A 56,823-nucleotide genomic window follows, 5' to 3' on the forward strand; every position below is an offset into this window, starting at 1 on the left:
CACCCGTTCGGGACGTGCGTTGATCGTGCGCGTGGTGATGGACACGATGGTCGCGTACCCGCCCTCGGGGCGATCATGCACACATGGACCTACAGCTCAGCGGGAAGCGCGCGCTCGTCACCAGTGGCAGCCGCGGGATCGGGTTCCAGGTGGCGCGGTCACTCGAGGCGGAAGGGGTACGGGTGGTCGCCACGAACGGCGACCCGGTGGTGGTCGGTGGCGGCGCGCCCGGCCCGATCTTCTACTGACCGATCATGCTGGCCGCTTGGTGACATCCGGCCGGCGCGGGGCCGCCGGGCGCGGCACACTCGCGGTCATGAGAGCCTCGGACACCGCGCGCCGCGACCGGATGATCGCCATCCACCGCGACCTGGAGCAGATGCTCATCACCGTCACGTCGGCGGACGGGCTGGTCCGGGTCGTCGTGGGTGCGCGCGGCGACCTGCGGGACGTACGCCTGGACCCGAACGTCCTGCGCCGGGCGGACGGCGCCGCTCTCGCCCGCGAGGTCGTACACACCGCCGGCGAAGCCGGAAGACGCGCCGCGGCCGAGGCCGGCGAGCTGGTCCGGCCGCTCACCGGCCGCCGCCGGGGCGAGCCGGTCGACGTGATGTTCGACCCGCCCCTGGCCGAGCTGGACCGCTGCCTCGCCCGGCCGCCCCAATCGCCGCCGATGAACGGCATGCCGGCGGCCGCACGCCCCGACTACGCGTCCTACCGGGAGACGCTGATCGGGGAACGCGACCGGCTCCGCTCGGCGTCGGCGACCGCAACCTCGCCGGACGGCCTGGTCACGGCCACGGCCGGTGGACGCGGCGAGTTGATCGGCCTGACCCTGGACGACCGGGTCTTCCGGCCCAGCGACTCCCGCCGGCTGGCCGGCGCCATCGTGAGCACCGCGCGGGACGCCGCGGAGAAGGTGAGCCGCTGATGGCCGGCTGGAACATCGTCCCCGCCGACGTCTACACCGGCGCCAACAACGTCGCCCAGGCCGGCCAGGAGGCGTCCGACGCGTGGGAGGCCAACCGCGGTGCGATCGAGATGATGCGGGAGGCGGTCGGACCACGCGGTGACGATCGGCTGGCCAACGCCTTCTACAGCGGCTACTCGCATCGCGAGGGGCGCCTGCTCCGAGACGGCGAGTCGATTCCGCGACGGTTCCGGGAACGCTCGGATGTGGGTCGCGACAGTGCCCGGCTGGCGCGGGAGGCGGAGGACGCGGCTCAGGCCGCGATGAGTGCCGTGCGCGGAGCGAACGCCGGTGCGCGTCCTCGGTGACGAGGCGGAGAGGAGCGCTCCATGCCGGTTCCCCAGCCGATCGACTGGAGTGGGCTGTGGACGGATGTCCGGCCGTTCACCGAGTGGCCGGTGAGCAACGAGAACATGGTCGAGGAGGGAGCGAACGCGTGGAAGAACGCCGCCGCCGCGTTCCAGGCGGCCGGCGCTCCGGCCGACGACGGGCTCACCCAGGCCTGGGTCGATGAGGTCGGCCGGTATTACAAGGGGACGATCGACGGTGTACGCGCGGCGGCCCTCCGGTCCGGCCAGGACATGGCCTTCATGGGCGAGTACGCGGCGATGTACGCCTACGCGGTCTACTGGGCCAAGGACCAGATCAGCGACAGCATCGACGTCAACGAGTTCCCCTACGCGATGATCAAGTTGTTCGCCCCGGCGAGCACGGCCCAGAAGTTCGTCGAGGACATGGCCGCCATCATCAACGAGCTGCTCGACCGCGTCGCCGCGCAGATCGCGTCGAGGGGCGCGGGCGGGCCGCCGGCCCGGGCCCTGCCGGTCATCGACCGCGCGCCCCTCGGGGGCCTCACCGGTGTCCTGCCGGAGTGGGCGCTCCCGGAGTTCAACGACGACCAGGACGCGAAGGGCGCCGACCGCGAGCGGGCGGTGGCGGAGCTGGTCGGCGGCACGGTGCTGGCCGAGCCGGGCGGCCAGGGGCTCCTCCTCTACCAGGACGGGAACACCAAACAGCAGGTCACTGACGTCGACGTCATCGGCCCGAACGGCAACTTCATCTCGGTCGGCGGCAACTCCAAGGCCAAGGACCTGGAGAAATGGGCGAATCAACTCGCCCTCATGCAGAGGCGCGCCGCCGAGCAGGGTGTGCGGGCCGAGGTGTGGCTCGACAACTCTCAGCTGGGACCGGAGGTCATCGCGACCGCGATCCGCGTCGTGGGCGAGGACAACGTGCACCTGTTCTGGTGACCGTGTCCCGGGCTACTTCACGACCGGCTCGCCCGGCACGTCGAACAGCGGCTTCCACGGGTCGTCCGGGTTGGTGGGGAAGTCGGTCGACGGCGCGTCGCCCTTGGTGGACCAGCGGGCCTCGTACGGCAGGTCGCCGACCCGGACACGGTCGCCGTGGGCGTACACCTTCTCCGAGTCCCAGGCCTCGCTCACGCCGGTCACGGTCGGGGTCGGCACCGGCGCCTTCTCGGTCGGGCTGACCGGGCCGATGACCGTCCACGGTGTCGGCGTGGCCGAGTCGCCGGCCTCGGACGGGTCGCTGCCCTGGTTGGTCCACTTGGCCTCGTAGACCACGCCGTGCCAGACCACCTTGTAGCCGTTCACGTACTGCGCGGTGAGGCGCCAGACCGGGTACGGGCTGGTCTCCGGGTCGTCGGCCACCGGCTCGGAGTCGGGGATCTCGACGGCGTCGCGGGCCGAGGTGCCGACCGCGCTGCCGGGCAGGCCGGCGAACACCCGGGAGAAGGCCAGCGCGTCCTGGTCGACGCCGCTGCAGGTGTTCGAGTGCACCACGACGTTGGTGAAGGTGCCGCGGCACTTGGCGTCGCGGTTCAGCGACCACATCGACACCCGGCCCAGGCCGTTGTCGACGGCGAACCGGGCCAGGCCCTGCGCGTCGGCGACGGTGAACCGCTCGGCGTCCACGTCGTTCTGGCCGATCATCGGCGTGGCGCCGATCCGCGACCACACCTGCGGGGACGTGAGCTGCACGCCGAGCCGCAGGTAGAGGTCGGTGAGCTGCTTGTGGGTGGCCTCCAGGGCCTGGGTGCCGAGCTCCAGCATGTCCGGGGCGGTGCCCTTGGCCGAGCCGTAGTCCATGGTCATCACGTTGACGCCGCGCAGCGAGACGCCACCCTCCAGCGTCGTACGCACCGCGCCGAGCCCGTCCGCGGTCAGCCCGTCCGGGCTCACCGGCAGGGTCAGCCAGACGGTCAGCGGCTTGCCGGCCGCCGCCCGCTCGGCCTGCAGGGTGGCCAGCGCCTTGGCCCGCCGGGTCAGCGACGCCTGGTCGGCCACCGCGGTGCCCTCGACGTCCAGGTCGAGCGTGTCCAGGTCGTAGCGGCGGATCAGCTGCCGGTAGGCGTCGGTCAGCTTCGCCTGATCGGTGCAGGCCACCGCCAGCTCGCTGTTGGTCAGCCCGCCCAGGCTGAGGATGATGTTGCCGCCGCCGGCGCGCAGCTGGCTGATCCGGCGGTCCAGCTCCAGGGACGCCGCCGCCTCATCCATCGTGTAGGCGCCACCCCAGCTGGGGGCGCACCCGTCCTTGGGGTCGGCCACCACGAAGGCCAGCGCCACATCCTGGGCCGGGTTCACGCCCGGGTCCTGGAACTCGAAGGTTGGCGTCAGCGTGACGTCCACGTACGGGACGGCCCACGACTTCGCGGTCGGGCCGGCGGTGTCCCGGAAGTGCAGCACCGCGAGCGTGCCACCGCCGCCCAGCGCGGCCACCATCAGGATCAGGAAACTGAGCCGCAACCAGGACAGCCGCTCCGCCGGAACCTCGGGTTCCTGCCAGCCGGGGTCGGCGAGCGGGTCCGGGCGCGTGGACGGCAGGGTGGCGCCGTTGGTCGGCATGGCTCTCCTTCACACGGGGCTGGGCGGGGGTGGCCCTGAGCAGAAGGATCGGCAGCCCGTACCCGGACTGAAGGATCTTCGACCGCGAAAACCTTCAAGACTCGTCCGTACGCCGCCGATGGGAAGGCGACCTCCCCCCGCGACGAAGGACGACTGATGCAGCGCACCCCGCGCCAATGGGGCGCCGACAAGCGCTCCGCCCCGCACCCGCTCGTTCCGCCACCCGTCACCGAGGGGCGCATCGCCCGCGGCCGGCTCGCGATCGTGCTGACCATCACGGTCTGGGCCGCCTACATCATCAACACCATCATCCAGCAGTTCATCGCCGGCCACGCCAGCAGCGCGCGGCTGGTCATCGAGGCGATCGTGTACATGGTCGTCGTCACCGGCCTGGCCGCGTCGGCCACGGCGTACCTCATCACCCGGATCGGCTTCTTCTACCGCAGCCGCTCACACCACCGGGCGCCACGGATCGTGCTGGACAACTTCCTGGCCGGCGAGACGCCGTCGATGACCGTGCTCGTGCCCTCGTACCAGGAGGACGAGCGGGTCATCCGGACCACGCTGCTCACCGCGGCCCTGCAGGAGTACCCGGGCCTGCGGGTGACGCTGCTCATCGACGACCCGCACGAGCCGAAGACGCGAAACGCCCGCGACCTGCTCGTGGCCGCCCGCGCGCTGCCCGGCGCCATCGAGGCCGAGCTGGCCGTGCCGTTCGGGCGGGTGAGCGGCGCGTACGAAAGGTTCAAGCAGTCCCTCGACGAGCGCGACGAACGGATCGCCGCGGTCGACGACATGCGCGAGCTGGCCGACGAGTACCGGTTCGCCGCCGGCTGGCTCTTCGGGCTGGGCCGCCGCCAGGAGATGGTCGACCACACCGACACGTTCTTCGTCGAGCACATCGTCAACGCGCTGGCCGAGGACCTGGGCCGGATCGCCGAGGCGCTGGAGGACGGCGCCGACGACCGGACCGCGCTGCCCGTCGAGCGGCTGGCGCAGCTGTACAAGCGGCTGCTCGCCACCTTCGACGCCACCGTGACCAGCTTCGAGCGCAAGCGGTACGTCTCGCTGTCCAGCGAGCCGAACAAGGCGATGAACCTGAACAGCTACATCGGCCTGATGGGCGGCGGCTTCCAGGAGGTGGCCACCCCGCTCGGCGTCGCCCTGGTGCCGGCCGCGCCCGGCCGGGGCGAGCTGACCATCCCCGACCCCGACTACGTGCTGACCCTGGACGCGGACAGCGTGCTGCTGCCCGAGTACGCGCTGCGCCTGGTGCACCTGCTCGAACAGGGCGCGCACGAGAAGGTCGCGGTGGCACAGACGCCGTACAGCGCGTACCCCGGCTCGGCGTCGCGGATCGAGCGCATCTCCGGCGCCACCACCGACATCCAGCACATCGTCCACCAGGGCATGACCCACTACGACGCCACGTTCTGGGTGGGCGCCAACGCGGTCATCCGCAAGAAGGCCCTGGACGACATCTGCGAGGTCGCCTACGAGGGCGACTGGGAGATCCGGCGCTACATCCAGGACCGGACCGTCATCGAGGACACCGAGTCCACCATCGATCTGCGGGTCAACGGCTGGACGCTGTTCAACTACCCGGAGCGGCTGGCCTACAGCGCCACCCCGCCGGACTTCGGCTCGCTGGCCATCCAGCGGCAGCGCTGGGCCAACGGCGGCCTGCTGATCCTCTCCCGGCTGCGCGACCAGCTCCGGACCCACGCCAAGGTGCGGTTCGGCGAGCTGTTCCTGCGGGTGAACTACATGGCCTCCATCTTCTGGAGCTCCGTGTGCCTGGTCGTCATGCTCGCGTACCCGTTCAACGCCGACCTGCTCAACCCGATCCTGCTGCTGGTGTCGGTGCCGTACTTCCTGATGATGAGCGCCGACCTGAAGGCCATCGGCTACAAGCGGTCCGACGTGCTACGCATCTACGGCTTCAACCTGATCCTGTTGCCGGTCAACCTCAGCGGCAGCTTCGCGTCCATCCTGCAACTGCTGACCGGCGAGAAGAGCGCGTTCAAACGTACGCCCAAGGTGCGGAACCGGACGACGGCCGCGACCAGCTACCTGCTCGCCCCACTCGTTCTGGTCGCCCTCTGCGCCTACACGGTCGTCCGCGACGTGCAGCTCGGCCAGTGGGACAACCTGGTCTTCGCCGGCCTCAACCTGGTGCTGTCCACGTACGCGATGGTGGCGTTCGTCGGCGTCGGCAACACCATCGTCGACCTGCTGACCCACCTGCGTTCGTGGCTCTACAAGCCGGTTTCTCAGAAAAAGAAGAAGAAGACGCCGGTCCCGCTGGCCGAGCAGCGCACGACGGCGCCCAACGGCGCGATCGGCGACTGGGCCTCGGTGCTGCACTACCGCGGCGACCGCGGCTCGGCCGGCCAGGTGGCCGTGCGCTCCGCCCAGTCCGGCGCCCGCCGGGCCACGCCGGCCGCGGCCTCCCGGTCGAGCTCGTTCGAGGAGTTCAACTTCTTCACGGTGTTCCAGCCGATCTCCGACCTTGCCACCGGTGACATCGTCGGGTACGAGGCGCTGACCCGGTTCGCCGACGGCAGCAGCCCCGAACGCGGGCTGGAGGCGGCGCAACTGGCCGGCCGCGGCATCGACCTCGACGCCGCCCTGGTCCGGGCCGCCCTGGCCAGCGCGGACGCCCTGCCCGAGGGGGTGTGGCTGTCGGTCAACATCTCGGCCGACCTGCTCCGCCGCCCGCGCGAACTGGCGCCCCTGCTGGCCGAGAGCTCCCGGCCCCTGGTCCTGGAGGTGGCCGAGGCCGACGCTTCGGAGTTGGCGGAGCTGCCCGACGGCGTACGCATCGCGGTCGACGACGCCGGCGCCGGCTACGACAGCCTGGCCCGGATGGAGTCGCTGAAGCCCGGCTTCCTCAAGCTGAACCGGGCCGCCCTGGCCGGCGTCGAGAAGGAGGGCGCTCGCCGGGCGTCGATCCGGGCCCTGGTCGCGTTCGCCGGCGAACACGACTGCACGGTCATCGCCGAGGGCATCGAGTCCGAGCAGCAACGCGACGCGCTCGCCGAGTGCGGCGTCCCCTTGGGGCAGGGCTTCTACCTGGGCCGCCCGGTCCCGATCGAGCGCGCCCTGGCCGACGCCACCGCCCGCTGACCCGGTGCCGGGCCGGCCCCGAGCCGGCCCGGCACACTCAGCGTGCGCGACCTTGGCGGTGTCGGTCTGAAGCCGGCGCCGCGCTTCACCTCAGGCCGGAGGAAGCTTCACCTCAGGCCGGAGGAAGCGGCGTGCCGCACGAGCGTGCCCAGAACGCGGGCGGAGTCGCTGATCCGGCCGAAATGCGAACCGGCGTTGCCGTCCAGATACGTCGCCGGGATCGGGACCTCCTCGATCCGCCGCCCGGCCGCGACCACGGTCAGCAGCACATTCATCTCGTACTCGAAACGCTCACCCGGCACTTTCAGCAAAGTGCCGAGAAGATCAGCCGGGTACGCCCGCAGCCCCGTCTGGGTGTCCGCGACGGCGCGCCCGGTGACGCCCCGGAAGAGCAGATCGGTGACGACGTTGCCGAGCCGGCTGCGCAGCGGCATCCGCCCGAACGGCCGCGCGCCGAGCACCACACTTCCCCGCCCGGCCCGCGCGGCCACCGCCCCGATGTCGGCAGCCCGATGTTGGCCGTCGCCATCCGCGGTCACCACGTCACGTCCGTCGGCCACCCGGCCTTCGACCACGCGGCCTTCAGCCACGCGGCCTTCAGCCACCGCGCGGAAGCCGGTTTTCAGGGCCGCGCCTTTGCCGCGGTTGACCGGGGAGCGGAGCACGGTGCAGCCGCGCTCACGTACATCGGCCAGCAGTTTGTCGGCCGAGGGGCCGCTGCCGTCATCGACGATGAGCACATCTTCGGGCGCCGGCCCGTCCGCCAGCAGATCATCGAGGAGGGCGGTCAGCCGCTCCCCCGGCCGATGCACGGGAATCAGGACCATCGGCCATGCCTGCTCGCTCATGCCGCCTTTCGTACCCTGCCGCCTTCGTACCCGAAACGGGGCCGCCGCCTCACGTGCCCCATCTCACCCGTTCGGCCGGTTATCTCCCCCGCGCCATTCGCCTGGTCAGGGCCACCATCCGGCGCTCGCGGCGCAGCAGCGTGTCGCCGCGCCGGGCGCCCAGGAAGCCGAGCCGGGCGGCCAGCAGCAGACCCCGGTCGCCGGCCTCCTCGCCACCCACCGCCGGCACGTCGACCAGGGCGTCCCCGCGCAGCCCGAGCACCTTGCCGACCAGGAAGCGCACGCGCGGCAGATGCCAGGCGTGCGAGACCAGACCCAGGGGGTACGCCGGACCGAACGGCCGCTCGCCCAGCAGCCCGTCCCGCGCCGTGTGCAGCAGGTTCTCCAGGGTGCTCCGGGAGCGCGTCTCGGCGTGCAGGTCGGCCCGATCACCGAGCCCCGAGGCCAGCGCGGCGCGCAGCATCAGGTCGCCCTCGCGCGCTCCGGCGGGCGGCGCGGCGGCGCCCTCACTGGCCTCGGGCCAGCCCCCCGTGAAGACGACCGTGGGGCGCGCCGACGCGTGCTCCATGACGTATTCCACGGCCGCGGCCACCCGCGCGGCCCCGCTCGCGGTCAGCGCCCAGCCGTCACCCGTCCGGACCACCCCGCGCCCGAACACCAGCAGAACCCCCGCCGACGCCACCAGCCGATACAACCTCATCGACCGTGATGAACACCAACCCGGGCAGCCCTTTGCCGGGCGGCCTACCGTGGAACCATGTTCCTCATCTTCGGTCTCCGCACCTCCGACCACCGCCTGGGCGTCCGCACCATGCTCTGCGACGTCTGCGGCCACACCGCGGCGCAGGGCCTGGTCAAGCGGACCACGAAGTTCTCGCTCTTCTTCATCCCGCTGTTCCCGGTGAAGCGCCCGACCTATTTCCGCGAGTGCACCCACTGTGGCGCGGCCCGCCACCTCGACGACCGTCACGTGGCTTCGCTGCTCGCCTGAACAGGGCCTCAGCCCACCAACCGCGCTTCGCTGCTCGCCCGCCCAGGGCCTCAGCCCACCACCGTGCTTCGCTGCTGGCCTGAACAGGCCTCAGCCCACCACCGTCGCCGGCGCGGGCTGAGGCTCTCTTGGCTCAGACCTCAGACCTCAGACCTCAGCCCACTGCCGTCGCCGGCCCGGCCTCGCCGGGGCCTGGCTCTTGGCTCAGACCTCCGCCGGCCGCTGTCGCCGTCGCCGTCTCGGCCTCGCCGGGCCGCGGGCGCAAGGCCACCGTCGCCGCCAGGGCGATCAGCGCCAGCCCGAGCAGCAGCGTCCGCACGCCGGGCCAGGGGCTGTCCGGGAACTGGCTGGTGTCGCGCAGCGGCCACGGCATCCAGGCGAGCGCGTTGTGCACCAGGGCGCCCACCCCGAAGCCGTCGTCGTCGGTCAGGAACAGGACCAGGCCCTGGTAGAGACGACCGACCGGCACCACGGCCAGGACGGCGCCGAGCGCGGCCACCACGAGCGCGGGCACGAGGTGCCGGGTCGCGGCCAGGCGGTGGGCCAGGGCGGCGCCGACCGGCCAGCCGGCGATCAGGCCGACGAGCAGGCCGCCCAGGACCAGCGGCAGGTACGAGGCGGGGCGGACCGGGTAGCCCAGGACCGCCACCGGATGGTTCTCGTCGGGGTAGCCCTCGATCGAGACGCGGAGGTCGCCGGACTGGGCCCAGAAGCCCCACTGGTCGAGGTCGCGGTGCTGGTCGATCGCGGTGACATCCCAGCCCGCGGCGGCCAGGCGCTGGTGGATCGCCCGCACTTCCGGCTCGATCGGGGTCGCGGTGCCCAGGCGTTCGGTGATGGCCAGCGAGAAGCGGTCGCCTTCGAGCACGTCGGGGCGGGCCGAGGCGCCCAGGATCTGGGGGACCAGCGTGGCCGGGGCCGGCAGGGCCGGGTGGGCCTGCTCGCCGGCGAAGGAGCCCACGGCCAGGCCGACGGCGCCGCCGGCCAGCATGACGAACGCGGCGACGAGGGCGCCGAGCGGCCACCGGGCGGGGAGCCGGAAGCGTTCGCGCACGCCGTCGACGACCAGGCGGAGGCGATCGGCCCGGGTCGGACGGCCGTCGGTCATCTCGGCCAGCGTGGTGAGCAGCTCGGCCCCGTGGCGGCGGCGCAGGCGGGCCGGATAGGCGGCCAGAAGCATCGTAGAGGAAAGCACGCGGCACACCGTACGGGCGACGAGATATAACGTCAACCGGACTATGGTCAGGGCTGCTTGGCCCAGCCGTCGCACTCGCTGGCGAACAGCAGCACGGTAGTCCGCGCCCGCGAGGCTGCCGTGCCGCCGCCCGGAACGCCCTCATGTCCGGAAGCTGCAACCACTCACCACGTCAGCGGCCGCGAGGACCTCGCCGACCTCGATGGCCAGCAGGGCGGGATGCACCTCGGGGCCGGGCGCGTCGCCCGGCTCGCTGCGGGTGCCGTGCCAGATCGGGCGGTGCCACGGGCGTTGCGGCGGGCCCCAGCGGGCGGGCGACATCGGGCCGAAGAGGGTCACCGAGGGCGTCCGGTACGCCGAGGCGAGATGCGCGACACCGGTGTCACCGCTGACCACCAGGCGGGCCCGGGCCACCAGGGCGGCCAGCTCGGCGAGACCGGTCGCCGGCACGGCCGCTGCCCCGAGACCGGCCAGCGAGGCCACCCGCAGGGCCAGACCGCGCTCGGCCGCCGAGCCGGTCACCAGCACACGGTGCCCGTCGGCGGCGAAGTGACGCGCGACCGCGGCGTAGCGACCAACCGGCCACCGGCGGGAAGGCGACTTCGCCCCGGGGTGGATGATCGTGACACCGGCGGGGACCTCGGCCTCCGGCGTCGCGAGCCCGAGGTCCGACGGGTCGGCCGGCACCCCGTGATGACGCAACAATCGGCACCAGCGGGCGACCTCGTGCTCCTCGTCATTCCACTGAGGACCGCCATCGGCCTCGAACGCCCACAGTTCCCCGGGGGCAGCGGTCCGCAGCAGGCGGTGCGACTCGGGGCCGCGACCGTGCAGGTTGACCGCGATCCGCGGCCGCACCGGCCAGTCGACCGGCTGGTCCAGGCCGTTCACCGGCACGACCCGGGTGACGCCGCCGATCAGAACGATCAGCGGCGTCAGCCAGGCCGGCGCGGCCAGCGCCAGCGGCTCGTCCGGAAAGGCGCGCCGCAGGCCACGCAGGGCGGGGACGCCGGTGGCCAGATCGCCGACGCCCAGGGCCCGGAGGGCGAGGATCACGGGTACGAGGTCTCCGTCTCGGCCGCGATGACGAGTTCGCGTACGGCACAGCCGGGCGGCTGCCGCAGCGCGAACAGGATGGCCGCGGCCACGTTCGCCGGGTCGTTGAGGATCGCGTCGGGGCCGGGCTTGTACCGGTCCTCGCGCTCGTCGAAGAAGCGCGTACGCATGCCGCCCGGAATGACCAGCGTGACGTTCACCTGCCCGGTGAGTTCCGCCGAGAGCGACCGGGTGAAGCCGACCACGCCGAACTTCGCCGCGCAGTACGCCGTGGCGTCGCCGACCGCCTTGACGCCCAGCGTGGAGGCGACCGTGACGACGCCGCCGTGCGACTCCTTCAGCGCGGGCAGCGCCGCCCGCACCACCGCGGCCGTGCCGAGCAGGTTGATCGCGACGATCTGGTCCCAGGTCTCGCCGGGGATGTCGCCGAGCGCGCCGGGCACGTCCATGCCGGCCGCCGTGACCACGCCGTCGATCCGCCCGCCGGCCTGCTCGATCGCCTGGCCGGTGGCGGCCTCGGCGGCCCGCGTGTTCCCCAGGTCGCACTCGATCCAGGGGACGTCCACGGCGGGCTTCCGCCGGTCCAGCACGTACGGCCGGCCGCCCTCCTTCAGCACCGCGTCGACCACGGCGGCGCCCAGGCCGCTGGAGCCGCCGGTGACGATCACTGCGTCCATGCTCATGTCTCTCCTCACGCTGTGGCGGCCCGTGCCGCCTCGATGGTCCGGGTGGTGGATCGGCCGTCCAGGTACGGCACGATGACGGTCTGCCCGCCCCAGCGCCGCACCAGTTCGGCCTCGGGCAGTTCGGGTCCGCCGTCGGCGTAGTCGCCGCCCTTGACCCAGACGTCCGGGCGCAGCCAGGCCAGGACGGCCTCGGGCGTCGGCTCGTCGAACACGACGACCGCGTCGACGCAGTCCAGCGCGGCGATCAGACGGCTCCGGTCGGTCTCGGCGGTCAGCGGCCGGTCCGGGCCCTTCAACCGGCGTACGGAGTCATCGCTGTTCAGGCACACGATGAGGCAGTCGCCGAGGGTACGGGCGGCGCGAAGGGTGGCCAGGTGCCCGACGTGCAGCAGGTCGAAGCAGCCACCGGTGGCGACGATCGTGCCGCCCTTGTCGCGGACCTCACGGATGAGCCGCCCGGCCGCCTCGGTGCCGATGCGCTCCGGCCCGTACCGATCGGCCGGCTCGTCGGGCGTACCGGAGATCGCCGCCGACGCCCCACCGGCCGCGACGAACGCGCTGGCCGCCCGCACGGCCTGTTGAACCGCCACGGACACCAGCGCGCCACGCGACAGGGCCAGCGCCGCGGTCGCGGCGAACCGGTCCCCCGCCCCGCACGTGTCACCGTCGGACATGGCCGGCGCCGGCACCACCAGCGGCGTCGGGCCCGAGTGACACAGCACCGCGCCGTCCGCGCCGCAGGTGATCGCCACCGCCCCGGCCCGCCAGCGTTGCCGCAGCGTGTGCCCGGCCCGCTGGGCGGTGGACAGGGTGGAGCCGTTGCCGGCGTCCTCGGTGAGCTTGCGGACCTCGGCGAGGTTCGGTGTCACGAGACGGACGTCGGGGACCGGCGGCGGGCCGTTGGGGTGCGGGTCCCACACGATCGGCGCCCGGGTCGCGGTCAGCGCCCGGCGCACCGACGGCTCGGCCGCCACGCCCCGGCCGTAGTCGCTGACCAGAATCGCCTTGGCCTCGCGGAGCAGATCTTCCACCGCCTCGGTGGCCGCGCCGGGCGGGCGCGGCGTGCCACCGCGGTCCCACCGGAGGAGCACCTGGCCACCGGCGAGCAGGCGGATCTTCTCGGCGGTGGCGCCGGGCAGCGGCAGCGCGTACACGTCGATCCCCGCCTCGCTGAGCAACTCGCTCAGCCGGGCGCCGCCCGCGTCGTCGGCCAGGGCGGTGATCAGCGCGACCTTGTGGCCGTCACGGGCCGCCAGCAGCGCGGCCAGACCGGCGCCACCGGGCCGCTCGCGGACCTCGTCCTCGTCCAGCACGGGCGCCGGGGCGTCCGGCGCGATGCGGCGCACGCTGCCCTCGACGTCGCGGTCGAGCAGGGTGTCACCGACGATGATCAGATCGGGTTTCATACGGCGACTCGCATCTCCTGGTCTCGCCTTTCCTCGTCGGCGCGCACCGCGGGCAGCGCGCGGTCGATGTACTCGCAGAGCAGGTGGACCGAGACCAGGTGCAGCTCCTGCACCACCTGGCTGTCCGGCGACGGGCAGTGCAGGGTCTCGTCGCAGTGGTCGGCCAGCGGGCTCGGTCCGGCGCCGGCCATCGCCCAGGTACGCAGCCCGCACTCGCGCCCGGCCCGGGCCGCGGCGACCAGGTTGCGGCTGCGGCCGCTGGTCGACATCAGCAGCAGCACGTCGCCCGGCCGGCCGTGCGCTCGCACCTGGCGGGCGAACACCTCGTCGAAGCCGTAGTCGTTGCTGATCGCGGTGACCGCGGACGAGTCCGGGGTGAGCGCGATCGCCGACAGCGGCCGCCGCTCGGTGCGCAGCCGGCCGACCAGTTCGGCCGCCAGGTGCTGGGCCTCGGCCGCGCTGCCGCCGTTGCCCGCGACGAGCAGCCGGCCGCCGGTGCCGAGGTGCTGGGCGAGCAGTCCGCCCCAGCGGGCCAGCAGGCCGGCCCGGGACCGGAACGGCTCGATGGCCGCGGCCAGCCCGTCCAGGTGTTGGTCGAGGGGCTCGCTCATGCGACCACCTCGGCCGCCGTCGGCGCCGCGGCCGCTGACCGGCCCGCAGCCGTCGCCGCGGCGACACCGGTGACGCCGGCGTACATCATGGCCAGGCGCGCCGCGACCCGCTCCCAGCTGTAGCACTGGACGGCCCGGTCGGCGGCCGCGGCCGAGTACTCGGTGCGGCGGACGTCGTCGGTCAGCAGGCGGCGCAGCGCCGAGCTGATCGCGGCCGGGTCGCGGGCCGGCACCAGGTCACCGGTGACACCGTCGACCACCGTGTCGAGCAGGCCGCCGACCGCGGTGGCCACGACCGGCACGCCGCAGGCCATCGCCTCGAGCGCGGTCAGCCCGAACGGCTCGTACCAGGGTGTCGCGGCGACCACGTCGGCGGAGCGGTACCAGGCCGGCATGTCCTCCGGTGACACGGCGCCGACGAGCCGTACCCGGTCGGCGACCCGGTTGGACTCGGCGGCCCGGCGCAGCCGCCGCACGTACGGATCACCGTCCATCTCGGACGGTGGTGGCCCGCCGACCACGACCAGCTCGGCGCCGGGCACCGCGGGCAGCGCGCGGATCAGGTCCTCGACGCCCTTGCGCTCGACCAGCCGGCCGACCGTCAGGACGCGCGTCCGGTCCTTGGCGAAGGCCGGGCCGTCGGGCCGGAACCGGGCCTGGTTCACCCCGGACGGGATCAAGGTCATGCGATGCCGGGGTACGCCGAGCCGGATCAGCTCGTTCATCTCGTCGGTGCACTGCACGACGACCCGGTCGACGGCCCGGCCGAGCGCCCGCTCGTAGCCGATCCGGCCGGGCGGGCTGCTGTCCGCCGCGCCCTGGTGCCGCTTCTTGACCGCCCCGAGCGCGTGGTAGGTCTGCACCACCGGCACGCCACAGGCCCGGCCGGCGGTGACCGCGGCCAGCCCGCTCATCCAGAAGTGCGCATGGGCCACGTCGGGCCGCCCGTTGCCACGCCAGTCCGCGGCCATCCACTCGGCGAAGGCGCCCATGTGCGGCAGCAGGTCGTCCTTGGGCAGCGTGACCGGCGGGCCGGCCGGCACGTGCACCACGTCGACCCCGTCGGTCAGCGGCGCGACCTCGGGCAGGCCCGGGTCGTCACGCCGGGTGTAGACACGAACCTGATGTCCGTCGCCGGCCAGGGCCGCGGCCAGTTCGGCCACGTGGGTGTTCTGGCCGCCCGCGTCCACGCCACCCAGGGTGGCCAACGGGCTGGCATGTTCCGAGATCATCGCGATCCGCATGTTTCCTCCTCCAGGAGCCGGTCCCAGTCCGCCAGGAACCGGTCCAGGCCGTACCGGGCGAGGGCCACCTGCCGGGCGCGTGCGCCCAGCCGGCGGGCCTCGTCGTGGTCGTCGATCAGCCGCCGCGCGGCCTCGATCAGGGTGGTGACGTCGGTGGCGAGCACGCCGGCGTCCGGCGGGACGGCGGCCACCGCCTCGGTGGTGGCCAGGGCGATCACCGGCATGCCCATCTGCATGGCCTCGATCAGGCTGAGCCCGAGCGAGGTCCAACGGCAGAGGTGCAGGTACGCCCGGCGCTGGGCGACCAGCCGGTGCATCTCGTGCTGGGGCGGGTCGTCGTACGCGCGTACCCGATCGCTGTCGAGGCCCTTGACCCCCATGCCGAACACGTCGAGCGGGGCGACCTGGGCGAAGCGCGGATACAGATCGGTGCCGGTGACCCGCCGCCGCCGGATCGGCTCGTTGGTGACCACGGCCAGGCGGTCCAGCTCACCGGTCCAGCGCGCGGCCGGCTCGACGATGCCGTGCTCGACGACCGTGGTGCGGGTGCCGCCGACATCCCAGAACAGGTCGTTGAAGTGGGTCACGTGCGCGACGATCAGGTCGTCCCGGTCGGCCATCGGGTGCCGGGTGTCCGGGACGTCGCCCTTCGGCGTGTTGTGCTCGACGTAGATCTTCCGCAAACGCCCGGGCAGCCGGTCGAGTTCCGCCGGCCGCTGCACGATGGCCACGTCGGCGTCCACGTCACCGATGTCATCGAGCGGCACCTCCTCGACCGTGTCCGGCCAGTCGAACGTCTGGGCCCGGCCCCTCCCCCAGGCGTCGCGCTGATCGTTGACCGGCACGAGATAACGATGCTTGCCCTGGACGAACGCGGTCGTCCAGGAGCCGTGCACATGCCAGAGCAGGATGTTCACGCGGCGACCTCCAGCCGGGGCGCGAGCAGCCGGACGGCGGCAAGCACCTGAACAGGTTCAACAGCGGACAGACAGGGATGCCCCGGTACGGGACAGCTGGTGACACGGGTGTCACGACAGGGCGCGTCCGGGATCCCCAGCCGGACAACCGGCACCCGGTAGGGCGCCCAACGTCCATAGGGGACGGTCGGCGCGAAGAGGCTGACGACCGGGGTGCCGACGGCGGCGGCCAGGTGGGCCGGGCCGGTGTTGGCGACGACCGCGCAGCGCGCCCCGGCGAGGACGCCCGCCAGCTCGGCGAAGGAGGTCGGGCCGGCGTCCTCGGCCACGGTTCCGGCCACGTACGCGGCCAGCTCCCGCTCCCCCGGCCCGCCGGTGACCACGACCCGGTGCCCGTCCGCGGCGAGCGCGGCGACGATCTCGCGCATCCGCTCCGGCGGGCAGGCCCGCGCCTCCACACTGGCGCCGGGATGAACAACGACGTAGTCCCGCGGGCACGTGGCCAGAGTGGGCACCGATGCGAGGGCCGCCGGGTAGGGCCGACCACTGTGGCGGGGTAGCTGGCGTGAGCGGGGGTGAGTGGGCACCTCCACCCCCGACGGGGAAAGCGCATCCGTGCCCGCTCCGGCGGAGAAGCCGGTGACCATCAGCCGGCCGTCGTCGCCCGGCGGAAGTCCGAAGCCGGCCGCCGCCGCCACGCTGAGTGCCCGCTCGGCCTCCGGAACGTCGTCCCGCACCCGGTGCCGGACGTCCAGCAGTGAGCCCGGGTAATCGTCGCTGATCGCGGTGATCCGGCCGACGCCGGCCAGCCGGAGCAGCAGGGCCAGCGGCAGCGCGGACTGGTGGTAGGACGTGAAGACGACCGCCTCGGAGGCGCCGGTCTCCCGCAACCGGCCGGTCAGCGCCGCGATGTCCGACGGGTCGACCGGCCCGGGTTCAGGGTCGATCCAGGGCAGCGGCCATTCCACGATCTCGTCCACGCCGGGCAGCAGCTCGGCCGCCGCCCGGCCGCGTGGCCCGCAGAGCAGAACCACCCGCTCGGCGCCGTCCGCCACGGCCCGGATGGCCGGCCCGGTGACCAGCACGTCGCCGGCCGAATCAGACCTGACGACAAGCACAGTCCCGGCACGTGCCGGGTCCAGCGCGGTGGCGGAACGTGTCGGCCGGGTGCTGGGCGTGACGAGGGTCTGCCGCTCGAGGATCAGGTCGACCGCCGCGGCCAGATCGGGGGCGACGGCCGGGGCGGCGGCCACCTCTTCGGGCCGGGTGACCGGGGTGGGCACGAGGATGCCGGTCGCGCCGGCCGCCTGCGCCGCGACCATGTCCCGGCCGATGTCACCGATGACAACGCAGCGTTCCGGTGTGGTGCCCAGCGCGGCTGCGGCCGCCGTGACCAAGCCCGGCGCGGGCTTGCGGCAGGTGCAGCCGGCCTGGTCGTCGTGCGGGCACACCTGCCAGGTGTCGAAGGGTCCCAGCAACTCCTCGACGCGACGGTTCACGGCAGCCAGTTGCTCCGCGGTGAAGCGCCCCCGGGCCAGCCCGGACTGGTTGGTCACCACACCCAGGCGCAGGCCGGCCGCGCGCAGGCGGTCCAGGGCCTCGCGCGCCCCAGGCATCGGTGCGACCAGCGACGGATCGCCGTTGTAGGGCACATCCACGACGATGGTTCCGTCGCGATCGAGAAGAACCGCGTCGAACAACGGCGCGCTCATCGAGAATCCTCCGAAGACCGAGACCGAGCGCGGCGGACAGCAGCACCTCGGCCGGCAATGGCCGATGGTCGGGAAGCGGTTCGGGAGCGGACAGCGCCGCGGAGCCAGTGGAAGATGGCGAGGGGCGGGATCGCCACGCTGGTGGCCACCATGGTCGCTACCTCGCGGGGGTCGCGGGGGCCGGGGAGGATCCGGGCGGCGGCGAACTCGGACGTGCCGGTGGCCCAAGCCGCGCCGAGGAGGAGCGACGTTTTCCGGAATCCGGCGAGGCGGCTCACGGCGGCGCCGAGGCCGGCGGCGGTGATGAGGGCGTGCCGGTGCCGCCGCCCGGGCGGGATCGCCAGCAGCTCGCGCCACCGCGGGCCGTAGAGGCGCCGGAGCAGGGCGTCGTCGCCGTTGCCGAGTTGGGTGCGCAGGCTCACCCAGGTGCTCTCCGGCCGGACCGGGTGGGTGACCCGCCGCCGGCCGCGGTGCAGGGTCCAGCCCTGCTCGCGTACCCGATGGGCCAGCTCCGCATCCTCGCGGAAGGCGCGCGGGAAGCGTTCGTCGAATCCTCCCGTGCGCTCCAGCGCCGTCCGCCGATAGGCCATGTCCGCGGTGAGCCAGGCGCCGTCGGCGAGGCCGGCCGTGACGCGTTCCCAGTCGGTCGGCCGCCGGTCCGCGGGTAGTGGGACGTCCAGGTTGCCCTGCACCCCGCCGGTGGTGGCATCGGCGGCGAGCAGGTCGTCCGCGAGCGCCTCCCACCAGCCGTCGCCGGGCACCACGTCGTCGTCGAGGAACGCGACCCACTCGTGCCGCGCGGCCCGCCAGCCGATGTTGCGCGCGGCGGCCGGGCCGCCACCCGGACCCGCCAGGACCTTGACGTCGACGTCCGCCGGAAGATCCAGCGGCCGGGTCTGATCGGTGCGGTCGTCGACCACGATGATCTCGACCGAGACCGCCGGCGAGGAAGCCGCAGCCGAAACCCCCGGCGTAGAGGCCGAGGCCGCCGGTGAAAGAGCCGAGGACAGCGCCGACAGGAGGGTGCGCAGGCTGGGCCGGCCCACCGTCGGGATGACCACGCTGACCCCGGTCACGCCGCGAACGCCTTGCCTCGGTGCACCGCGAACGGGCCCAGGGCCAGCAGGTCGACCGGCGCCGAGCCGAACAGCTCCATCGCCTCGCGCGGCGTGTCCACCATCGGCCGCCCGGCCGTGTTCAGCGACGTGTTGACCACCACCGGCAGCCCGGTGAGTTTCTCGAACTCGGCCAGCATGGCCGCGACCAGCGGCTCGGAGTCCTGGTGGACGGTCTGCACCCGCGCGGTCCCGTCGACGTGCGTCACCGCGGGAATGCGGTCGCGCCAGGCCGGGCGGACGTTGTGCACGAAGAGCATGTACGGGCTCGGGTAGACGCCTTCGAAGATGTCGGCGAAGCGTTCGGCCCGGACCATCGGCGCGATCGGCCGGAACTGCTCGCGGCCCTTGACGTCGTTCATCCGGGTCTGTGTGTCCGCGTCGCCGGGGTGGGCGAGCAGCGACCGGTGGCCGAGCGCCCGCGGCCCGTACTCGCTGCGGCCCTGGTACCAGGCGACGATCCCGTTGGCCGCGAGCACCTTCGCGGCCTCTTCGGCGATGGACGCGGGCCGGGTGTACGGCAGGCCGGCCCGCCGGAGCTCGGCTTCGAGGGCCTCGTCGCTCCAGCCGCGACCGAGCGCCGCCGTGCCGAACGGCACCGGCTCCCCGGTGACCGCGAGCGCCGCGCCCAGGGCGGTGCCGGAGTCGCCGGCCGCGGGCTGCACCCAGACCCGCTCGAACGGGCCCTCGGCGGCGATGCGGGCGTTGGCCACGCAGTTGAGCGCGGTGCCGCCGGCCATGGTCAGGGTGGGCGGGGCGCCGGCCGCCTCGTACGTCCACCGGGCGAGGTCGAGGATGACCTCTTCGAGCCGGGTCTGCACGCTCGAGGCGAGGTCGGCGTGCGTGTCGGTCATCTCCTCGGACGCGCCGCGGGGCTTGGCCATCGCCGCCCAGTCGATCCGGTCGACCTGGAAGCCGCCGTCGCCGGTCGGGCGCACCAGCTCGCGGAACAGCGACAGGAAACGTGGTTTGCCGTAGGACGCGAGGGCCATCACCTTGTACTCGTCGCTGGAGTGCAGGAAGCCCAGGTGCCGCGTGAGGTCCTCGTAGAGCAGGCCGAGGGAGTGCGGCAGTTCCTGCGTACGCAGGACCGAAAGCTCTCCGCCCCGATAGGCCCCGGCCAGGTGACCGGCGACCTCCCCGCGCCCGTCGAGGACGAGCACCGCGTTGTCCTCGGGCACCGACAGCCCGGCCGACGCGGCGTGCGCGACGTGGTGCGGCACGAACCGCACGATCGCCGGGTCGAGCCCGGGCAGCGCCGCCGCGAGGAACTGCGGCGCCCGCCGCGCGTAGTCGAGCCGCAGGTGGTCCCACGGATCGTCAAGGCCCAGTGACTTGGCGTCACGGGAGAGGCCGGGGTCGAAGGAGTACGCGACCGCGTCCAGGTCGTCCGGACGTAGCCCGGCCTCCTCCAGACACCAGGCGGCGGCCAGCTCGGGCAGTTCCCAAGCGGCGAACGGCACCGGTCGTTTGCCGTGCTTACGGCGGCTGAATCGCTCTTCCTCGGCGGCCGCCACCACCCGCCCGTCGACCACGAGCGCGGCCGCCGGGTCGTGGAAGATCGCATTGACACCCAGAACTCGCATGGCCCGCCGCGTACCCGAGGATCAAGCCGTTACTCACATGATCAGCGACTTACTTCGACATCACACCACCTGCACAGATACCTTGTTTGGGAAGGGTCTCCCCGGGCATGCGATCCACCATGCACGATGTACAGCAACTTATCGGTGGGGCCTGGGGAACGGGCAATTCAGACCGTGAGATGACCGTGGCCGATCCATCGGACGACACCCCGGTGACCCGGGTGGTGATGTCGTCGGAAGAAGACGTCCGGGCGGCCGTGCACGCGGCGCGGGCGGCCGCGGACGGGTGGGCGGCCACGGCCCCGGCGGCCCGGGCGGCGGCGGTGCGCGCGGCGGCCGACGCGATCGAGGCCGCGTCCGGCGAGCTCGCCCAGATCATGCACACCGAGATGGGCAAGCCGGCGGACGAGGCCGGGGATTCGATCGCCGCCGGCGTCGGGACGCTGCGGCAGTACGCCGAGCTGGGCCCGGTCCACCGTGGCCGCACGCTGGCCGGTGATGACGAGGCGATCGACCTGATGGCGTACGCGCCACGCGGCGTGGTGGGCGTGATCACACCCTGGAACGACCCGGTGGCGGTGTCCTGCGGTCTGCTGGGCGCGGCCCTGGTCACCGGCAACACGGTGGTCTTCAAGCCCAGCGAGCGCACGCCCGCGACCGGCTGGCGGCTGGCCCGGCTGCTCGAGCCGCATCTGCCGGCCGGCGTGCTGAACGTGCTGGCCGGGGACGGCGAGGTGGGGGCCGCGCTCGCCGGCTCCGAGGTGGACGTGGTGGCGCAGGTCGGCTCGACCGCCACCGGTCGCTCGATCGCCGCCGCGTGTGCCCGGACCGGCGCGAAGGCGCTGCTGGAGAACGGTGGCAGTGACCCGCTGGTGGTCGACGCCGGGGTGGATCCGGTGTGGGCGGCGGGGCAGGCGGCGCTGGGCGCGTACGCGAACTCGGGTCAGATCTGTGTCGCCGTCGAGCGCGTCTATGTGCACCGGGACATCGCCGACGCGTTCCTGGACGCGCTGGTGGCCGAGGCTGGACGCTGGTCGGCGCGGATCGGGCCGCTGGTCGACAAGCGGCTCCGGGACGCTGTGGACGATCAGGTCCGCCGGGCGGTGAAGGACGGCGCTGACCTGCGGTGCGGCGGCGTGGCGCCGGATGGTCCGGGCGCCTTCTACCCGCCGACCGTGCTGGCCGGCTGCACCGACGACATGGCGGTGATGCGGGAGGAGACGTTCGGCCCGGTGGCGCCGGTGGCCGTGGTCGGCTCGTTCGACGAGGGGCTGCGGCGGGCCGCGGATTCACCGTACGGGCTGTCCGCGACCGTGCTGACCGCGTCGATGAGCAACGCTCAGCAGGCGTGGCGCCGGTTGCCGGCCGGCACGGTCAAGGTCAACAACGTGTTCGGGGGCGCGCCCGGCGGTGCGGCTCACCCCCGGCGGGCCAGCGGTGAGGGCTTCGGGTACGGGCCGGAGCTGCTCGACGAGATGACCGTGACCAAGGCCGTGCACCTGCAGGCGCCGCCGTCCGGCTGGTGACCTACCGCGGCCGGCCGGCGGCCCGGCCGACCAGGGCGGCGGCCACGTCGCGCAGCTTGCGGTTGCTGTCCTGGGAGACCCGGCTGAGCAGCGCGAAGGCCTCGTCGGCGGAGCACCGCCGCTCGGCCATCAGGACGCCCTTGGCCTGTTCGATGACGGCCCGGTTCTCCATCGCCTCGCGCATCTGCCGGGCCAGGGTCGCCGTCTCGTCGTAGACGTGTGCGTTGGCCAGCGCCACGGCCGCGTACCCGGCGAAGGTCTCGGCCACGTCGATCGCGTCGTCGTCGAAGGCGGCCGGCCTCGTGGAGTACACGTTGAGGGCGCCGGTGACCGCCTCCTGGATCGGCATGCCGACCGACAGCGTGCTGCGGATACCCGCGTCGGCGGCCCGCTTGGCGAAGCCGGGCCACCGCTCCTCGGTGCCGGTGTCGGGGATCGAGAACGTGGTGGCGGTCATGGACGCGTCCAGGCAGGGCCCCCGCTCGGCCTCGTACTGGGTCTCGTCCAGGTCGAGGGCGACGTCGCCGGTGAACGTGGCGGTGCGCGCGTCCGGGCCGGTGACCAGCGTCACGGAGACCTCGTCGGCTCCGTCGAGCGTCTGTTTCGCCAGCTCGGCCACGCGCGCCAGCACGCCCCGGAGGTCGGTCTCGCTGAGCCGGATGCGGCCCAGCTCGGCGAACGCCTGGTGTGGATCCGGGTACTTCGCGGTCGTCATGCCGTGCGCCTTTCCGGCCGGCGGCTGGGCCCGGCGAACGGACCGTGATGTCAGCCGGCCTCGGAGAGCTGTCCCCGGAGATTCTTCAACGCCCGGGACAGCAGTCGGGAGACGTGCATCTGGGAGATGCCCAGCTGCTCGGCGATGCATGCCTGGGTCTGGTTGCCGTAGAAGTACTGGACGACGATGCGCCGTTCCCGGTTGTCCAGGCTGGCCAGCGCCGGCGGCAGGGCGACGTTCAGCTCGGCCCTGGCGTAGCCGGCCTCCTCGGCGGCGAGCGTGTCGCTGATCGCCGAGTCCTCGCCGTCGCCCAGCGGCGCCGAGAGCGAGACCGCCCGGTACGCGTGCCCGGCCTCCATCGCCTCGAGAACCTCCTCCTCGGAGACGCCGAGCCGACCGGCGACGTCCGCCACCGTGGGGGCCTGCTGCAGGTCGTGGCTCAGATCGGCCTGGGCCGCCGCGATCGCCAGGCGCAGTTCCTGGAGGCGCCGCGGGATGCGCAGCGTCCACGCCTTGTCCCGGAAGTACCGCTTGATCTCGCCGAGGATGGTCGGGATCGCGTACCCGACGAAGTCGACGCCGCGGGTCGCGTCGAACCCGTCGACCGCCTTGATCAGGCCGATCGCCGCCGTCTGGAGCAGGTCGTCGAAGGATTCGCCCCGATTGGCGTAGCGACGGGTGAGCCGCTTCGCCATCGGCATCCAGGCCTCGATGGCCTGCCCCCGCAGCCGCGGTCGGTCGGGGTGGCCGAGGGGCAGCGCCGCCATCGTGTTGACGAGCTCGGTGGCTCGCGCGTCGGCCGCAGCGGCCGCGGCCGTGGAGTGCCTGACAGCAAGGGTCACGGTGTTTCCTCCCACTTTCCGCGTCGCAGCGCGGATTCCGGGCGGAGACATGAACAAGCCGGCGCCGTTGACCGCGACTGCGTTGAAGCAAGTCGCTCGGCGCCTTCTTGACCGATGGCAGACTCCGTACCCCAGCGGTCCGAGAACGAATCCCGCTCTTCTGTGACGTAGGTCACTCATCTGCCGCCTCCGCGGCCCGGGGCAGCTCAGCGAACGGCAGGCGCCCCCTCTAGCGTCACCACGGTGAGCCCGTCCCTCCGCACGGCCGCCGCCGGGCTGCTGCTGCGCTCGCTCGCCCGGCGCCTGCCGATGCGGATCGCCTACCCGGACGGGAAGGTGACCGGCGCCGAGGGCCCGATCATGAGGCTGCGGCGGCCGCGCGAGCTCCACCGGCGGCTGGGCGACGACGGCGAGATCGGCCTCGGCGAGTCCTATCAGGCCGGTGACTGGGACAGCGACGACCTACCGGCCCTGCTGACCGCCGTGGCCACCGGGCTGGCCGGGATCGCCCCGGCGCTGCAGAAGCGGCTGTGGCGGCTGCGCCGGGTCCGGCCGCCGCGGGCCGAGGAGGGCACCCTCGAGGCGGCGCCCAGCAACGCCGGGCGCCACTACGACCTGCCCAACGAGATGTTCGCGTCCTTCCTGGACCGTTCCATGACGTACTCGTCGGCGCTGTTCGCCTCCCGGGACGACGACCTCACCGAGGCGCAGCACCGCAAGATCGACCGGCTGCTCGACGTGACCCGGGTGGGCGCCGGGAGCCACCTGCTGGAGATCGGCACCGGCTGGGGTGAGCTGGCGATCCGGGCCGCCCGCCGCGGCGCCCGGGTGGTCAGCGTGACGCTGTCCGAGCAGCAGCGGCGGCTGGCCGTGGAGCGGCTGCGGGAGGCCGGGGTCGCCGACCGCGTCGAGGTGCGGCGATGCGACTACCGCGAGGTCGAGCCGGCGCCGGGCGGCTTCGACGCGGTGGTCAGCGTGGAGATGGTCGAGGCGGTCGGGTACGACTACTGGCCGGCCTTCGCCGAGGCGGTGCTCGGGCACCTGCGGCCGGGCGGGCGGGCCGGGATCCAGCTGATCACCACCGACCACGAGCGGATGCTCGCGACCGTCCACGCGTACACCTGGATCCAGAAGCACATCTTCCCCGGCGGCCTGGTGCCGTCGGCCGAGGCGATCGAGGCCGCTTTCACGGCGGCCGGCGGGCTGGTCGAGGAGCGGTTCGACTTCGGGTCCTGGCACTACGCCGAGACCCTGCGCCGCTGGCGGGCGGCCGGTGAGCACGACCGGACCTGGGACTACTACCTCTCGTTCTGCGAAGCGGGCTTCCGGGCCGGCTATCTCGACGTGAGCCAGCTGGTCGTGGTGTCCCCCGAGCGAGCTACAGCCGAGTGTCCACCGCGTGGTGACGTTTCGGAGCGCACCGATCAATAGCGTTTTCCTCACACCCAACGAGGAGGAAAAATGCGGTTCGTTCTTCAGCTGGTCACCGTGGTCGCGGTCGCCTACGGCGGTTCGCTGGCCGTCGTCGCGGTGCAGGACAATCCCTGGCTGGCTCTGCTCGGCGGCCTGCTCACCGCGGTGCTCGCGAGTCTGGCGTACGCCTGGGTGGTCCGCCGGACCGAGAAGCGCGAGGTGACCGAGCTGGCCCGCGCGAAGGCGGCCGGCGGCCTGACCCGGGGAACGCTGATCGGGTTCGCGATGTTCGCCGCGGTCATCGTCAACATCGCCTTCCTCGGCGGCTTCCACGTCGACGGGATCGGCTCGGTGACCGGCTCGCTCGGCCTTCTCGGTGTCATGGCCGCCGCCGCGACCACCGAGGAGCTGATGTTCCGCGGCCTGCTGTTCCGCTGGCTGGAGAAGCTGACCGGCACCTGGATCGCGCTGGTGGCGACCGGGCTGCTGTTCGGCGCGATGCACCTGCTCAACCCGGACGCCACCCTGTGGGGCGCCACCGCGATCGCCGTCGAGGCCGGTTTCATGCTCGCCGCCTGCTACGCCGCCACGCGCAGCCTCTGGGTCACGATCGGCCTGCACTTCGGCTGGAACTTCGCCCTCGGCGGCCTGTTCAGCGCCACGGTGTCCGGCAACGGCGACTCCAAGGGCCTGCTCGACACCACGCTGACCGGCCGGGACCTGATCACCGGCGGCGCGTTCGGCCCGGAGGGCAGCGTCTACGCGGTCGGCGCCGGTGTGATCCTGACCGTGGTGTTCCTCTGGCTGGCGGCCCGCCGCGGCACCATCGTGGCCCCGCGCCGCCGGGCAGCCGCTAAGGTTTCCGCGTGAAAAACCTCCCGGACCGGTGGCGTCGCCTCGACGTCATGGTCCGGGATCTCCCGTTGGGCCTGGCCCTGCTGGCCGCGTCGCTGGTGCCGGCCCTGAAGAACCGGGGCACCCAGCTCGGCGACCTGCCGATCCGGCCGTTCGACGCGCTGACCGTGCTGGTGCTGGCGCTGGAGTGCCTGCCGCTGGCCGCGCGGCGGCGGTGGCCGGCGGTCAGCCTGGCCCTGATCTCCACCGGCTTCGTCATCGACCAGCTGCGGGCCTACCACCTGGTCGCCGGGTCGGCGCTGGGGTTCGCCCTGCTCAGCGCGGGCGCCTACCTCGAGTGGCGCCGGTGGGCCACGGTCGGCCTGCTGACCGCGGCGTACGTGCCGCTGTCGATCGCGCTCTACCAGCAGGGCTCGTCCGAGGGCGTGATCGGGTTCGTCACGTTCTACCTGATCTGCGCGCTCGCCTGGAGCGCCGGGGCCTGGCTGCGGAGGACGCGGGCGATCGAGGAGGAGCGCCGCCGGCACGTCGCCGAGGCCACCCGCGCCGCCGAGCGCACCCGCATCGCCCGCGAGCTGCACGACGTTGTCACCCACCACGTGACGGCGATGGTCGTCCAGGTCGAGGCGGCCCGTTACCTGACCGCGGCGCCGGACCGGCTCGACCAGACGCTGTCCGGCGTGGCCGGCACCGGGCGTCGGGCCATCACCGACCTGCGGCACCTGCTCGACCTGCTCAATCCCGACCACGAGGCCCCGGAGGTCGAGCTGGGCACGCTGGTCGAGCGGATCCGGCAGGCCGGTCAGCCGGTCGACCTCATCGAGGACGGCCGGCCGCAGGAGTCGCCGGGCAGCGCCGAGGCGGTCGCCTTCCGCGTCGTGCGGGAGGCCCTCACCAACGCCCTGAAGTACGACCACGGCGGCCACACCTCGGTCCATGTTCACCACGGCGCAAGGGACATCACGGTGCAGATCACCACCGACGGCACGGGTACGGGCGGAGCGTCGCCCGGCGGCAGCGGTCGCGGGCTGACCGGGCTGCGCGAGCGGGTCGACGTGCTCGGCGGCGAGTTCAGCGCGGGCCACCGGCCCGGCGGCGGTTTCGTGGTGACCGCGTGCATCCCGGCCGGAAACGGCTCGTGACCGCCCCGACCCGGGTGCTGGTCTGCGACGACCAGGCCCTGATCCGCACCGGCTTCGCCACGATCATCGACGCCCAGCCGGACATGGAGATCGTCGGCGAGTGCGGCGACGGCCGGGCCGCGGTCGAGCTGGCCCGGCGGCTGAACCCGGACGTCGTGGTGATGGATGTCCGGATGCCGGTGCTGGACGGCATCCAGGCCACCCGGCAGCTGGCCGGTGACGGGGTCGAGCAGCCGGTCAAGGTGCTGGTGGTGACCACCTTCAACCTCGACGAGTACGTCTACGAGGCGCTGCGCGCCGGCGCCAGCGGCTTCCTGCTCAAGGACGCGCCACCGGCCCAGCTGCTCAACGGCATCCGCACCGTGGCGACCGGCGCCGCGCTGCTGGCCCCCGAGGTCACCCGTCAGCTGGTCGGCCGGTACGCGGCCCGGATCCGCCCGGCCGGCCGCGGCCCGGGCGACGTGCCGCTGGCCCCGCGCGAGCTGGAGGTGCTTAAGCTGATCGCGAACGGCCGGTCGAACAGCGAGATCGCCGCCGAGCTGGTGATCAGCCCGGAGACCGTGAAGACGTACGTCTCCCGGATCCTCACCAAGCTCGACCTGCGCGACCGCGTCCAGGCGGTCGTCTACGCGTACCGAACCGGGCTGGTGGTCTAAAACACCCTGTGTCCGCCGACACGAACCCGATACTTCGAGGTCAGTTCGCGTTCACCTGCCGTAATGTTGGTCGCTGCCCCGGGCGGGTCGTGCCACACGCCTGGTCGACGACTATCCCGCGAGGTGACAGTGGAGCGCGCCCGGTGACCGTGACGACTGATCCGCGTCTGATCGAGCTGCCCGACATCGTTGCCACGCCCGGCGACCCGGCCGTCTTCCGGTCGTCCTCGGCGCCGTTCCGCCGCACCCTGGCCGACATCCTCGACGCGACGGCACACGCCCATCCCGACGCCCTGGCGCTCGACACCGCCGAGGTCACGCTGACCTACCGCGAGCTGGCCGACGAGGTCGACGCGGTGCGCAAGATGCTGGCGGGACACGGGATCGGCCCCGGCGACCGGGTCGGCGTCCGGGTGTCCTCCGGCACGGCCGACCTCTACCTGGCGATCCTCGGTGTGCTGGCGGCCGGCGCGGCGTACGTGCCGGTCGACGCCGACGACCCCGAGGAGCGCGCCGAGCAGGTCTTCGGCGAGGCGGGCGTCTGCGCGGTGCTGGGCGACGGGCTGATCGTGTCTCCCCGCAGCACTCCGCTCGGGCAGACCGGCCGGCCCGGCCCCGAGGACGACGCCTGGATCATCTTCACCTCCGGTTCCACCGGCACCCCCAAGGGTGTCGCGGTCACCCACGCCGCGGCGGCCGCGTTCGTCGACGCCGAGGCGCGGCTGTTCCTCGCCGACGACCCCGAGGGCCCGATCGGCCCGGACGACCGGGTGCTGGCCGGGCTCTCCGCGGCCTTCGACGCCTCCTGTGAAGAGATGTGGCTGGCCTGGCGGCACGGCGCGTGCCTGGTACCGGCCGCGCGGTCGCTGGTCCGCAGCGGCGTCGACCTCGGCCCGTGGCTGGCCGAGCGGCGGATCACCGTGGTCTCCACGGTGCCGACGCTGGCCGCGCTGTGGCCGGCCGAGGCGCTCGACGACGTGCGCCTGCTGATCTTCGGTGGCGAGGCCTGCCCACCCGAACTGGCCGAGCGGCTGGCCGTCGAGGGGCGCGAGGTCTGGAACACGTACGGCCCGACCGAGGCGACCGTGGTGGCCTGCGCGGCCCGGCTGACCGGCGAGGGCCCGGTGCGCATCGGGCTGCCGCTGGCCGGCTGGGAGCTGGCCGTGGTCGACGCGGCGGGCGAGCCGGTCGAGATGGGCGGCTCCGGCGAGCTGGTCATCGGCGGGGTGGGCCTGGCCCGGTACCTGGACGCCGGCAAGGACGCCCAGAAGTTCGCGCCGCTGCCGTCGCTGGGCTGGCGGCGGGCGTACCGCAGTGGCGACATCGTCCGCGCCGAGCCCGAGGGGCTGCTGTTCCTGGGCCGCGGCGACGAGCAGGTGAAGCTCGGCGGCCGCCGGATCGAGCTGGGCGAGGTGGACGCCGCGCTGCAAGCGCTGCCGGGTGTCGCCGGCGCCGCCGCCGCGGTCCAGCGCACCGCCGCCGGCAACCAGCTCCTGGTCGGCTACCTGGTGCCGCACGACGGCGCGGGCTTCGACGCCGACGCGGCCGCCGCACGGATCCGCGAGCAGCTCCCGGCCGCGCTGGTGCCGCTGCTGGCCGTGATCGATGACCTGCCCACCCGTACCTCCGGGAAGGTCGACCGGGCCGCCCTGCCCTGGCCGCTCCCTTCCTTCGCAAGGGCGGGTTCGCTGACCGAGACCCAGGAATGGCTGGCCGGCGGCTGGGAGTCGATCCTCGGGATCCGCCCGGCCGAGGCCGATGCCGACTTCTTCAGCCACGGCGGCGGCAGCCTCAACGCCGCGCAGCTGGTGGCCTGGATCCGGGCCCGCTACCCGCGGGTGTCGGTGGCCGACATCTACCAGCACACCCGGCTGTCGCAGCTGGCCTCGGTGCTCGACGCCCTGGAGGACACCACCGAGGCCCGGCGCGAGGTCCGGCCGACGCCGCGGCGGGCCGGGTTCGTCCAGGCCCTGCTGATGCTGCCGATGCTCGCCCTGACCGGGCTGCGGTGGCTCACCGTGCTGGCCACGCTGGGCAACCTGCTGGCGGCCTCCGACGACCTTCTCGCGCTGACCGACCCGGCGCCGTGGGCCCCGGCGGTCTCCTGGTGGTGGATCGCCGCGGGCTGGCTACTGCTGTTCACCCCGGCCGGCCGGATCGCGGTGGCGGCGGGCGGGGCTCGGCTGCTGCTGCGCGGCGTACGCCCGGGCGAGTACCCGCGCGGCGGCCACGTGCACCTGCGGCTCTGGGCCGCGGAACGGCTGGCCGACGTCTCCGGCGTGACCGGCGTGTCCGGGGCGTCCTGGCTGATCACCTACGCGCGGGCGCTCGGCGCGCAGATCGGCCCCGACGCCGACCTGCACTCGGCGCCGCCGGTCACCGGCCTGCTGAAGGTGGGCCGGGGCGCGGCGGTCGAGCCCGAGGTCGACCTCTCCGGCTACTGGGTCGACGGCGACGTCGTGCGGATCGGCCGGGTGCGGGTCGGCGCCGGTGCCCGGGTCGGTTCCCGCAGCACCCTGATGCCGGGCGCGCGGGTCGGCAAGAACGCCCGCGTCGCCGCCGGTTCGACCGTGACCGGGGCCGTCCCGGCCGGCCGGCGCTGGGCCGGCTCCCCCGCCGTCCCGGTCGCCGAGGACGAGATCCCGTGGCCCGGCAAGCGGCCGCCGCGGTCGCGGTTCTGGGTCGCCGCCTACGGCGTGACCTCGCACCTGCTCGGCCTGCTGCCGGTGGTGGCCGCGCTGCCCGCGCTGGCGCTGCTCGGCTGGGCGCTGGCCCATCAGCCCACGGTCGGCGCGGCGCTGGCCGTCGTTCCCCTGGCCGTGGTGAGCTACCTGGTCGCGTACGCCGGCCTGGTCCTGATCTTCGTCCGGCTGCTCAGCGTGGGCCTGACGGCCGGCTGTCACCCGGTGCACGGCCGGATCGCGTGGCAGGTGTGGACCACCGAGCGGCTGATGGGCATGGCCCGGGTGGCGCTGTTCCCGATGTACGCGAGCCTGTTCACGCCGGTCTGGCTGCGCCTGCTCGGCGCGAAGGTGGGACGCGGTGTGGAGGCGTCGACGGTGCTGGCCCTGCCCGCGATGACCACGGTCTCGGACGGCGCGTTCCTGGCCGACGACACCATGGTCGCCACCTACGAGCTCAGCGGCGGCTGGCTGCGCGTCGCCCCGGCCCGCATCGGCAAGCAGGCGTTCCTCGGCAACTCGGGGATGGCCGCGCCGGGCCGGTCGGTGCCCAAGCACGGCCTGGTCGGTGTGCTGTCGTCGGCGCCGCGCAAGGCCAAGAAGGGCACGTCGTGGCTGGGCGCTCCCCCGATGCCGCTGCGCCGGGTGGCCGAGGCGGCCGACGCCAGCCGCACCTTCGAGCCGCCGCTCCGGCTCAAGGCGGCCCGCGCGGCGATCGAGCTGTGCCGCGTCGTGCCGGTGATGCTCGCCGCCGCGCTGGCCGTCCTGGTCCTGGCCGCGCTGGCGCTGATCTGGTCGGCGGCCGGCGGCTGGGTCACCGCGCTGGCCGCCGGGCCGGTGCTGCTGGCCGGCGCGATCGTCGCCGCGCTCACCGCGACCGTGGCGAAGTGGCTGCTGGTCGGCCGGTTCCGGGTCACCGACCACGCGCTGTGGACGTCGTTCGTGTGGCGCAACGAGCTGGCCGACACGTTCGTCGAGGTGCTCGGCGTGCCGTGGCTGGTCCGCTTCGTGACCGGGACGCCGCTGCTCAACGCGTGGCTGCGGACGCTCGGGGCGACGATCGGCCGCGGTGTCTGGCTGGAGACCTACTGGCTGCCCGAGTACGACCTCGTCCGGCTGGGCGCGGGCGCCACGGTGAACCGGGGGTGCGTCGTGCAGACCCACCTGTTCCATGATCGGATCATGAGCATGGATGAGGTGACCCTGGCCGACGGGGCGACGCTCGGCCCGCACGGCATCGTGCTGCCCGGCGCGAGCATCGGCGCGCGGACCACGGTGGGACCCGGTTCGCTGGTGACCCGGGGTGACGCCGTGCCGGCCGACAGCGGCTGGCTCGGCAACCCGATCGCGACCTGGCCGGCGCGGACATGACCCCTCGGGCGGGCGCCGAGCGCTCGACCGACTCCTACCTCCCCGCGCACGGCAACGGTGGTTACCGGGTGCTCCACTACGACCTCGACCTCGACTACCGCATCGTGACCAACCGGCTGGCCGGTCGGGCCGTCATCACCGCCGTGGCCGAGCAGCCGCTGTCCCGGTTCACCCTCGACCTGGGCCGGCTGCGGGTCACCGAGGTCCGGGTGGGCAACCGGCCGGCCCGGTTCAGCCACCGGCCGGGCAAGCTGCGGATCATGCCGGCCCAGCCGGTGGAGGGTCACTTCGTGGTCGAGGTCCGGTACGCGGGCAAGCCGGTGCCGATCTCCGGCCGGTGGGGCGACATCGGCTGGGACGAGCTGACCGACGGCGTGCTGGTGGCCAGCCAGCCGAACGGCGCGCCGTCCTGGTTCCCGTGCGACGACCGCCCCGCCGCCAAGGCCGCGTTCCGGGTGCGGATCACCACCGCGGCGCCGTACACCGCGGTGGTCACCGGCGACCTGGTCTCCCGCCGCCGCGGCGCCGGCACCACGATCTGGGAGTACGAGCGGGCCGAGCCGACGGCGCCGTACCTGATGAGCGTGCAGATAGGCCGCTACGACCTGATCGACCTGGCGTCCGGCGAGGTCCGCCAGCGGGCCGCGATCCCGCCCCGGCTGCGCCGCCGGTTCGCGCACGACTTCGGCCGGCACGGCGAGATCATGGCCACCATGCAGCGGTTCTTCGGGCCGTACCCGTTCCGCGAGTACGTGGTGGTGGTCGCCGACGACGACCTCGACGACCCGGTCGAGGCGCAGGGCATGGCGGTGTTCGGCAAGAACCATCTCGACGGGCGGCGCACCCACGAGCGCCTGGTCGCCCACGAGCTGGCCCACCAGTGGTTCGGCAACAGCCTGACGGTGGCCGACTGGCGGCACATCTGGCTCAACGAGGGTTTCGCCACGTACGCCGAATGGTTGTGGTCGGCGGTCAGCGGCGGGATGTCGGCCGCCACTCACGCCGCCCAGTGGCACGCCCGCCTGCGGATCCGGCCGGCCGACATGACGGTCGCGAACCCTGGGGTGGACCGGATGTTCGACCCGCTGGTCTACAAGCGCGGCGGGCTGACCCTGCACGCGCTGCGGGTTCTCATGGGTGACGAAGCGTTCTTCGCGCTGCTGCGCGGCTGGCCCACCGAGCATCGCCACTCCACGGTCACCGACGCCCAGTTCCGCGCGTACGCCCAGACCTTCACCCCGAACCCGTTGAACGCCCTGTTCACGGCGTGGCTGGACCGGCCGGAGCTGCCCCCTTTCAAAAAGTGATATCACTTTGCTAGCATCATCGTCATGACCGACCATCTCGACATGCCCGCACCCCAGGTGCGGGAGCAGGCCGCCCGGAGCGTCTCGGGCTGGCCGATCGCCGGCCTGTCCCTGCTGGTGGCCGTGCTCAGCGTCATCGTCTTATTCGTCCTCGCGCTGAACGGTTTCGAAAACCTCGCCCCTCTTTGCGTGCCGGTCTTCCTGGCCGCGCTGGCCGTCCTGCCTGGGCTGACCGCGGTCGCGCCCGGCGAGGCCCGGGTCGTCCAGCTGCTCGGCCGCTACATCGGCACCCTGCGCACCGACGGGTTGCGCTGGGTCAACCCGCTCACCGCGCGGCGCCGGGTCTCCACCCGGGTTCGCAACCACGAGACCGACGTGCTCAAGGTCAACGACGCCGACGGCAACCCGATCGACATCGCCGCGGTGGTCGTCTGGCAGGTCGAGGACACCGCCAAGGCCGTCTTCGAGGTCGACGACTTCATCGAGTTCGTGGCCATCCAGACCGAGACCGCGGTCCGGCACATCGCCAACAGCTACTCGTACGACTCGCACGACACCACCCAGATGTCGCTGCGGGACAACGCCGACGAGATCACCGCCCGGCTCTCCGACGAGATCGGCGTCCGGGTCGCCGCGGCCGGCGTGAAGATCATCGAGTCCCGGCTGACCCGGCTGGCCTATTCACCCGAGATCGCCCACGCCATGCTGCGCCGGCAACAGGCCAACGCCGTGGTCGCGGCCCGCACCCGGATCGTCGAGGGCGCGGTCGGCATGGTCGAGATGGCGCTGGTCCGGCTGGCCGAGAACGACGTGGTCGACCTCGACGAGGAACGCAAGGCCGCGATGGTCAGCAACCTGCTGGTGGTGCTGTGCGGCGATCGGGACGCCCAGCCCGTGGTCAACGCGGGCACCCTCTACAACTAGGCGTCGCATGGCGACCGAACGCAAGAAGCTCCTCCTCCGGCTCGACCCCGCCGTGCACGACGCCCTCGCGCGCTGGGCCGGTGATGAGCTCCGCAGCACCAACGCCCAGATCGAGTTCCTCCTGCGCAAGGCCTTGGCCGACGCCGGCCGCCTCCCCCGTGACGCCGGGCGGATGCGCGGGCCCGGCCGGCCCCGGACCACCCCCGACCCTGCTTCGTCCGACCCCGACCCGGAAGAGGAGTGACATGGCGATTCCCGGCAGCCTCGCCCAGCGCGCCTTCCTGCTGGCCTACAACCCCGACAAGGGCCGGATCGGCTGGGGCGTCCACCTCGGCGCCGTGCTCCGCGCCGCGGCCCTGGCCGACCTCTATCTCGAGGGCCACCTCACCGACGAGAACGGCCGCCCCGCCGTCGCCGCGGTCCGCCGCCCGCCCCACGATCCGGTCCTGGTCGCGCTGCTCGGCGAGATCGCCGGCGCCCGGCCGCGCAAGTGGCAGGTCTGGGTCGGCCGCCGGCACCGCCACGTCATCGCCGCCGTGCGCCAGCAGCTCAGCGAGGGCGGCTGGGTCCGCCTCGAGCCGCGGAGGATCCTCGGCCTGTTCCCCACGACCAAGGTGACCATCCGCGACCCCCGCGTCCGCAGGGAACTCCTGCGCCGGGTCGGCGACGCCATGAAGGAGCCGGTCCTCCGGGTCGAGCCGGCCGACGCCGCGCTCGTGACCCTGGTCGCCGAGGGCCGCCTGACCCACGTCCTCGACCGCCGGGCGAAGCGCGCCGGCAAACGGCGCTTCCACGACCTCGCCGAGCTCACCGGCCCGGTCGGCCCCGCCCTGCGCAAGGCGATCCAGTCCGCCGAGGCCGCCCAGGCCGGGTAGCGCGCCGCCCAGGGCAAGACGATCCAGTCGGCCGATCAGCGCGCGAAAATGTACGTTGATGTTTCCTTCTGTTGACATCGCACATGCAAGGCCGTCAATGTAGGGCAATGCCACCGATCCGCCTCCGGCCACTGCTCCTGGCCGTCCTCCTCGCACTGTCCTTCGTTGTCATTCCGGCGGGAACGGCCACCGCCGCCGCCGAGCCGGTCCACGGGCTCAAGGGCGAGTACTACAAGATGTCCCAGGTCGGCGCGCGTGACTTCGGCACGCTCGGCGGGACGCTGCTGGACGCCAACATCGACCTGCCCGGCCTGGTCGGCGCCTTCACCGCGCTGACCGGGCAGGGCGAGCACACCACCGGACGCTGGACCGGGCGGCTCACCGCGCCCGCCACCGGCGACTACACCTTCTTCCTGCGCGGCGACGACGGGTTCCGGATGTTCCTGGACGGGCAGCCGGTCGTCGACTACTGGGAGGTGTCACGCGGCGCCGAGATCGCCAGCCGGCCGATCACGCTGACCGCGGGCCAGGCGCACGACGTGCGCGTCGAGATGTTCCAGGACTACGGCGGCGCCGACCTGTTTCTGAGCTGGACCGGGCCGGGCATCGCCAAGCAGATCGTGCCCGAGTCGGCGTTCACCGTGCCGGACGGCTTCCAGGACTACCCGGCCCGGGTCACCGTCCAGCCCAACGGCCGCCGGCTCACCATCGACCTCGACCAGCCGATCACCGACGTCGCGCAGACCGCCGCGCATCTGGTCGTCGAGGCCGACACCACGCCGCTGCCGATCTCTTCGGTCACCGCGACCGGCAAACGCCTGGTGGTCACCCTGGGCGCGCCCGTCCAGAAGGGTCAGCGGGTACGCCTGAACTACGACGGCCACGGCGGCCTGACGGCGGGCGGAGAACCCGTACCCCTCGTCTCCCGGATCGCGACGAACACCTCGACCCACCGCCTGACCACCCCCTGGGGCGACCAGGTCGACCCCAAGCAGCCGCTGCCCGAATACCCGCGCCCCCAGCTGGTGCGCGACCGCTGGCTCAACCTCAACGGACCGTGGGAGTTCGCCGGCGCCACCGCGGGTGAACAGCCGGTCTTCGGCCGCGCCCTGGGCGAGCGGATCACCGTGCCGTTCCCGGTCGAGTCCCTGCTGTCCGGTGTGGAGCGTCGCGAGCAGCACATGTTCTACCGCAAGCTGGTCACCGTGCCGCGCGGCTGGCAGGCCGGCTCGAAGAACCGGCTGAAGCTGAACTTCGGCGCGGTCGACCACCAGGCCAAGGTCTGGGTGAACGGGACGCTGGTCACCGAGCACACCGGTGGCTACTCGGCCTTCACCGCGGACATCACCGACGCGCTGCGAGGCACCGGGCCGCAGGAGATCCTGGTCGCGGTGACCGACACGACCGGGCCGGACCAGCCGATCGGCAAGCAGTCGCTGAACCCGGGCGGCATCGTCTACACGCCCACCTCGGGCATCTGGCAGACGGTCTGGCTGGAGCCGGTCGCCCCGGCCGCGATCGACGAGCTGGTCACCACGCCTTCGCTCGACTCGCTGACCGTGCGGGCTCGCAGCTCGCAGACCACCAGGATCACGGCGACCGCGTACGACAAGGCGGGCCGGAAGGTCGGCGCCGTCACCGGTGACACCAACACCGCGTTGCACATGCCGATCCGTGACCCGCACCTGTGGAGCCCGGACGACCCGTACCTCTACGACCTCAGGGTGAAAACCGCCGACGACACGGTGACCAGCTACTTCGGTCTGCGTACGGTCGAGGTCAAGCCGGTCGGCGGGTTCCCCAAGCTCGTGCTCAACGGAAAGCCGATCTTCTCGCTGGCCACGCTCGACCAGGGCTTCTGGCCGGACGGCCTGTACACCGCGCCCAGCGACGACGCGCTGCGCTGGGACGTCGAGCAGACCAAGAAGCTCGGCTTCAACGCGATCCGCAAGCACATCAAGGTGGAGCCGGCGCGCTGGTACCGGCACGCCGACGAGCTGGGCGTGCTGGTCTGGCAGGACTTCGTGAGCGCCACCATCCGGACCACGGCGGGCCAGCAGGCCTGGCGTACCGAAGCGGACCGCGCCATGAGCCAGACGCACAACTCCCCCGCCGTGATCGGCTACGTGGTCTTCAACGAAGGCTGGGGCGAGTGGGACCGGGCCGAGACCGGACGCATCGCCGAGCAGGTCAAGGCGGCCGACCCGACCCGCATCGTCAACGCGCACAGCGGCGTCAACTGCTGCGACTCCAAGGGTGACTCGGGCAAGGGCGACGTGATCGACCACCACGACTACCTGAACGAGACGCCACCGTTCCCGGACGCCACCCGGATGGCCATGGACGGTGAGCACGGCGGCTTCACCCTGCGTACGCCAGGGCACATGTGGCCGGGGGCGCCCGCCAACATCTACAGCGGCGTGGCCGACAAGGACGCGCTGACCGCCAAGTACGTCGACAACACCACCCGCTTCTACCTGGAGGCGGCCGGTGCCGAGCTGTCCGGGTCGGTCTACACCCAGATCACCGACCTGGAGACCGAGCTCAACGGCCTGTGGACCTACGACCGACGGCAGATCAAGGTCAACACCGCGGCGGTACGGGCGATCAACCGCAAGGTCGTCAAGGCGGGCACGGCACCGGCCGGCGCGACCTATCCCGGCCGCGGCGACTGGAAGCTGGACGAGGGCCAGGGCACGACCGCCAAGGACAGCAGCGGCAACAAGAGCGACATGTCGTTCAGCGGCGGCCCGCGGTGGGTGACCGGCGTCGACGGGACGGCGCTGGCCTTCGACGGCGACGACTCGGCCGACACCGCCGCCCCGGTGGTCGACACGACGAAGGACTACTCGATCGCGGCCTGGGTGACCCTCGACGAGCTGCCCGGCAACTACGCCTCCGCGGTCAGCCAGGACGGCCGGGTCACCGAGAGCCCGTTCTACCTGCAGTACGGGCAGGGCGCGTTCGCCTTCAGCACGCCCGGCGGGAACCGGGCCCGGCTGCCGGTCACACCCGAGCTGAACCGCTGGTACCACCTGGTCGGCGTGCGTGACCACGGCACCGGCCGGGTGCGGCTCTACGTGGACGGCCGGTTGGCCGGCGACGCGGCGGCCGGCCCGGACGTGGTCAGCACCGGACCGCTGACGATCGGCCGGGCCAAGTACGCCGGCAACCGGACCGACTACTGGTCCGGCTCGATCGACGAGGTGCACGCCTACGACCGGGCGCTCACCGACGCCGAGGTGGCGGCCCTGCATTCCGAGGAGGCGCCGGGCTAGCTGGCCCGGATATCGAGATTGGCGAATCGGACGCCGGCCGTACCCGTCTGATCGCCGGTCGCGGCGCCGAGCAGGACCCGTCCGGACGTGATCTCCGCGTTGCCCGAACCGGCGCGGAGCACGTCGCTCCCGTCCACCGCGACGGAAACGCTCTGGCCGGTCACCGTCACCGTGAGCTTGTGCCTGGTGCCCGGCTGGAGCGCGGACGACTGTTCCCGCCCGGTCTGCGCCACGATCGCCCCGTCGACGATCTCCATGACGAAGCGGTCCCCGCAGGCGCTCAGCAGGTAGCTGCTGGTCGGGTGGTAGCGGAACCAGAGCTGGGCGCAGGAGTTGACGGTGTCGACGGTGAGGTCGGCGTTGATCACGAGGTCGCCCGCGAAGACGTCGGCCGGGGCGAGGCACTGGTAGTTGGTCCGGCCGGTCGAGCGCGCGTGCAGCACCCCGTCCTCGTACTTGCAGCTGCCGGCCTCGGTCACGCTCTCCTTGAACCGCCCGGGCCCGGTGAGCGGATCGAACAGCGACGGGCCCTGGAAGCTGAGCGTGCCGGCCGACACCGCCGGGGACGGGGCCGGTGGCGCGGCCGCCCCGGGCTTCTCGTCATTGGTGCGGGCCAGGGCCACCGTCGCGCCCGCGATGATGGCGACCACGATGGCAACCGCGGCGTAGACGGCCCGGCGCACGATCGGCTTGCGCGGCGGCTCGACCGGCGGCGGTGCGACCGGCTGGGGCGGCGGGGCCTGCCGTGGCGGCCCTTCGCTGACCAGCTGTTGCAGCAGGTCCCGGGCACCGAACCGACTGTTCGGGGCGCCGACGGCGTGCCGTCCGGTGGCCGGCGGCTGCCGGTGGTCGGGCACCGGTGACGGCGGGGCCGGCGGTTGCTGCGGCACCTCGGCGATCAGCTGTTCCAGCAGGTCGCGGGCGCCGTAGGTGCGGCCGGCGGGCCGGGTCCCGCTGCGCGCGGCGGGCGCCGGCTGGGCCGGGACGGCGAGCAGGGTCTGCACCAGCTCGTGGGCCGCGGGCCGGTCCTCCGGGTTCTTCGACAGCGCCTGGCGGACCAGGCCGACCAGCGGCTCGGGCAGGCCGGTCAGCTCGGGCTCGCCGGTCAGGATGCGGCCCGCGGTGGCCATCGGGGAGTCGCCCTTGAACGGGCTGCGCCCGGTGCCGGCGTACGTGACGACCGCGCCCCAGGCGAAGATGTCGGCGGCCGGCGTGATCTCGCCGACCGTGGGGTCGAGCCGCTCCGGCGCCATGTACGCGACCGTGCCGACCATCTGATCGGTGCGGGTGTGCTGGCTGGTGACCTCGAGCGCCCGGGCGATGCCGAAATCGATCACCTTGGGCAGGCCCAGGGAGAGCAGCACGTTGGTCGGCTTGAGGTCGCGGTGGATGACCCCGGCGCCGTGGATCGCGGTCAGCGCGGCGGCCACCCCGACCGCCACGCTGTGCAGGTCGCCGGCCGGCACCGGGCCGCGCTCGGTCACCACCTCCTGCAGGCTGGGACCGTCCACGTACTCGACGACGAGGTATGGCACCTCGCTGTCGGGGTCGGCGTCGATGACCGCCGCGGTGCAGAAGGACGGGACCTGGCGTACCCGGCTGACCTCGCTGCGGAAGCGGGCGCGGAACTCTTCACGGTCGGCGAACTCGGCGCGGACGGTCTTGACCGCCACCGACCGTCCGATGTCGTCGCGGCCGAGATAGACCACGCCCATACCGCCCTCGCCGAGGCGGGCCAGCAGCTGGAAATCGCCGAGTCGCCGGGGGTCTTCGGGTCGCAGGGGCCTACTGCCCATGGGTAGCGCTCCCACTCCTGTTCCGGCGGTCCCGACGCGCTGCGACTGTACACGCTTTCAGCACCGTCGCCGGGCCAGGTGCCCCACAGCACAGCGCCAAAAGTACAGACGTGAAAGTGACTGACCAGTAACTTTGCGGCCGTCGAGTGTCCACGTTGAACGGACAGGGTGTCGGGGGACAGAGCCGTCGGGGTAGGCTCCCTCGTCGACATGGGGGTAAATATGCATCGTAAGCGCACTATTCTGTTCGCTGTCATCCTAGGTCTGCTGACGGCCGGCGGGCTGGCCCAGCCGGCCGCCGCCCGGGCCGCGTCCGACGAACCGCCGGTCATCACGTCCGACGAGTTCGGCTTCTCCGGCTACCCGATCGTCGGGCAGCCGGGAACCTTCCACTTCGCGCCCGGCTCGACCGGTGTCGTGGCGTACGAGTGGCTGATGGAGAGCGACGCCGGGCGCGAGAACGCCGACGGGCGCGTCGACGCCGGCGCTGACGGCAAGGCCGACCTGCCGTACACCCCCCAGTTCCCGGGCGGCCACAACCTGACCGTCACGGCTCTGTCCGCCGACGGGAGCCGATCCCCGTCGACCTATATGTACTTCGACGTGATCGACAACCGGCCGACGATCAGCACCGACTGGTACCCCAGCGACCAGGACGGCGTCGGCCAGGAGATGCGGGTCCGGTTCAGCTCCCAGCTTCCCGACGTGAACGGCTTCGCGTACCGGTTCGACCGCGGGCCCGAGAAGGTCGCCATGGCGGACGAGGGGAACCGATACGCGGACGTCCTCGCGACGCCTGCGCACGCCGGCGACATCGAGATCACCGCCGTGGGCCTCAAGACCGACGGCAGCCGTACACCGCCCACCACGATCCAGGTCCGGGTCACCTCGGGACCGCTGTTCGTGGGCACGGCCGGCCCGTACGGCGAGTCGCCGGTGATCGGACGCGAGGCGAAGATCAAGTTCCGTCCGGCCCTGCCGCACGTGGTCTCCTACCGCTGGTCGTTCCGCGGCGACGAGGGCACGGTCGCGGCGGCCGCCGACGGCACCGGAACAATCACGGTCACCCCGCGGAACCATTCCTCGAACCTGTCGGTCACCAGCGTGTCGGCCGACGGCACCGAGTCCGACGCCCGCGTCCACGAGGTCTCGGCCGCCGACACCGACGTCGACGTCAGCGGCACCTGGATCGACCAGCGCCCGACCGGCAAGCCCGGCCAGCCCGGCGAGTTCTCTTTCGGCAGCGACCTGCGCGGCGCCGTCGACGCCTACCTGTGGCACATCGAGAGCGGCCCGGTCCAGGAGGCCATCCCGGCCGACGGCACGTTCGCCACGGTTCCGCACACCCCGGACAGCAGCGGCGTCTTCCGGATCTACGTGCAGGCCCGCTTCACCGACGGCGCGCTCTCCCCGACGACCACCTACCAGTACTGGGTCGGCCGCTGATCGAACGCACGGCCGACCCGGCCCTTCGCTAGGAGACGGGCGGGAACCGCAGCACCCGGTCGTCGGTGGCGACCGGGTTGCCGCGGCCGTCCCGGTTGCTGGTGGTGACCCAGAGCGCGCCGTCCGGGGCCCGTTCGGCCGTCCGCAGGCGACCGAACTGGCCCTGGAGCCGCGCGACCGGCGTGCCCGCCCCGCCCGTGCCGTCCAGCGGCACCGACCACAGCCGGGTGCCGCGCAGCGCCGCCACATAAAGGGTGTCGTCGACGACCGTGGCGCCGCTGGGCGAGGCCTCGGCGGTCGACCACACCACGATCGGGTCGCGGAACCGCGGGTCGCCGGCCCGGCCCTCGACCGTCGGCCAGCCGTAGTTCACGCCCGCCTCGATCAGGTTGACCTCGTCCCAGGTGTTCTGGCCGAACTCCGAGGCGTACATCCGCCCGTCGGCGTCCCAGGCCAGACCCTGCACGTTGCGGTGGCCGAGGGTGTAGACGAGCGAGCCGGCGATCGGGTTGCCCGACTCGGGCACGCCGCCGTCCGGGGTCATCCGCAGGATCTTGCCGTTCCGGCTCTCCGGGTTCTGGCTGTTGGCGGTGTTGCTGGCGTCGCCCACCCCGGCGTAGAGCATGCCGTCCGGCCCGAACGCGATGCGCCCGCCGTCGTGGATGGACGCCCGGGCCAGCCCGGACAGGATCACCTGCTGGTCGTCCGGGGCGGCCAGGGTGAACCGGGCGATCCGGTTGTCACTGGCCGAGGTGAAGTAGACGTAGACGTACCCGTCGTCGGCATAGCTGGGCGACACCGCCAGGCCGAGCAGTCCCGCCTCGCCGTTCGGGCGCACCCCGGCGACCGTGGCCACCACCACCGGCGCCTGACCGGGCCGCACCCGCAGGACCCGCCCGCTGTTCCGCTCGGCGACCAGGGCGCTGCCGTCGGGCAGGAAACCCATGCCCCACGGTACGGTCAGCCCGGTCGCGACCACCTGGGGATCCCCGAAGTCCGGCTCGGCCGCCATCGCGGGAACCGCGCCCGCCATGGTGAGAGACAGCGCGACGACCACGCTCCCGACTGCCATCCTGCGACGCATCCGCGTACCTCCGCCTTGATGTCCTCATTGACGGAGGTGAATTTACCCCATTAGGGGCCGAGAGTAACCAAAAGGACGACGAAGAAGACGGCTGTCAAGCGTCCTAGGGTGCTAGATGATCAGGTCGAGGGTCGGCCAGGGAGGACCCTCGCGCAGCGCGCGCAGGAGCTTCTCGCCGAACCGCCGCCCATCCGGAAACTGGTCGCCGAGCTCCCAGCGCCACGCCGCGACCATCGCGAGAACGAGCTGCCGGCACTCGTCCAGCAACCCCTGGTCGACGTTCGGGTAGTGCTCACCGACCGCCAGGGGAACGTGGGCGAGATCGAACTCGACGGGTCCACGGCAGAGCGTCTCGAAGTCGATGAACAACGGGCCGGTCTTCGTGCTGAGCACATTGCCCGGATGCGGCTCGCCGTGGAGCAACTGCTCCACGGCCCCGCGGTCGTCGATCGTTCGTCGCAGGCCATCCAGCCGGCCGCCGAGAAAGACGCGGTCGGGGCCGGCGAGCCGCGGTGAGAGATCCGGGTCGGCGACAATCTCCTGCGCCCGGGTGATGCGATCCGTGAACCGGGGGCTCGGCACATCAACGTCGCGCATGCCGGCGTGCAGCAGCTCCAGCGCCTCGGCGTAGCCGGCCGGCGAGGTGGGCGGTGTCGCGGGCTCGTAGTAGATCCACAGCGTCACGGCGAAGCCGTCGCGCGTGTACACCAGCGGGTCGGCCTGAGGCTCCGGGAGGCCCACCGGGCACCCGGCCTCGGCGAGTCGTCGAGCGCGCTCGATCTCGAGCCGGGCGCCCTCATGTGCCGCCGGGGCGACCCGGGCCAGCACATCGCATGGCGTCAGCCGCAGGGCCAGCTTGTTCGAGTTGTGGAGAACGACTGCGTCACCGGCCACGAGGCCGAGCGAGGTGGCGACCGACGTCGCGGCCGCGATCGCCCGCGCTACCTCCGGCCTCTCCACCCGCGAATCCTGGCACATCGACCCGGCCCCGCCGGTCCCTGACTCGGACACCGGCTCGTCACGCTCTCTGAAGCGTCCTAGGGTGCTAGGTCAAAATGAGCCTGACGTAGCTGACAGCTACCGGCCACCGCCGGGCCACACCACCGGCACGGCGGTTTCCTGCTCCACATGAGACGTCTCGCCGTACTCCTGCCGCTCTTCGCCGTTGTTGCCTGCTCCGAACCCGCTCCCGCTCCCCCGCCGCCGCCGGCGGCCTCGCCGCCCTCGTCCGCTGTTCCCACCTCCGCGACGCCGGCGCCAGCGCCGTCGAGCCCCACGCCCGGCTTCCCCGAGGCGAAGGACGGCACCAACGTCCGCGCCTGCAAGGACGGCGCCTGCGAGATCCTCGTGACCAGGAAGACCACGATCCCGATGGCGGCCCACTTCGGCTTCAAGACCGTCTCGTTCGACCCGGCCGACCGCACGTGGCGTTTCACCTACGCCGACGGCGGCAGCAGCTCGATCGCGTTCCTCGAGCCGCCCTACTCCGGCCAGTGGGTCGCCCCGTACGGCGAGCAGGGCCTGAACCTGAGGACGGTCGCCTTCGACAAGAAGCGAGCCGTCATCTCGATCAGCCCGTACGGCTGACCACGTTTCCGCAGGCCGGCCGACGTATTCATATTTGTAAACTTTCCGGTTAGTGTGAGAGCGCTCTCCGCCCCCGCTCCCCCTCGGAGGCTCCACACATGCGTCCCCGACGTCTCCTGTCCATCGCCACCGCCGCCGTCCTCGCGGCCGGGGCCGGCGTTCTCGCCGTCACGATCACCTCGACCGCCGAGGCCGGCACGATCGGCGCCGGCAGCTACGCCGAGTCGCTGCCGGCCGGGCGCAGCCTGCCGACCGGCTGCGGCTCGCTGTCCACCAACCCGCGCGAGTTCGTCACCGGGAACGCCCCGGCCGGCGCCGTGCCGACCAACGACTGGTGGTCATCGCTGCTGTTCAAGCGCGGCGACGAATGCAACTTCGCGCAGCCGATGTTCGCCGGCCCGGCCTCGTACCGGCCGGTGGCGGGCGGGCTCGGCCTGTCCTATCAGACCGACGCCGCGATCAGCGGCAGCGCCACCGGTGTGGGTGAGTACCACTACCCGTACGCCCAGCACATCGTCGTCGGCGTGGCCGGCCTGAACGCGCCGCGAGCGCTCGTGGACGGCTGGAGCGACTGGACCGTCACGCCCTCGTGGAGCGACGGCGCCCGCACGATGAAGGCGACGATCGGCCATGGGCTGCCGCTGTCGTACTACCGGATCACCGGCGGCGACGCGCAACTGTCGGTCACCGGGCCGCCGACCGTCTGGCAGAACACCGGCGGGCGCGTCGGCTTCTCGATCGGCGGGCACGACTACGTCGCGTTCGGTCCCTCCGGCTCGGCGTGGACGCTGTCCGGCACGACCCTGCGGTCCACCCTCAACGGCCAGGGCTACTTCTCGGTCGCGGTGCTGCCGACGCTGACGGGTTCGACGAGTACGGCGGAGAAGATCGCGGCCGCCGACCAGTTCCAGCCGTACGCGCACAACCACGTGACCGGCACCCGGATGTCGTACTCGTACAACGCGGGCAACGGCACGGTGAGCACCACGTACGCGTTCACCACGCAGGCCATGTCCGGCAGCGGCTCGGGCACGGTCATCGCGCTCTACCCGCACCAGTGGCGTTACCTGACCGGCGCCACGCCCCTGACCCGCACGTACGTGTCGCCGCGCGGGGCGATGAAGGTCGTGACCGGCACCCAGTTCCAGACGTCGATGCGCTACACCGGTGTGCTGCCCGAGGTGCCGGCGGCCGGCGACTCCACCGGCTCGGACCTGACCCAGATCACCACGCTGCTGAACAACGAGCTCACCAACCCGGCCGACTTCCGGGGCGACGACACCTACTGGACCGGCAAGGGACTCGGCCGGGCCGCCCGCATCGCGGAGATCGCCGACCAGCTCAACCTCACGTCCGTACGCGACTCGGCCTTGAACGTCATCCGGACCCGGATCACCGACTGGTTCACGGCCTCGTCGGGCAAGACGTCCCGGCTGTTCTACTACGACCGCAACTGGGGCACGCTGATCGGCTACCCCGCGTCGTACGGCTCCGACCAGGAACTGAACGACCACCACTTCCACTACGGCTACTTCATCGCCGCGGCGGCCACGCTGGCCAAGTTCGACCCGACGTGGGCGTCCGGCTCGCGCTACGGCGGCATGGTCGACCTGCTGATCCGCGACGCCAACAACTACGACCGGTCCGACACCCGGTTCCCCTACCTGCGCGACTTCGACATCTACGAGGGCCACGACTGGGCCTCCGGGCACGGGGCGTTCGGCGCGGGCAACAACCAGGAGTCCTCGTCGGAGGGGCAGAACTTCTCCAACGCGCTGATCCAGTGGGGTCAGGCCACCGGCAACACGGCGGTGCGGGACGCCGGCATCTGGATCCACACGACCCAGGCCGCGGCGATCAACGAGTACTGGTTCGACGTACGCAACGAGAACTTCCCGGCCAACTGGGGCCACAACTACTCGGCGATCGCCTGGGGCTCAGGCGGCGCGTACGCGACCTGGTTCTCCGGCGAACACGAGATGATCGTCGGCATCAACATGCTCCCGATGACCGGCGGCCAGTTCTACCTGGGCGACTACCCCGCGGCGGTCCGCAACACGTACGCCGAGATGGTGCGCAACAAGGGATCCGAGCCGACGCTGTGGCGCGACATCCTCTGGCAGTACCTGGCCCTCGGCGACCCCGACGCGGCCCTGTCGAAGCTGCGGGCGGCCGGCTCGTACACGCCCGAGGAGGGTGAGAGCCGCGCCCACACCTTCCACTGGATCCGGAACCTCGCGGCCCTGGGCCAGGTCGAGCCCACCGTCGCGGCGAACCATCCCCTGGCCAAGGTGTTCACCAAGAACGGCGCCAAGACGTACGTCGCCTCAAACATCACCAGCAGCGCCCTGACCGTGACCTTCACCGACGGCCGCACCCTGAGCGTCCCCGCCGGCAAGACCGTGGCCAGCGGCGCGGTCAACTGGTCCGGCGGCAACGCGAACGGAGGCGGCGCCACTCCCCCGCCGAGTGACCCGCCCCCGTCCGACCCGCCGCCGCCCGCGAACACCTCCTGGGCTCCGAACACCGCCTACGCGACCGGCGCGACCGTCACCTACTCAGGGGTGAGCTACCGCTGCATCCAGGGGCACACGTCGCTGGTCGGCTGGGAGCCACCGAACGTCCCAGCCCTGTGGGGCCGAATCTGACGGGCACTTGAGGCGGCGGGACTGCTCGCTGAGTGAGACCTACGACCGGGCCAGCTGTCGGACACCGCGCCGCCCGTCGCGGTGTCCGCAGGGCCGGCGGCGCGTGAGCCGGAGGTGGGTGATCGGCACCTTCGTTCGCGGCGAGGCGATCGACTTCCCGACAACCAAGATCAAGATCCGGTCGTAGCGGGGTGGTGGGTGCAGACCGCTGCTCCCGCCGGGGCCGGCCGCGCGACCCCAAGGCCGTGACCGGCCAGAACAGAGCCGCCCACCCTTCATTCTGCGTGACTGGTCACCCTCTTTCGTCGCCGCGCCTGTGGACAACCACCGGAAACCGTCACACCCGTCGGCTACATTCCTACCCACCCACAGGGGCGGGGGAGGCGGACGGCGGCCGCGCGAAGTTTGAAGATCGAGATCTCTTCGTGCCGCGATTGCCCAAGGCAGTCCCCGCCGAGGGATGGTCGACCAGGGACCAGGGACCAGGGACCAGGGGCCGGGGCCAGGCTAGGACCGCGCCGCAGGTCCGTGAGCGCCGCCGGGCCGCTCGTGGTTAGTCCCGGTCAGCCATGCGCAGTTCGGTGAGCCAGTCTCAGGACGTCTATCAGAGCTGTCACGACTCGGGTCAGCGGCGCCCGTGAGGGCGCCGGCAGTGGCCAGATGTCGGCGGTCATTCCCGCACGGACGGGGGGTCATTGGCCTCTTCCATCCGCTGACCGTGGAGGACGCGAAGCGCGTCGAGGGCGACCGCGGTGAGAACGCCGCGGCCGACGCCGGCGCGGCCGAGCAACTCCATCCCTCGGGTGACCGCGACAAAGTAGACCGCCAGCGATTGCACGTTCGCGTCCGCCGGGAGATCCCCGTTCTCCCGCGCATGTTCCAGGCATTGGGCATAGACGCCGGCGAGCTGTTCGATGCCGGCCTTGGTGGCCGTCGAGAGTGGGTCCTCCTCACCGGTCGATTCGACCAGCGCCCGCGTGGTGAGCGAGACCCGCCGATCACTGCCACTGAACTCGATCGCCATGCGGAGCATGTGACCCCGAATCAGTTCCAGCGGCGAAGCGTCATCGTGCCCGAGCGCCTCCGTAACGGCGCGCGTCGCCTCCTCCCGGTCCTCGGAGAGCGCCCGCAAAAACAGTTCCCGCTTCCCGCCGAACGCGTTGTACAAGCTCTGCTTCCCCAGACCGGTCGCCCGCACCAGGTCATCCAGGGTCGCGGCGGCAAGGCCGTGCACGGCGAACACCTCACTGGCGCTGCTGACGACATCACTCTCGCGGAACTTGCGGGGACGAGGCATGTGAGCAAGCTTACGTTATTGACTGTATGGTCAAAAACCCTGTTAGCTTGGTTGAGAAACACATCGGTAAGCCCGGACACAAGGAGAGCAGAAATGAGAACCAACGAAGAGGTCGTTCGCGAGGCATACCGGCTGGCGGAAGGGAAAGTCCTCGACGGAGATGGTTTCCGCGCCTTGTTCACCCAGGACGGAACGTTCAACGACATGCCGAATTCGCTGACCTTCCGTGGCGACCAGATTCCTCAGGCGCTGGCCGGCTTCGCCGGCGTTTTCCCCGACGTCCACCGTGAGCTACTAGAAGTGAATGCGCTCGGCGATGTTGTCGCCGTCGAACTGCGCATTCAGGGAACGCATCTTGGCGGGTTCCCGACTCCGATCGGCGAAATCCCCCCGACCGGTAACCGCATCGACGTGCCGACGGCAGATCTGTGGTATTTCCGCGAGGGCAAAATCGAAAGCTTCAACTGCTACAACGCGGCGAATGTGCTGCTCGCGCAGATCGGGGCCACCCCCGACTTCAAGTCGGCAATCGAGGCCGCCTGAGCATCCTCACCTGACCCGACACCCGAAACGGAATCCGATCGTGTATCAGATCAGGATCTACACCCTGCCTACGGCAGAAGCACTCCAGCAGTACGCCACCGTGCACTGGCCGCGGCATCTCACCAGCATGCCCTCGTTCGGCGTCACCGTGCACGGCTTCTGGACCGACCACCAGGCCGGCACACACCGCCTGATCGCCCTGCTCTCGTTCCGGGCGGACACCGACCCGGCCGATTTCACCACCGCTTACGTGGCGAGCCCCGAACTCGCGGCGGACATGAAGGGCTTCGACGTCCGGGACATCATCGGCGTCGAGGAACTCGTGCTCGATCCGGTCGCCGGATCTCCCCTGGCCTGAGCGTCCCGCACCTCGGTGAAGAGGCCCTGGCAGCCAGCGTGCTGATGGTCAGGTGGTTTCGATTTCGTGTGGTTGACCTCAACCGTGCTTCACGTTTGATGATCCTCCGTGGCGCTGGCGAGCGGATGGAGCGGGTCAATGCGTGTAGTACGAGCGGTGGGGTTCGGTGGGCCTGAGTTGCTGGTTCCGGGCGAGGCTCCGGACCCGGTTGCTGGGCCCGACCAGGTAGTGGTCGATGTGTCGGTGGCGAGCATGACGTTCGTTGAGACTCAGATCCGGCGGGGCGTGGACAGGTGGCACGAACGACCACAGCTGCCCTATGTGCCCGGTGGCTTGGTGGCCGGGATGGTGCTCACGACCGGTGATCGGGTGGACCCGGCCTGGCTGGGCCGGCGGGTGGTCGCCGGTACGGGAGAGACCGGCGGCTTCGCCGAGCGGGCTGTGGCGCCGGCCGCGGACCTGTTCCCGGTGCCGGATGGATTGGGCCTGCCGGATGCGGCCGCGCTGTACAGCGATGGCAGTACGGCGCAGGGTCTCGTCGAGCGCGCCGGGATCAGGACTGGTGATCGGGTCCTGGTCGAAGCTGCGGCCGGCGGCGTGGGCACTCTGCTGGTGCAGCTTTGTCTCGCGGCGGGCGCCCAGGTGATCGGCGCGGCCCGTGGACCGAGGAAGCTGGATGTGGTCGGGCAGATCGGCGCCGACGCCGTTATCGACTACGCCGAGCCGGGCTGGACCGAACGGGTACTCGAGGCGACCGGCGGCGCCGGGCCGAGTGTCGTGTTCGATGGCGTCGGCGGTCAGATCGGCAGGGCCGCGTTCGAGGCGACAGCTCGCGGCGGCCGGTTTTCCGTTCACGGCGCATCCAGCGGGGAGATTACCCAGGTCGACACGGCGGAGGCCGTGGACCGAGGCGTGCAGGTGATCGGTATTGAGCAGCTTTTCGACTTCCGCCCCCACGTGCGGCGGTGGGCGGCACAGATCATGTCGCACGCCGTGACCGGGTCTATCCGTCCGGTCATCGGACAAACCTTCTCGCTGGAGCGTGCCGCCGACGCCCACCACGCGGTCGAGAACCGCATCGCTTTGGGCAAGACCGTCCTGCTGATCTGAAGTCAGCTCATCTGCGGGAGCGCGGCTTCGGCCTGCGTGAATCCGGGCACGAGCACCGAGGCCGGCGTCAGCGCGCCTCGGTATAACGGCCGAGCTGCCCGCCCCACCGTTCGGCCGTGATGGTCAGGAACGGCTGCCGTTGCATGCCCAGCAGGCGCATCCGACCGGCCATCGGGTGATCTCCCAGCCGGATCGAGCAGCCGCCGCGGCCGAGGCGGACACCGGACAGGTTCAGTGGCGCCCGCCCGCGGAGCAGCCGCCCGGCCTGGGCGCCCCGGTTCAGGTAGGAGACGGCCGGCATTCCCGCCCGTACGTTGAAGGGAAGCCGAAGCCGGCCCGCCTGGATCGCCGCGCTCATCACCTCGGTCGTGCCGTCCCGCGCCGCGATGGATGTTCGGGCCGGCTCGAAGGACAGGTCGGCCGTCATCAGCCACTTCGGCAGGGCCCAGACGCTCGGCGTGCGCCCGCGGCCGGCGCGGTGAACATCGCGATGGTGACCCGCGCGTCCTTGATCGTGACCGGCAGCGTGATGGTCTCGCCCTGGATCAGCCAGGTGTCGGCGTCGATGCGTTCGGCCATCACCTGACGATCTCAGGTTCGGGTCAGAGCTGCTGGGTCTCGGTCTTGTCGGGGTGCCGCTCGACCGTGCTCTCCTTGACGAACTTGCCGGTGCTGGCGCTGCGGTTCACATCGTGGTCGCCGCCGTGGTCGCCGCCGACGGTCTCGGTGGTCGTGGTGCTCGGCTCCTGCTCGACCTCTTTGTCCTCGACGAACTTGCCGGTGCTGGCGCTCCGGTTCACATCGTGCTCGGTGCCCGCCATCATGTGCTCCTTCCGGGAGGGTGATTACCGAAAAGGATTCCCGGACCCGGAAAACCCAAACTCACACCCGGACCCGCCGGCGTCCGGTCGGGGCCGGGTGACACCCCGGCCGGCACCTCGAAGACCTGCTCGATCCGGGCCGCCGTCAGCACCTCGGACCTACGCGTTTATCGATCTTCGGGCCGGGCAAGCCGGGCGTCGTGGCGACTATGTGGGGCCGAGCCCTGGCGGCCGGAATTCTGACGGTGACACTGCCGGCCGCGCCGGCTTCCCAGGATCAGGCGCCGGGAGCCCCCGGGGTCGACGAGCAGTATCTGCCGGCCGACAAGGCGGGTTTCGGGACGGCCACCGGGACCCGGAGCAAGGTCTGGTTCACCGTGCAGAAGGAGGGCGGGCTCGGCGAGATCTACTACCCGCGGATCGACTCGCCGAGCGCCCGGGCGCTGGAGTTCATGGTGGCCGATCGGCGCGGACACGCCGTACGCGTGAATGAGGCCGCGACCGTCCGCACCACCCAGACCGACCCGCGCAGCCTCAGCTACCGCCAGACCTTCACCGAGAAGCACGGGCGCTGGCGGCTCACCGCGAGCTACGTCGCCGACCCGGCCCGCCCGGCCGTGCTCGTCGACCTGCGCCTCAGCGGCGACGCGACCAGCCTGTACGCGATCTACGACCCGGCCCTGGGCAACACCCGCGGCAACGACAGCGGGCGGGCCGCGGACGGCGCCCTGATCGCCACCGACGGCGCGAACCGCAGCACGATGACCGCGTCGAACGGATTCCTCAAGGCCTCCAACGGTTTCCGCGGCGTCAGCGACGGCTGGACCGACCTGGCCGACGGCCGGATGGACTGGCAGTACACCGCGGCCGGCCCGGGCAACCTGGTGCAGACGGCCGAGGTCCGGAAGAGCACCACGCTGGCGATCGCGTTCGGCGACGCGACCGGGCCGGCGGCCGACTTCGACCGGACGGCGAAGGCCTACGCGGACGGCTGGCACCGGTACGTCGACCGGCTGCGGAAGCCGCCCTCGTCGTTGCGCGGCGAGCCGGAGCGGCAGCTCTGGCGCACCTCGGCGATGGTGCTGGCGGCCGCCGAGGACAAGACCCACCGCGGCGCGTACGTGGCGGCGCCCGCCATGCCGTGGGCCTTCGGCCGGGACGACCCGTCCGGCCCGTACCACCTGGTCTGGGCCCGTGATCTCTACCAGATCGCCACCGGGCTGATCGCGGCCGGCGACACCGCCGGCGCCAACCGGGCGCTCGACCACCTCTTCGACGTGCAGCAGAAGCCGGACGGCTCGTTCCCGCAGAACGCCCGCGTCGACGGCACCCCGGTCTGGGAGGGCCTTCAGCTCGACGAGGTCGCCCTGCCGATCGTGCTCGCCCACCAGCTCGGGCGCTACGACACCTGGGCGCACGTGAAGAAGGCGGCCGACTTCCTGCTCGCCTACCCGGACGCGCCGTGGACGCCGCAGGAGCGCTGGGAGAACCAGTCCGGCTACTCCCCCGCCACGATCGCCGCCGAGATCGCCGGCCTGGTCTGCGCGGCCGACATCGCCCGCCGCAACGGTGACGCCGGCCGCGCCCGCCGCTACCTGACGACGGCCGACACCTGGCAGGCCCGGGTCAAGGAGTGGACGGTCACGACGAACGGCCCGTACTCGGCCAAGCCCTATTTCCTGCGGCTGACCAAGGACGGCAAGCCGAACCTGGGCACCACCTACACCATCGGCGACAGTGGTCCGTCCAACGTGGACCAGCGCCGCGTCGTCGACCCCAGCTTCCTGGAGCTGGTGCGGCTCGGCGTCCTGCGGAAGACCGACCCGGCGATCGTGAACACTCTGCGGGTGATTGACGAGCGGCTCGGCGTACGCACGCCGCACGGCATGTTCTGGCACCGCGCGTCGTTCGACGGCTTCGGCGAGAAGCGCGACGGCAGCCAGTGGGACTACGGCCTGCCCGACGACTCCCGGCTCACCCTGGGCCGGGCGTGGCCGCTGCTGACCGGCGAACGCGGCGAGTACGACCTCAACCCGGCCCGGATCCGCACGATGGCGAGCGCCGCCGGCCCGGGATCGATGCTGCCCGAGCAGGTCTGGGACGGCCGGCCCCCGACCCGGTACGAGATCGGCACGCCGACCTTCTCCGCGACCCCGCTGACCTGGGCGCATGCCCAGTTCCTGCGGCTCGCCCGGAACGTCGAGGCCGGCCGGGTCACCGAGCAACCGGCCGTCGTCGCCCGCCGTTACCGATGACCGGGATCCCGTACGTTGGAGGCGTGACCAACGAGCCGAACACGGACGAGATCGCCGGCCTCGACGCGTGGTGGCGGGCCGCCAACTATCTGACGATCGGGCAGATCTACCTTCAGGCCAATCCCCTGCTGCGGGAGCCGCTGCGGCCGGAACACATCAAACCGCGGCTCCTCGGCCACTGGGGCACCAGCCCGGGCCTGTCGTTCATCTACGCGCACGTGTCCCGGCTGATCCGCCGGACCGGGCAGGAGACGCTCTACCTGACCGGCCCCGGCCACGGCGGCCCGGCGCTGGTCGCGGCCGGGTGGCTGGAGGGCACGTACAGCGAGATCTACCCGGAGGTCACCCCGGACGAGCCGGGCATGCTCCGGCTGTTCCGGCAGTTCTCCAGCCCGGGCGGCATCCCCAGCCACGTCTCGGTCACCACGCCCGGCTCGATCCACGAGGGCGGCGAGCTGGGGTACGTGCTGGTGCACGCGTTCGGCGCGGTGATGGACAACCCCGATCTGCTGGCCGTGGCCGTGGTCGGCGACGGTGAGGCCGAGACCGGCCCGCTCGAGGGCTCCTGGAAGGGCGTCTCGTTCCTGAACGCGGCCCGGGACGGCGCGGTGCTGCCGATCCTGCATCTCAACGGCGCCAAGATCTCCGGGCCGACGGTGCTCGGCCGCAAGGACCCGGCCCTGGTCCGCGATCTGCTGCGCGGCCACGGCTACCACGTGATCGAGGTCGAGGGTGACGACGTGCCGGGCATGCACACCCGGTTCGCGGCCGCGCTCACCGACGCCTGGGAGCGCATCCAGGCCAAGAAGGCTGGTTCCGGCGAGCCCTGGCCGATGATCATTCTGCGTACGCCGAAGGGCTGGACCGGCCCGGCCGAGGTGGACGGCGTCAAGATCGCCGGCACGTTCCGGTCCCATCAGGTGCCGCTGTCCGGCGTCAAGGAGAACCCGGCCCACCTGGCCCTGCTCGAGCAGTGGCTGCGCTCGTACCGGCCGGACGAGCTGTTCGACGACGCGGGCCGGCCGGCCGAGCTGATCCGGGGCCAGGCGCCCGACGGTGACCTGCGGATGAGCGCGACGCCGCACGCGAACGGCGGCCGGCTCACCCGCGACCTCGACCTGCCCGACTTCCGCGACTACGCCGTCGAGGTGAAGGAGCCGGCCCGCGAGCGGGTCGAGTCGGTCCGCAAGCTCGGCGAGATGATCCGCGACATCTATCGCCGCAACCCCGACCGCTTCCGCCTGACCTGCCCGGACGAGACCAACAGCAACCGGCTCGGCGCGGTCTTCGAGGCGTCCGACCGGGCGTTCATGGAGACGGTCTATCCCGGCGACGTGGCGCTCGGTCCGGACGGCCGGGTGATGGAGGTGCTGTCCGAGCACAACTGCCACGGCTGGCTGGAGGGCTACACGCTGACCGGGCGGCACGGGCTGTTCGCCACCTACGAGGCGTTCGCCATGGTCAGCGCCTCCCAGACGGTCCAGCACGGCAAGTGGCTGGAGGAGGCGGCCCAGCTGCCCTGGCGGGCCAAGGTGCCCAGCCTCAACGTGCTGCTCACCTCGACCGCGTGGCGCAACGACCACAACGGCTTCTCGCACCAGGGGCCGGGCCTGATCCAGGTGGTGCTCACCCAGCGCGGCACGGTCAACCGGATCTACCTCCCGCCGGACGCGAACTGCCTGCTCTCGGTGGCCGACCACTGCTTCCGCTCCCGCTCGTACATCAACCTGATCGTGATCGACAAGCAGCCACAGCTGCAGTGGCTGTCGCTGGACCAGGCGATCGACCATTGCGCGCGCGGCGCCGGCATCTGGGACTGGGCCGGCAACGACGACGGCAGCGCCGACCCGGACATCGTGCTCGCCTGCGCCGGCGACGTGGTCACGATGGAGACCGTGGCGGCGGCACAGATCCTCCGCGAGCGGCTGCCCCTGCTGAAGGTGCGGGTGGTCAACGTGGTCGACCTGATGTCGCTGATCCGGCCCAAGGACCACCCGCACGGGATGAGCGAGACCATGTTCACCGAGCTGTTCACCGACTCGGTCGACGTGGTGTTCGCCTTCCACGGCTTCCCGGGCGCGATCCACCAGATGGTGCACGGGCGGCCCGACGCCGACCGGTTCCGGGTGCGCGGTTTCATCGAGGAGGGTACGACGACCACGCCGTTCGACATGACCGTGCGTAACCGGGCGTCGCGCTACCACCTGGTGATGGACGCGATCAACAACGCCAAGCGGCTGCCGCGAGGCGCGACCGAGCTCAAGGAGTGGTGCGCCGCGCAGCTCGCCCGGCACGAGCAGTACGTGGTCGAGCACATGGAGGACATGCCCGAGGTCCGCGACTGGACGCTGGGCGACTGGGCCGAGACCGCCTGACGGTCACGGTGGTTTCCCCTTCGTACCTCGGCCTCCCGTTACCGGCTCCGGAGCACTACCCTCCGTCCGATGGAGCAGGCCAGGCACCGGCGGGACGGGGAGTCCCTGCGTGCCGGCGATCCGTCCGACATCGGCCCATATGCCCTGGTCGGCCGGCTGGGCTCGGGCGGGATGGGCGTGGTCTACCTGGCCCGTGACCCGGCCGGGCAGCTCGTCGCGGTCAAGGTGGTGCACGCCGAGCTGGCCGGGGACGACGAGTTCCGCCGCCGGTTCCGCTCCGAGGTCGAGCGGGCCCGGCAGGTGCCGCCGTTCTGCACCGCGGCGGTGCTCGACGCCGACCCCGACGCCGCCCGGCCCTACCTGGTCGTCGAGTACGTGGACGGGCCGTCGCTGTACGACGTGGTCCGCGAGCGGGGCCCGCTGACCGGCTCGCACGTGCACTCGGTGGCGATCGGCGTGGCCACCGCCCTGGTCGCCATCCACGACGCCGGCATCATCCACCGCGACCTCAAGCCGCAGAACGTGCTCCTGGCCCCGGGCAGCCCCAAGGTGATCGACTTCGGCATCGCCCGGGCGCTCGAGGCGACCACCGAGCACACCCGCAGCGGGCAGATGGTCGGCACGGTGTCGTACATGTCGCCGGAGCGCTTCGACGGGCGGGGCCGGGCGCTGACCCCTGCCGCCGACATCTTCGCCTGGGGCTGCGTGGTGACGTTCGCGGCCACCGGGCACGGCCCGTTCGACGCCGACTCGCCGGCCGCGACGGCGGCCCGGATCATGTCCCAGCCACCCGACCTGCGCGGCCTGGACGACCGGTTGCGCCTGCTGGTGGAGGCCGCGCTGCAGCCCGACCCGGCGCTGCGGCCGACCGCTCGCGATCTGATCGACCAGCTCATCGGCTCGGGGCCGCAGCTGAGCGACTCGCTGCGCGGCGCGGTCACCGAGGTGGTTCAGAAGCCCCGGCGTTCCCGCCGCCGGTGGCTGGTCGCCGCCCTCGCCGCCGTCATCCTGCTGCTGGGCGCCGCCGGACTGGTCGCCCAGCGAAAGCTCGCCGCGCAACCCGGGCCGCCGCCGTTCGGCCTGCCCGCGGGCCGGCCGTTCATCACCGACACGCTGACCGTGGCCGGGCAGTGGAACGGCACCTTCATCGTCGGCGAGGAGCAGTCGAACTGCGACGTGACCCAGGGTGCGCTCCGGGTGCACCGGGTCAGCCCCGGCTTCTACACCTGCGCCGGCCCCGAGAAGGAGCTGTCCGGCGACCACGCCATCGCGGTCACCGGGCGGATCGAGGAGCCCGGCAGCTGCCTGGGCGTCTGGCTGTACTGGAAGGCCGAGCGCAGCTATCAGATCACCGCGTGTGAAGACGCGTTCCGGCTGGCCGTCGACCGGGACGGCGAGATCGCCTACGTCGCCCGTGAGGTGCCGCTGACCGGCGCCGGGCAGTTGAAGGTGGGGCAGCCGGTGCGGTTGCAGGTGGTGGTGCGGGGCGGGGTGGTCCGGTTCGGGCACGACGGCGTGCAGGTGGGCGAGGCGGCGCTGCCGGAGACCGACATCGACCGCGGACGCCCGATGATCGGCCTGGTCA

48 protein-coding genes and 2 pseudogenes (2 of these 50 cut by a window edge) are annotated in these 56,823 nt (G+C 72.2%); 27 read left to right on the forward strand and 23 right to left on the reverse strand.

Annotation, left to right across the window (positions count from 1 at the left end; all coding sequences use genetic code 11):
* On the reverse strand, positions 1-81 hold the 5' end (the start) of the coding sequence (locus tag AB0M54_RS28990; protein WP_364474721.1) for an SRPBCC family protein. 396 nt of this gene lie to the left of the window's left edge; only the first 81 of its 477 coding nucleotides appear in the window; the start codon lies at positions 79-81; its stop codon lies off the left edge, out of view.
* Between the two features lie 2 nt (positions 82-83).
* Here AB0M54_RS28990 and AB0M54_RS28995 point away from each other — a divergent pair, with 2 nt between their 5' ends.
* The 4 genes from AB0M54_RS28995 (at position 84) to AB0M54_RS29010 (ending at position 2,220) form a co-directional block, all read left to right on the forward strand.
* The gene (locus tag AB0M54_RS28995) at positions 84-248 is read left to right on the forward strand and encodes a hypothetical protein (protein WP_364474723.1); all 165 of its coding nucleotides are present in this window, start codon (positions 84-86) and stop codon (positions 246-248) included.
* A 68-nt stretch (positions 249-316) separates the two neighbouring features.
* Entirely contained in the window at positions 317-931 is a 615-nt protein-coding gene (locus AB0M54_RS29000) for a YbaB/EbfC family nucleoid-associated protein (protein ID WP_364474725.1), read from the forward strand.
* Positions 931-1,278, forward strand: a complete 348-nt coding sequence (locus AB0M54_RS29005; RefSeq protein WP_364317814.1) for a hypothetical protein — start codon at positions 931-933, stop codon at positions 1,276-1,278. The genes AB0M54_RS29000 and AB0M54_RS29005 overlap by 1 nt, the downstream gene beginning before the upstream one ends.
* Positions 1,279-1,299: 21 nt before the next feature.
* Entirely contained in the window at positions 1,300-2,220 is a 921-nt protein-coding gene (locus AB0M54_RS29010; protein WP_364317816.1) for a hypothetical protein, read from the forward strand.
* A gap of 12 nt (positions 2,221-2,232) precedes the next feature.
* Here AB0M54_RS29010 and AB0M54_RS29015 read toward each other — a convergent pair whose 3' ends face one another.
* Positions 2,233-3,837: a chitinase gene (locus AB0M54_RS29015; protein ID WP_364474727.1), complete on the reverse strand. Its 1,605-nt coding sequence runs from the start codon at positions 3,835-3,837 to the stop codon at positions 2,233-2,235.
* A 156-nt stretch (positions 3,838-3,993) separates the two neighbouring features.
* Between AB0M54_RS29015 and AB0M54_RS29020 the strand changes: the two genes are divergently transcribed.
* Complete coding sequence (locus AB0M54_RS29020; RefSeq protein ID WP_364317819.1) at positions 3,994-6,966, forward strand: EAL domain-containing protein; 2,973 nt, start codon at positions 3,994-3,996, stop codon at positions 6,964-6,966.
* Positions 6,967-7,073: 107 nt separating this feature from the next.
* Here AB0M54_RS29020 and AB0M54_RS29025 read toward each other — a convergent pair whose 3' ends face one another.
* Together AB0M54_RS29025 and AB0M54_RS29030 are read right to left on the reverse strand one after the other, a co-directional pair.
* Positions 7,074-7,814, reverse strand: coding sequence for a glycosyltransferase family 2 protein (locus AB0M54_RS29025; RefSeq protein WP_364317821.1), 741 nt, complete (start codon positions 7,812-7,814; stop codon positions 7,074-7,076).
* Positions 7,815-7,893: 79 nt separating this feature from the next.
* The gene (locus AB0M54_RS29030) at positions 7,894-8,514 is read right to left on the reverse strand and encodes an ElyC/SanA/YdcF family protein (RefSeq protein WP_364317823.1); all 621 of its coding nucleotides are present in this window, start codon (positions 8,512-8,514) and stop codon (positions 7,894-7,896) included.
* A gap of 57 nt (positions 8,515-8,571) precedes the next feature.
* On the opposite strand from AB0M54_RS29030, the gene AB0M54_RS29035 reads away from it, so the two are divergent.
* Positions 8,572-8,805 (forward strand): zinc ribbon domain-containing protein, encoded by a 234-nt coding sequence (locus tag AB0M54_RS29035; protein WP_364317825.1) that lies wholly within the window; start codon positions 8,572-8,574, stop codon positions 8,803-8,805.
* 154 nt (positions 8,806-8,959) lie between these two features.
* Here AB0M54_RS29035 and AB0M54_RS29040 read toward each other — a convergent pair whose 3' ends face one another.
* From AB0M54_RS29040 to AB0M54_RS29085, 10 genes are all read right to left on the reverse strand, one after another.
* Complete coding sequence (locus AB0M54_RS29040) at positions 8,960-10,000, reverse strand: hypothetical protein (protein WP_364474729.1); 1,041 nt, start codon at positions 9,998-10,000, stop codon at positions 8,960-8,962.
* Between the two features lie 141 nt (positions 10,001-10,141).
* Positions 10,142-11,056 carry a glycosyltransferase family 9 protein gene (locus AB0M54_RS29045; RefSeq protein ID WP_364474731.1) on the reverse strand — a complete coding sequence of 305 codons (915 nt, stop codon included), beginning with the start codon at positions 11,054-11,056 and terminating at the stop codon, positions 10,142-10,144.
* Positions 11,053-11,733, reverse strand: coding sequence for an SDR family oxidoreductase (locus AB0M54_RS29050; protein ID WP_364474820.1), 681 nt, complete (start codon positions 11,731-11,733; stop codon positions 11,053-11,055). The genes AB0M54_RS29045 and AB0M54_RS29050 overlap by 4 nt, the downstream gene beginning before the upstream one ends.
* Before the next feature lie 14 nt (positions 11,734-11,747).
* Complete coding sequence (locus AB0M54_RS29055; protein WP_364317831.1) at positions 11,748-13,148, reverse strand: PfkB family carbohydrate kinase; 1,401 nt, start codon at positions 13,146-13,148, stop codon at positions 11,748-11,750.
* Complete coding sequence (locus AB0M54_RS29060; RefSeq protein ID WP_364317833.1) at positions 13,145-13,759, reverse strand: SIS domain-containing protein; 615 nt, start codon at positions 13,757-13,759, stop codon at positions 13,145-13,147. The genes AB0M54_RS29055 and AB0M54_RS29060 overlap by 4 nt, the downstream gene beginning before the upstream one ends.
* Positions 13,756-15,003 (reverse strand): glycosyltransferase, encoded by a 1,248-nt coding sequence (locus AB0M54_RS29065; RefSeq protein WP_364474733.1) that lies wholly within the window; start codon positions 15,001-15,003, stop codon positions 13,756-13,758. The genes AB0M54_RS29060 and AB0M54_RS29065 overlap by 4 nt, the downstream gene beginning before the upstream one ends.
* On the reverse strand, positions 14,988-15,920 hold the full coding sequence (locus AB0M54_RS29070) for a glycosyltransferase (RefSeq protein WP_364317837.1): 933 nt from the start codon (positions 15,918-15,920) through the stop codon (positions 14,988-14,990). The genes AB0M54_RS29065 and AB0M54_RS29070 overlap by 16 nt, the downstream gene beginning before the upstream one ends.
* Positions 15,917-17,632 carry an HAD-IIIA family hydrolase gene (locus AB0M54_RS29075; RefSeq protein ID WP_364474735.1) on the reverse strand — a complete coding sequence of 572 codons (1,716 nt, stop codon included), beginning with the start codon at positions 17,630-17,632 and terminating at the stop codon, positions 15,917-15,919. The genes AB0M54_RS29070 and AB0M54_RS29075 overlap by 4 nt, the downstream gene beginning before the upstream one ends.
* On the reverse strand, positions 17,629-18,708 hold the full coding sequence (locus AB0M54_RS29080) for a glycosyltransferase (protein WP_364474736.1): 1,080 nt from the start codon (positions 18,706-18,708) through the stop codon (positions 17,629-17,631). Before AB0M54_RS29080 ends, AB0M54_RS29075 begins: the two co-directional genes overlap by 4 nt.
* A complete protein-coding gene (locus AB0M54_RS29085) occupies positions 18,705-20,333 on the reverse strand; it encodes a carbamoyltransferase C-terminal domain-containing protein (RefSeq protein WP_364474738.1) in 1,629 nt (542 codons plus the stop codon). Before AB0M54_RS29085 ends, AB0M54_RS29080 begins: the two co-directional genes overlap by 4 nt.
* A 119-nt stretch (positions 20,334-20,452) precedes the next feature.
* Between AB0M54_RS29085 and AB0M54_RS29090 the strand changes: the two genes are divergently transcribed.
* Positions 20,453-21,859, forward strand: a complete 1,407-nt coding sequence (locus tag AB0M54_RS29090) for an aldehyde dehydrogenase family protein (protein ID WP_364474739.1) — start codon at positions 20,453-20,455, stop codon at positions 21,857-21,859.
* Between the two features lies 1 nt (position 21,860).
* Here AB0M54_RS29090 and AB0M54_RS29095 read toward each other — a convergent pair whose 3' ends face one another.
* Positions 21,861-22,574, reverse strand: coding sequence for a GAF and ANTAR domain-containing protein (locus tag AB0M54_RS29095; protein ID WP_364474741.1), 714 nt, complete (start codon positions 22,572-22,574; stop codon positions 21,861-21,863).
* A gap of 50 nt (positions 22,575-22,624) precedes the next feature.
* Entirely contained in the window at positions 22,625-23,416 is a 792-nt protein-coding gene (locus AB0M54_RS29100; RefSeq protein WP_364474743.1) for a SigB/SigF/SigG family RNA polymerase sigma factor, read from the reverse strand.
* A gap of 243 nt (positions 23,417-23,659) precedes the next feature.
* Between AB0M54_RS29100 and AB0M54_RS29105 the strand changes: the two genes are divergently transcribed.
* From AB0M54_RS29105 to AB0M54_RS29150, 10 genes are all read left to right on the forward strand, one after another.
* A complete protein-coding gene (locus AB0M54_RS29105) occupies positions 23,660-24,847 on the forward strand; it encodes a cyclopropane-fatty-acyl-phospholipid synthase family protein (RefSeq protein ID WP_364474745.1) in 1,188 nt (395 codons plus the stop codon).
* 30 nt (positions 24,848-24,877) lie between these two features.
* A complete protein-coding gene (locus tag AB0M54_RS29110; protein ID WP_364317851.1) occupies positions 24,878-25,699 on the forward strand; it encodes a CPBP family intramembrane glutamic endopeptidase in 822 nt (273 codons plus the stop codon).
* 35 nt (positions 25,700-25,734) lie between these two features.
* The gene (locus AB0M54_RS29115) at positions 25,735-26,826 is read left to right on the forward strand and encodes a histidine kinase (protein ID WP_364318136.1); all 1,092 of its coding nucleotides are present in this window, start codon (positions 25,735-25,737) and stop codon (positions 26,824-26,826) included.
* Positions 26,823-27,482, forward strand: coding sequence for a response regulator transcription factor (locus AB0M54_RS29120; protein ID WP_364474747.1), 660 nt, complete (start codon positions 26,823-26,825; stop codon positions 27,480-27,482). Before AB0M54_RS29115 ends, AB0M54_RS29120 begins: the two co-directional genes overlap by 4 nt.
* Before the next feature lie 143 nt (positions 27,483-27,625).
* Positions 27,626-31,534, forward strand: a complete 3,909-nt coding sequence (locus AB0M54_RS29125; protein WP_364474749.1) for a Pls/PosA family non-ribosomal peptide synthetase — start codon at positions 27,626-27,628, stop codon at positions 31,532-31,534.
* Positions 31,531-32,841 (forward strand): M1 family metallopeptidase, encoded by a 1,311-nt coding sequence (locus tag AB0M54_RS29130; RefSeq protein ID WP_364474751.1) that lies wholly within the window; start codon positions 31,531-31,533, stop codon positions 32,839-32,841. Before AB0M54_RS29125 ends, AB0M54_RS29130 begins: the two co-directional genes overlap by 4 nt.
* 24 nt (positions 32,842-32,865) lie before the next feature.
* A complete protein-coding gene (locus tag AB0M54_RS29135) occupies positions 32,866-33,765 on the forward strand; it encodes an SPFH domain-containing protein (RefSeq protein WP_364474753.1) in 900 nt (299 codons plus the stop codon).
* A 7-nt stretch (positions 33,766-33,772) separates the two neighbouring features.
* A complete protein-coding gene (locus tag AB0M54_RS29140) occupies positions 33,773-34,009 on the forward strand; it encodes a hypothetical protein (RefSeq protein WP_364474754.1) in 237 nt (78 codons plus the stop codon).
* Position 34,010: 1 nt separating this feature from the next.
* Entirely contained in the window at positions 34,011-34,640 is a 630-nt protein-coding gene (locus AB0M54_RS29145; RefSeq protein WP_364474756.1) for a GPP34 family phosphoprotein, read from the forward strand.
* A gap of 107 nt (positions 34,641-34,747) precedes the next feature.
* Complete coding sequence (locus AB0M54_RS29150; RefSeq protein ID WP_364474758.1) at positions 34,748-37,918, forward strand: LamG-like jellyroll fold domain-containing protein; 3,171 nt, start codon at positions 34,748-34,750, stop codon at positions 37,916-37,918.
* Here the strand turns inward: AB0M54_RS29150 and AB0M54_RS29155 are convergent.
* The gene (locus AB0M54_RS29155) at positions 37,915-39,714 is read right to left on the reverse strand and encodes a serine/threonine-protein kinase (RefSeq protein WP_364317863.1); all 1,800 of its coding nucleotides are present in this window, start codon (positions 39,712-39,714) and stop codon (positions 37,915-37,917) included. The genes AB0M54_RS29150 and AB0M54_RS29155 overlap by 4 nt on opposite strands.
* A 222-nt stretch (positions 39,715-39,936) precedes the next feature.
* Here AB0M54_RS29155 and AB0M54_RS29160 point away from each other — a divergent pair, with 222 nt between their 5' ends.
* Positions 39,937-41,160 carry a hypothetical protein gene (locus AB0M54_RS29160; protein ID WP_364474760.1) on the forward strand — a complete coding sequence of 408 codons (1,224 nt, stop codon included), beginning with the start codon at positions 39,937-39,939 and terminating at the stop codon, positions 41,158-41,160.
* Positions 41,161-41,188: 28 nt separating this feature from the next.
* On the opposite strand, the gene AB0M54_RS29165 is transcribed toward AB0M54_RS29160, so the two are convergent.
* Positions 41,189-42,232 carry a PQQ-dependent sugar dehydrogenase gene (locus AB0M54_RS29165; RefSeq protein WP_364474761.1) on the reverse strand — a complete coding sequence of 348 codons (1,044 nt, stop codon included), beginning with the start codon at positions 42,230-42,232 and terminating at the stop codon, positions 41,189-41,191.
* Positions 42,233-42,355: 123 nt separating this feature from the next.
* The gene (locus tag AB0M54_RS29170) at positions 42,356-43,204 is read right to left on the reverse strand and encodes a phosphotransferase (RefSeq protein ID WP_364317869.1); all 849 of its coding nucleotides are present in this window, start codon (positions 43,202-43,204) and stop codon (positions 42,356-42,358) included.
* Between the two features lie 168 nt (positions 43,205-43,372).
* On the opposite strand from AB0M54_RS29170, the gene AB0M54_RS29175 reads away from it, so the two are divergent.
* From AB0M54_RS29175 to AB0M54_RS29185, 3 genes and pseudogenes are all read left to right on the forward strand, one after another.
* Positions 43,373-43,831: a hypothetical protein gene (locus AB0M54_RS29175; protein ID WP_364474763.1), complete on the forward strand. Its 459-nt coding sequence runs from the start codon at positions 43,373-43,375 to the stop codon at positions 43,829-43,831.
* Positions 43,832-44,985: 1,154 nt separating this feature from the next.
* Positions 44,986-45,981, forward strand: a pseudogene (locus AB0M54_RS29180) (glycosyl hydrolase); the annotation flags it as partial.
* Between the two features lie 399 nt (positions 45,982-46,380).
* Positions 46,381-46,479, forward strand: a pseudogene (locus AB0M54_RS29185) (carbohydrate-binding protein); the annotation flags it as partial.
* Between the two features lie 670 nt (positions 46,480-47,149).
* Here AB0M54_RS29185 and AB0M54_RS29190 read toward each other — a convergent pair.
* Positions 47,150-47,776 carry a TetR/AcrR family transcriptional regulator gene (locus AB0M54_RS29190; RefSeq protein ID WP_364317872.1) on the reverse strand — a complete coding sequence of 209 codons (627 nt, stop codon included), beginning with the start codon at positions 47,774-47,776 and terminating at the stop codon, positions 47,150-47,152.
* A gap of 93 nt (positions 47,777-47,869) precedes the next feature.
* Here AB0M54_RS29190 and AB0M54_RS29195 point away from each other — a divergent pair, with 93 nt between their 5' ends.
* The 3 genes from AB0M54_RS29195 (at position 47,870) to AB0M54_RS29205 (ending at position 49,787) form a co-directional block, all read left to right on the forward strand.
* A complete protein-coding gene (locus tag AB0M54_RS29195) occupies positions 47,870-48,319 on the forward strand; it encodes a nuclear transport factor 2 family protein (protein WP_364474765.1) in 450 nt (149 codons plus the stop codon).
* Between the two features lie 40 nt (positions 48,320-48,359).
* On the forward strand, positions 48,360-48,677 hold the full coding sequence (locus tag AB0M54_RS29200; protein ID WP_364474767.1) for a hypothetical protein: 318 nt from the start codon (positions 48,360-48,362) through the stop codon (positions 48,675-48,677).
* 252 nt (positions 48,678-48,929) lie between these two features.
* Entirely contained in the window at positions 48,930-49,787 is an 858-nt protein-coding gene (locus AB0M54_RS29205) for a zinc-binding dehydrogenase (RefSeq protein ID WP_364474769.1), read from the forward strand.
* A gap of 67 nt (positions 49,788-49,854) precedes the next feature.
* On the opposite strand, the gene AB0M54_RS29210 is transcribed toward AB0M54_RS29205, so the two are convergent.
* From AB0M54_RS29210 to AB0M54_RS29220, 3 genes are read right to left on the reverse strand one after another with little or no spacing between them, the layout of a single operon-like run.
* Complete coding sequence (locus tag AB0M54_RS29210; protein ID WP_364474770.1) at positions 49,855-50,214, reverse strand: hypothetical protein; 360 nt, start codon at positions 50,212-50,214, stop codon at positions 49,855-49,857.
* Positions 50,214-50,366, reverse strand: coding sequence for a hypothetical protein (locus tag AB0M54_RS29215; RefSeq protein WP_364317880.1), 153 nt, complete (start codon positions 50,364-50,366; stop codon positions 50,214-50,216). Before AB0M54_RS29215 ends, AB0M54_RS29210 begins: the two co-directional genes overlap by 1 nt.
* Positions 50,367-50,389: 23 nt before the next feature.
* A complete protein-coding gene (locus AB0M54_RS29220; protein ID WP_364474772.1) occupies positions 50,390-50,608 on the reverse strand; it encodes a hypothetical protein in 219 nt (72 codons plus the stop codon).
* Positions 50,609-50,817: 209 nt separating this feature from the next.
* Between AB0M54_RS29220 and AB0M54_RS29225 the strand changes: the two genes are divergently transcribed.
* The 3 genes from AB0M54_RS29225 to AB0M54_RS29235 all read left to right on the forward strand — a co-directional run.
* Complete coding sequence (locus tag AB0M54_RS29225; protein ID WP_364474822.1) at positions 50,818-52,863, forward strand: glycoside hydrolase family 15 protein; 2,046 nt, start codon at positions 50,818-50,820, stop codon at positions 52,861-52,863.
* 23 nt (positions 52,864-52,886) lie between these two features.
* A complete protein-coding gene (locus tag AB0M54_RS29230) occupies positions 52,887-55,238 on the forward strand; it encodes a phosphoketolase family protein (protein WP_364317883.1) in 2,352 nt (783 codons plus the stop codon).
* A 69-nt stretch (positions 55,239-55,307) separates the two neighbouring features.
* A protein-coding gene (locus tag AB0M54_RS29235) for a serine/threonine-protein kinase (RefSeq protein ID WP_364474774.1) crosses the window boundary here: on the forward strand, positions 55,308-56,823 show its 5' portion. It continues 68 nt past the right edge of the window; only the first 1,516 of its 1,584 coding nucleotides appear in the window; the start codon lies at positions 55,308-55,310; its stop codon lies off the right edge, out of view.

It is taken from the genome of Actinoplanes sp. NPDC051470, assembly GCF_040682035.1.
Lineage (GTDB): Bacteria > Actinomycetota > Actinomycetes > Mycobacteriales > Micromonosporaceae > Actinoplanes.

Excerpts from the sequence above, each read along its gene's own strand:
- AB0M54_RS29165 (WP_364474761.1), bottom strand. The coding sequence starts at position 42,232 with ATGGCAGTCGGGAGCGTGGTCGTCGCGCTGTCTCTCACCATGGCGGGC.
- AB0M54_RS29205 (WP_364474769.1), top strand. The coding sequence starts at position 48,930 with ATGACGTTCGTTGAGACTCAGATCCGGCGGGGCGTGGACAGGTGGCAC.
- AB0M54_RS29050 (WP_364474820.1), bottom strand. The coding sequence starts at position 11,733 with ATGGACGCAGTGATCGTCACCGGCGGCTCCAGCGGCCTGGGCGCCGCC.
- AB0M54_RS29110 (WP_364317851.1), top strand. The coding sequence starts at position 24,878 with ATGCGGTTCGTTCTTCAGCTGGTCACCGTGGTCGCGGTCGCCTACGGC.
- AB0M54_RS29175 (WP_364474763.1), top strand. The coding sequence starts at position 43,373 with ATGAGACGTCTCGCCGTACTCCTGCCGCTCTTCGCCGTTGTTGCCTGC.
- AB0M54_RS29190 (WP_364317872.1), bottom strand. The coding sequence starts at position 47,776 with ATGCCTCGTCCCCGCAAGTTCCGCGAGAGTGATGTCGTCAGCAGCGCC.
- AB0M54_RS29055 (WP_364317831.1), bottom strand. The coding sequence starts at position 13,148 with ATGAAACCCGATCTGATCATCGTCGGTGACACCCTGCTCGACCGCGAC.
- AB0M54_RS29075 (WP_364474735.1), bottom strand. The coding sequence starts at position 17,632 with ATGAGCGCGCCGTTGTTCGACGCGGTTCTTCTCGATCGCGACGGAACC.
- AB0M54_RS29155 (WP_364317863.1), bottom strand. The coding sequence starts at position 39,714 with ATGGGCAGTAGGCCCCTGCGACCCGAAGACCCCCGGCGACTCGGCGAT.
- AB0M54_RS29000 (WP_364474725.1), top strand. The coding sequence starts at position 317 with ATGAGAGCCTCGGACACCGCGCGCCGCGACCGGATGATCGCCATCCAC.
- AB0M54_RS29115 (WP_364318136.1), top strand. The coding sequence starts at position 25,735 with ATGGTCCGGGATCTCCCGTTGGGCCTGGCCCTGCTGGCCGCGTCGCTG.
- AB0M54_RS29210 (WP_364474770.1), bottom strand. The coding sequence starts at position 50,214 with ATGACGGCCGACCTGTCCTTCGAGCCGGCCCGAACATCCATCGCGGCG.
- AB0M54_RS29130 (WP_364474751.1), top strand. The coding sequence starts at position 31,531 with ATGACCCCTCGGGCGGGCGCCGAGCGCTCGACCGACTCCTACCTCCCC.
- AB0M54_RS29160 (WP_364474760.1), top strand. The coding sequence starts at position 39,937 with ATGCATCGTAAGCGCACTATTCTGTTCGCTGTCATCCTAGGTCTGCTG.
- AB0M54_RS29025 (WP_364317821.1), bottom strand. The coding sequence starts at position 7,814 with ATGAGCGAGCAGGCATGGCCGATGGTCCTGATTCCCGTGCATCGGCCG.
- AB0M54_RS29145 (WP_364474756.1), top strand. The coding sequence starts at position 34,011 with ATGGCGATTCCCGGCAGCCTCGCCCAGCGCGCCTTCCTGCTGGCCTAC.
- AB0M54_RS29010 (WP_364317816.1), top strand. The coding sequence starts at position 1,300 with ATGCCGGTTCCCCAGCCGATCGACTGGAGTGGGCTGTGGACGGATGTC.
- AB0M54_RS29035 (WP_364317825.1), top strand. The coding sequence starts at position 8,572 with ATGTTCCTCATCTTCGGTCTCCGCACCTCCGACCACCGCCTGGGCGTC.
- AB0M54_RS29065 (WP_364474733.1), bottom strand. The coding sequence starts at position 15,003 with ATGCGGATCGCGATGATCTCGGAACATGCCAGCCCGTTGGCCACCCTG.
- AB0M54_RS29090 (WP_364474739.1), top strand. The coding sequence starts at position 20,453 with ATGCACGATGTACAGCAACTTATCGGTGGGGCCTGGGGAACGGGCAAT.
- AB0M54_RS29085 (WP_364474738.1), bottom strand. The coding sequence starts at position 20,333 with ATGCGAGTTCTGGGTGTCAATGCGATCTTCCACGACCCGGCGGCCGCG.
- AB0M54_RS29030 (WP_364317823.1), bottom strand. The coding sequence starts at position 8,514 with ATGAGGTTGTATCGGCTGGTGGCGTCGGCGGGGGTTCTGCTGGTGTTC.
- AB0M54_RS28995 (WP_364474723.1), top strand. The coding sequence starts at position 84 with ATGGACCTACAGCTCAGCGGGAAGCGCGCGCTCGTCACCAGTGGCAGC.
- AB0M54_RS29095 (WP_364474741.1), bottom strand. The coding sequence starts at position 22,574 with ATGACGACCGCGAAGTACCCGGATCCACACCAGGCGTTCGCCGAGCTG.
- AB0M54_RS29195 (WP_364474765.1), top strand. The coding sequence starts at position 47,870 with ATGAGAACCAACGAAGAGGTCGTTCGCGAGGCATACCGGCTGGCGGAA.
- AB0M54_RS29215 (WP_364317880.1), bottom strand. The coding sequence starts at position 50,366 with ATGGCCGAACGCATCGACGCCGACACCTGGCTGATCCAGGGCGAGACC.
- AB0M54_RS29220 (WP_364474772.1), bottom strand. The coding sequence starts at position 50,608 with ATGGCGGGCACCGAGCACGATGTGAACCGGAGCGCCAGCACCGGCAAG.
- AB0M54_RS29140 (WP_364474754.1), top strand. The coding sequence starts at position 33,773 with ATGGCGACCGAACGCAAGAAGCTCCTCCTCCGGCTCGACCCCGCCGTG.
- AB0M54_RS29225 (WP_364474822.1), top strand. The coding sequence starts at position 50,818 with ATGTGGGGCCGAGCCCTGGCGGCCGGAATTCTGACGGTGACACTGCCG.
- AB0M54_RS29015 (WP_364474727.1), bottom strand. The coding sequence starts at position 3,837 with ATGCCGACCAACGGCGCCACCCTGCCGTCCACGCGCCCGGACCCGCTC.
- AB0M54_RS29150 (WP_364474758.1), top strand. The coding sequence starts at position 34,748 with ATGCCACCGATCCGCCTCCGGCCACTGCTCCTGGCCGTCCTCCTCGCA.
- AB0M54_RS29060 (WP_364317833.1), bottom strand. The coding sequence starts at position 13,759 with ATGAGCGAGCCCCTCGACCAACACCTGGACGGGCTGGCCGCGGCCATC.
- AB0M54_RS29020 (WP_364317819.1), top strand. The coding sequence starts at position 3,994 with ATGCAGCGCACCCCGCGCCAATGGGGCGCCGACAAGCGCTCCGCCCCG.
- AB0M54_RS29005 (WP_364317814.1), top strand. The coding sequence starts at position 931 with ATGGCCGGCTGGAACATCGTCCCCGCCGACGTCTACACCGGCGCCAAC.
- AB0M54_RS29135 (WP_364474753.1), top strand. The coding sequence starts at position 32,866 with ATGACCGACCATCTCGACATGCCCGCACCCCAGGTGCGGGAGCAGGCC.